Here is a 57671-nt window from a genome sequence, read left to right as displayed (position 1 = left end):
CGTCACAGATACAACAACATTTTGATAATTAGCATTAATAAATACCAGTGTATAATTTCCTCGGGTAATATTATCAATAAAATAATTCCCTGTTACATCTGTCTGTACTTCTCGAAGTACAATCCCACTTTCACTAGTAAGTCTAATCAATGTATCTACTAGAGGCAACTCTAATGCCTCATCCACTACCGTACCTCTTACAGCCCCAACTAAGCTTGATAGAGATAATGCAACAGTGGCTGTTTCGTTTATTACTACTTGAACAGAAGCTACGTTACTTCCATAGTCTTCCGCAAAAGCAACGACTGCATAAAATCCTGGGTTTAAGTTTGGAGCTACAAAATTCCCACCTGTATCTGTTACTGTAGTCAATACAATTGGTCCTGATGGATTAATCAAACGGATTTGAATGGCTGCTCCTTTAATAGGTAAACCAGTCTCGCTATCTTGAACAGCTCCAGCAATCGCCCCTGTATTCCCCATTAATTGTAAAGAAACATCCGTCGTACCTCCTGATGCTACAACTCCACTCGAGATCCCCTGACCAAATCCAGTAGCATTAACTAAAATTGTGTATGCTCCTGGCGTAAGAGATTCCACGCGGTAACTTCCATCATTTTGCGTCAGAACCTTCGTAATCACTGCGGTTGTACCATCAATTACAGTAATAACTGCTCCACTTATTGGAAAACCTTGAATATCGGTAATCGTTCCAACAATGCGACCAGGATTTAACTGTAATGACAATATAATATCAACAGTCGTATTTAGAGGAATAATGGCTGCACGAGAAATTGAGGTATATCCCTCTGCAGTTGCTATCACATTTACGGTACCAACAAGAAGACTTTCAATGCGAAATCGACCGCTCTCATCTGTAACTGCTGTTCCGATAATAAAACCATTTATATCTGTAATCTTCACGCTACTTCCTACAATTGGTTCATTCGTCCCAAACTCTACAACAGTTCCAGCAATGGCTCCTGCCGCTGCTAGTAAAGACACCTCTACATTTGTTACCTCATTTGCTTTTACATTTGCCCCTACTGTATTTGTTTGGTACTGAGGAGCACTTGCCGTCAAGACATAAGATCCAGGAACTAATCCTGTTACTACAAATACACCTGTATGGTCTGCTTGCACTTTACGAAGCAACTGCCCATTTATATTAAAAACTTGAATTGTAACAGCTATATTTACAATTGGCATTCCTGAGGTATCCGTCACAGTTCCAGCAATCGTTCCTATCAAAAAATGTAAATCTATATTCGCTTCTGTGACCATATTCACTTGTAGAACTGCTCCTACTTGATTTACTCCAAAACCTGAAGCACTAGCAGAGACTGTATAGGCTCCAGGAGCGATATTTTCAAACATATATGTTCCATCGCTTTTGGTGACTGTCGATACAATAAATACATTATCTTCAAGTAGAGAAACTGTTACCCCTACCAATGATATCCCATCTCCCGTGATAGTACCTACGATTTTTCCAACATCTCTACTTAATTCAAAGTTAAAGTTCGTTATATTTTGTCCTGGAGCCACTATCAACCCTTTACTTACATGTGCAAATTGAGGAGCCGATGCTACTACTGTATACGATCCTGCTGGTAATCCCCCCATTACATAATTTCCATTCACATCCGTTACCGTGGATCCAATTAAAATTCCACTTTGATTGAAGAAAGAAAGACCAGCATTATTTATAGGGTTTCCATTTAATTCTGTAACCGTCCCTGAAACTATAGCTGGATCGAGAAGCAAAATAACCTCGACATTCGTTATCTCTCCAGGGACAATAATTGCTCCAACCGTTTGAGATTCATAATTTAAATTAGACGCTACTACTGTATAGTTCCCGGATACTAAGCTTGAAATGTTAAACTGCCCCGTTCCATCAGTCGTTCTGCGTGCTACAGCTAGTGTACCGCCACTTGGAAATACTTCCACAAGCGCTCCTACAAGCGGTGTATTTGTTTCACTATCCTTCACAGTTCCTACAAGAGTACCTGGAATTCCACTTAAAACAAAATTTACAGTTGCTGTTTCATTAGGCGTTGCTGTAAAAGCAATTTGCTGTCTCTCAAAGTTTGGGTGAATAGCAACAATTGTGTATGCTCCGGGTGTAATTCCAGTAAAGCCATATAAACCATTTGCATTTGTTTCCGTTGCCTGCGTAAGTGCATTATTACTATCAAATAATCGAACAATCGTACTTGGAAGCGGTATCGCACTACTATCTGTCACCGTTCCTCGCAAGAAAGCTGTATTGGGTGAAAGAACAAAATTCAATATCGTTGTTGTATCACTTGTTACCAAAACCGAAGAAGTTTGATCACCATATTCACTACTAAATGCAGTTAATACATACGTACCAGGAGATAACCCACTTGTTATATATCTTCCTTCACTATCTGTTAATAATGTTTGAATAACAGGGCCGCTTATTGTTAAATAACGAACCTGAATATTAATATTCCTTAAAGGCACCCCGTCCATTAGGTCTTCTGTTACAACTCCTGAAACATATCCTGGGTCTGGAGATAATACAAAACTAGCCAATGCCTCTGTATCCGAAATGACATTTACCGTTAATACAGCGGTTGAATATTGAGGTTCACTTGCTACTACACGATAAGAACCCGGCGCCAATCCATCTACATGATATCTTCCTGTTTGCCCCACCACAGTAGTTGCAATTACAATGTTTCCTAATGTTGTAATAACGATATTCGCACCAGGAAGTGGTAAAGCGGTGTTGAAATCTGTTACAAACCCTGTAATTACACCAGCATCTTCCTGCAAAGCAATTGAAACATTTTGTATCTCATCTGCCAATAATGTGGTCGTTGTTCCTGAACTTCCATAAGACGGAGCTACAACTGTAATATTCACTATTCCGTGCGGTAAGTTCCTAATAGTATAATTACCATTCTCATCTGTGATACCTTTTCCTAAGAAGATACCCGTATTAGATGTTACTGTAACCGTACTACCGCTAATGCCCGCTCCTGTTTGTTTATCTGTAATAGTGCCGATAATCGTACCTAATAAAGAGGCTAACGGAACAATTATATTGGTTGTTTGATTAGCTTCTACCATTACAGATACTGTTCTTCCCCCATAATTAGGTGCTGTTACATTTAACAAATACTGTCCTAGTGCCAAGCCTTGTATAACAAATGTTCCATCTGGATTTGCTAAAAAAGATTGAAGTGATATTCCCGTTCCATTTAATAAACGAACTTGAATATTTGCCCCTATAACTGGATTTTGATTCTCATCGACTACTGTACCGTTAATACTCCCTACTGTACTTGTTAATGAAATATTCGCTCCTGTTATCTCATCACTTCTTACAATTACTCCTGTAATTTCCGTAGCATAATTCGTTACAGTAGCTGCAACTGTATAGTTTCCTTCTTTTAATCCTGAAACAATAACGTTACCAAATGGACTTGTTACAGTAGATGCAATTAACACATCTTGGCTGTTTCTAATTAAAACTGTTGCTCCTGCTAATGGATTTTCCGTCATTTCATCTGTAACTTGGGCAGATATTGCCCCTGGATTTGACTGTAATATAAAATCAAAATTTGTAACGCTCTGATTTGCATTAACAAATATTCCACGTTGTTCACTCTGAAACTTTGGAGCTGTAGCAATAACGTTGTAACTACCTGGTGGTATACTTCCAATACTGTATCGTCCCTCTTGATTCGTTAAGCCAATACCAATAATCGTTTCACCAGCATCTATTATTTTGACCGTAGCATTTACAATAGGATCTCCAGCGTTACTTTGAATCATTCCTTGAATTTGAGCCGGATTTGGATTTATTGTTAAATTTACAATTGGCGTTTGAGCAGAAATAACAGTCACTCCTGCCTGAGATACTGCATAATTTTGTGCTACCGCCTTTATAATGTACATACCGGGTGCTAAATTCATAAATTGATAGTTTCCGTTTTCATCTACTGCGATACTATTAATAAATAAGTTATCTGTTGTATACAACTGTACAATGGCGTCTATGTTGGTAGGTGTTATAACTCCTGTAATTTGTCCCGGATTTGGTTGCAGCACTACTGAAACAGGCGTTGTAACATCAGCTGTCACAATCGCTCCAATGATTTGATTTTGATAATCTTGAGCAATGACCGTAACTGTATACATACCAGGAGATAAGCCGACTGTCATAAAACTTCCGTTTGTATCAGTAAGAACTGTATCTACCAATACTCCATTACTATCCGAAATGTTAGCAGCCGCTCCTGGTATAGGAGCATTTGTTATGACACCTTTTACATTGCCCATAATAAACCCCGGATCTGGTAACAACGCTATATTAGCTGTGTCTATTTCTCCAGGTGTCAACTTAATTGTCATAATATTAACTTGAAAATTTGCTGCGGATACTACAACACTATACGTACCAGACCCTAAATTTTGAACAGAATAAATGCCATTCCTATCACTGAAAACAGAGGCAATTAACACCCCATTCGCATCAAGCACCCGCACTTCTACATTCGTACTGGCAATAGGCGTTCCGGTTTGTGCATTTGTAATTGTGCCTGTAATCGTTGCTGGAATTGGTAACAATACAAAATTAAGATTAGAAGGAGTGTTTGCTGAAATAACGGTTCCTTTCATACTCGTTTGAAAATCAGTAGCGGATACTGTTACGTTATATGCTCCCCGCGCTAAATTTTGGATCGTATATACTCCATTACTATCCGTTACACTGCGAGCTACAATCGTATCAGAAACCCCATCCCGAACAACGACTACCGCTCCTGCCATAGGTTGATTTCCTCCGCTAACACTACCTAGCAAACTACCTGGTAATAGAGATAATGATCCATTTACATTAATTATCGTATTCGCTTGTATGATGGCTCCAATTGTTTGTGTACCATAATTTTCATCAGTAAATGTTACCGTATAATTACCTGGTACCAATCCTGCCATCGTATAGTTACCCGTACTATCAGTAACGGTATTGGCTATTAAAACATTATTTAAGAATATAGCAACTGCCGCCGTACTTATTGGTATATTGGTTTGACTATCAATCACAGTTCCTATTACACTTCCTGCTAAAGGAAAAAGAGCAACGTTTGTCGTTGATACTTGATTAGAAACAATTATAGCTCCAATTGTTTGTGTACCATATCCCTCTGCAGCAAATGTCACAGAGTATGTTCCTTGAGATAAGGATGGAATTGTGTATTCTCCCGTATTATTTGTTTGCACTGTCGTAACAGTAATACCAAACTGATTCACGACACGTATTGTTACTCGGTTAACCCCTGTACCCGTTTTAGAATCTGTCACAGTCCCTGATAATGTTCCTGGATTAGCTGTTAAGTCTATATCAACATTTGTTGTTTGATTTGAAGATACTGTGCTCCCTACCGTTTGTGTATCATAATTTACTGCATTTACTGAAATGCAGTAAGCCCCTGGTGCTAATGCATTAAATATATATACTCCTGTACCATCCGTAGTTGTTGTACCAACAAGGATTCCATTATTATCACGTAAAATAGCAGTTGCTCCTACTATAGCTATATTGGTTACACTATCTCTCACAAACCCTTGCATACTACCAGGGTTAGAAATAAGCAAACAATCTACTGTTACGCTTGCATTTGCTGGCACTAATACCGACTGTACTTGAGATTGATAAGTAGTTGCAGACACCGCGACATGATAAGTTCCAGGTACAATAGAATTAACTACATATTGACCGCTACCATCTGTTATCGTTTGTGTTATGATTGCACCTAACACATTTGTAACCGTTACAGTTGCACCATCGATTGGTGTATTAGTTTGGTTATTCCTAACAGTTCCTTGAATATTACCTGGAACAGGAGATAAAGTTATATTTAACACCGACGTTACATTAGATTGAATAGAGAGAGGTTGTGAAATGGTAGTATAATTTGAAGTCATAATTTGCACGACAGAATTCGTATTCGGCGCAATATCCGTTAAGCTATATATACCAGAAGCATCTGTTACAGTTGTTGCCACTGGATTCCCGTTTAATAAAATTTGAACATTTGCTCCATTAATAGGTACTCCTGTTACACTATCAGTCACAGTACCAGTCACTCCTCCAGTCGCTTGAGCAGTGACTGTAAGGCTGCTTTGAACAGCAGCAAGCGCTCCACCTGAATAACTATCAATTCCTGTAGCTGTTGCTGTATTTAATGTACGGCTTCCAGGTATAGTAAAACTGCCTTTTTGACCAAATTGTAACGTAGCGCTCGAACCAGCAGGTAAATTCCCGATATTCCATGTTATGGTATCCCCATTAATTACTGTCGTTCCAAGTGAGACACTCGTGATTTGAACAGAGTTAAGAAGATCTAGAGAAATAACATCATTGACAAACACTGTCGTCGCTGTGCTTTTACCAACATTCGTTACTCGAATACTTCCCGCCCATTGTCCTTGCACTCCATTTAAAATGAAAGTTGGCCCAGATATTAATGTTTTTTCTATGCTCAATTCCGCTCTTACATCTCCTTTACTTGCAAGAAGTGAATTCGATTGTGCATGTTCAAATGGAAATCCTTCTGCTGTTTGCAAAGAATCCTTATTATAATTATTAGAATTTGCAGAGGTAAAGGCGAGTAGACGGACGTTTGAATTTATAGTAATTCCTAAAAAAGAAAATAAAGTAGAAGTATCTATGAAAAAATCTAAAAAATAATCTGGATTTCCGCCTAAACTAGAATCGGCTTGTACAACGCGAGCTACGTCAAAGTTTACAATCGGTCGACTAAAATTAGGCGCACCTCGCCCATCTATTCCTTCAGCAGAATCGTTCCAAGAATTGAACTCCTCTATTACATTTTGAATTAAGTTTACTGAATTCCGATTCCCATCTACATTTAATAACCATTGATATGTGCCCACTGTACCCGTTGTATTAAACAAAATACCCCACGCATAGTTTTGGAAACCTGTTAGCTTACTGTTACGTGGATCTGCGTTTAAGCGTAAGCGAAAGTATATATTTACTCCATCGTATGCGTAGTAAAGCGCCGGAAACGAAGAAGTACCAACAATATCCGTACTTGCAGGAGACTGATCTCCGACAATATCAGTATATACATTTCCATTCACTAAAACTGGCGTAAATTGTACACCACTTGGAAATCCCAAGTCAGAACACTCCTTTCTTTTTAAGTTTTTATTATCTTATTAGCTCGTTTTCTATAAGTGCCTGTTCTCATACGTACAAAAAAAGCAACCCCATTGGGTTGCTTTTCATTCCATCCTATAGCTTCGATTTTACAGAGTTTAATTTCTTCTCCATTGTGCTCTCTTTATCACGACGATCATCAATACGAATTGTTGTCGCTACACGCTTTGCACCTTTTGTATATGGTACTTCATGCATTTGTTCAATCACTTCAAGTAATACAGGAAGATCTCCTTCAATTACTGTATTCATCGGTGTTAATTGATACTTCACGCGGTCCGCATTTTTCTCTAACACTTTTTGTACTTCTGCTACGTATTCACTTACGCTTGGATTACCTGTTCCAACTGGAATAATCGATACATCAACAATTGCCATGATAGTTTCCCTCCTATATTTGCTTCATTTCTATTGTACAAAACTCTCTCCTACTTTACTAACCATAACTATACTTTTCATTTATTTTTCATAATATGCTTATTCGCAGTAATCCTTCTCCATCTGTTGTGCATATATTGATGTTATCCTTTTTTAATCACCTTATCCTTTTGAAAGGAAGTGGACACATGAAAAAGTTATTTCTTACTTTATTAGCTATTCCTCTTCTATTTGGAGCAACAGCGTGTGACACAGGGCAGAAGGACACAAAGCCCGCAGAAAAATCTGAAGCGAAGCCTGAGCCAAAGCCAGCCCCTACACCTAGTCCAACCCCACAACCTATCCCAACTCCACCACCTAATCCAACCCCACCACCTAATCCAACTCCGCCACCTAATCCAACTCCGCCACCTAATCCAACTCCGCCACCTAATCCAACTCCGCCACCAGCTTCAGTAGATACGGCTCAAATCATGCAAAAGCTAGTAAATGCAATTAACTCAGTTGGCAGTTCAAATGGTATTAGCATCAGTAACATTAAACTCTTTTCTGAAACAACACAAATCGCGACATATAATGGAACATTTAATACTACATTTGGATTAGGCGTTTCCATTTATAAAGCAACTGGTGGAATTGCCGCTGTTGCTATCGCTGGATCAGGTACATCTAAGGAACAAATCGATGCCTTTTATTCCACAATAAAGACTGTTATTCGTTCTCTAGATTCATCTCTAAGCGAACAAGATTTAAATAACATATTAGAAAGACTTGGTTCGAAAGATTACTTTCAAACCAAGCAATTCTCAACTCAAGCAATTAACGGTACATTAACTGTTACTGAAAACAATGGTGCGCTCATGTTCAAAGCGATTCATAACTAAACCGACACCAGAATAGGATCCATTCGGATTCTATTCTTTTTTTCTTGGTTAAAAAGTGAAGCACTTGTGTAAATGGACATACTTCTTTATTCTTATGTATAGAATCTATCTTGTTCGGGAGGCATTATGTTACAAAAATTCGGTTTCTCTCAATATGAAAGCCAGGCATATGAAGTCGTAGTATCAAGCGATGAACCACTAGATGCAACAACAATTGTAAAGCATTCGGGTGTTCCAAAAGCGAAAATATATGAAGTATTAGCACGGCTCATCGATAAAGGAATGGTTATGGATTCCGTCTCAGAAAAGAAAAAACTATATACAGCCCTGCCACTAGACCTTGCCATTCAAAAATTAACGACAGAATTCCAATCAAATATTAAAGAACTCCAAACAAACATTTCAAAACGCTCCTTTATAGATGACCGTGTTTGGAGCTTAAAAATGCAATCTTCTATTCAAGTTCAAAGCAAACAAATCGTAGCAGAGGCTAAACACTCCATTCGCATTTCCGCTTGGAATGATACATTTTTGGGGTATCTTCCTTTACTTGAAGAAAAAGCAAAGCAAGGTGTTGATATTGAGGCACTTGTAGTTGGCAATGTGGAGACAGAACTGACAAAGGTTCACTTTCTCATTCCAACCGAAGAACCTAACGCATTAGAACGTTACTTATTGCTTATCGTGGATGATCGAGAAATTTTATTTGCTGGGATGGAACAAGAATCTTGGCAAGCAATGAAAACAATGTCTCAGCCATTCGTAAAGTTCTTTACAGAGTTTTTCTACCACGATGTCGCGCTTGCAAAAATTACAGAGAAGCATCATGACCTCTTTATGAACGATGAGGAAATACGAAGCATTTTAATGAAGCTGAGATATTAAAAATAGCAAAGGTCCTTCCTCTGCTATTTTTTATTTTGCTGTTTTATCTCTTCCAACAATTTGATTATCTTTTCATTTTGTTTTAACTGTTCTTCAGAATTGAGATACATGAGCCGAATCCACCGAAAAACAAATACAATTAAAAGAATAGGGATTAACGCAAAAAAAGTTCCTATACTAGATGTTATTATATCCATATTCATATCTATCACGCCTTTCCATTTAAATCCTCTTCACATTAACAATATTTCACATCAAGCCCAATAAAAAAGAACCTATCAAACGATAGATTCCTTCTTTACCATATGAGTAGATTGCCCTCTCGTGATCGAGAAAATTGCGCAAAGTAATGCTAAAATCACAAAACCTCCGCCTACCCAAGCATTATATATAACAGACGATTGTTCAATAACAGCTCCGCCCACTGTTGAGCCAAGTGCAATACCTAAATGAAGCGCGGAGTTATTTAAGCTTTGCTGGATACCGGCTGATTCGGGTGCAATTTCAATTAAATAATTTTGCTGTGCTGGTGAAATCCCCCAGCTTAACATGCTCCAAAGTCCCATCATGATGATAAATAAAGGGAATGAGAATGTCATCATCGGTAAGGTGAAGATGGCACATGCAAAGACGATAATAATAGAGATAATACTTTTCTTAGAGCCCCACTTATCTGCAAGCCAACCACCAAAGCCGCCACCAATTACTGCTGCAATACCGAAAATAAAGTAAAATGCGCTAATCCAGTTCGCTTCCACATGCATCACATCTTTTAAAAACGGTGTTAAATATGCATATAGTGTTAAATGTCCTGTTAAAAATAAAAATGATGTTAACTGCGCACTCACGATCTTTTTATCTTTCAAGGTAGCAATCTGTTCTCTTACAGACAATATCGCTACCGGTGGAACCTTTGTTAAGAATAAAGAAATACTAGCAATTGCAATAACTGTTAATACAGAAATTAAAACAAATGGTGCACGCCACCCGTATGCATTCCCAAGCACAAGGCCTAATGGTACGCCCAGTACAAGCGATCCGCTAATTCCCATAAAAATAATTCCGATTGCACGCGCACGGAAATGCGGCTCTACAACACTAGAAGCTAGCGTTACTGACAATGCAATAATAAGAGATCCACTTGCCGCACAAATGACCCTTGAAAACATAAGCATTGTATAATTCAAACTAAACGCTGAAACAATATTCCCGATCAAGAAAACAGATAATGCTCCAATATATAAGGTTTTACGCTCAATTTTTCCTGTCACTGCTAATAGAATTGGCCCTGAAAGAGCAAATACAACTGAGAATATTGTAATAAGTTGACCTGCCGCACTAATGGATACACCTAAATCATCAGCTACCAAATCCAGCGTGCCCCCAATAATTAACTCAACCGTCCCGACTACGAATGCCGCAATGGCTAAAATATATACACGAAAATTCAAGTTTTTCCCCACACTTTCTCTCGTTCTCTTTTGGTTACTACAACTATAGTAACCAAAAAGATATTTGCAATCAAGTGTAAATCCTTCCACATATCAATAACAATTTTTTACAAAGAAAAAAAGCAGGCGTATCATACGTCTGCTTTTTAACTCTTACATCTCAGTTTCTTTTTTCTTATTTAAATACCAATAAACTGGAAGGCCTGTAAACACCATTCCAATGGATAAGAAACAACTTAGCGGATCATTAATAATCGCACTTCCAATTACAAATAATGACCCTAAAATCGCTAAAATTGGTACGATTGGAAATAACGGCACGCTGTATGCACGGTCTTTTCCTTCATTTCGTTTTCGTAAAATAAAGACACCGATAAATGTCATCACATAGAAAATATAAATGATAAACACGGAAATCTCAGAGAGCTTATTTGGATCACTAATAATCATTAAAATAATCCCTAATATAATTTCAAAAGTAATTGCATTTGCAGGTGTTTTAAATTTCTCATGTGCTTTTGCAATGAACTTAGAAAATGGAAGTTGTCCACGTTCCGCCATTGACATTGGAATGCGCGGGAATGTTAAAATTTTTCCGTTTAAACAACCGAAAATAGAAATGATAATACCAATACTAATAATTTTTCCGCCATATTCTCCAAGAAGCATATTAGCCGCTGTCGCTGTTGCATTTTCTCCAAGATCTACAATTTTCGCTGCTGGTAACACTTTTAATAATGCCAAGTTAATTAATACATAAGCAGCTGTTACAATTAAAATCCCCACTGTCATTGCCTTAGGTAATAACTTTGTCGGATTCTTCATTTCACCACCAATAGAAGCCAGTAAAATCCAACCATCATATGCAAATAGCGTTGCTAAAATCGCCATTCCAATACTTTGATTCTCTGATAATGGTACAACTACATTAAAGATATCACTATTCCCTTTCCAAAAACCTAACACAACAATTAATACAATTGGAATCATCTTTCCGACCGTCGTAATTGTTTGGACAATGCCCCCATATTTTGTTCCCATACTATTTACAATACCAAGGAATACAACTGTTCCAATTGCAATTGGTAAATTCCATGATTTATCTAAATAGAAAAAGTTAATCATTAATGAACTAAAATACAAACCTAATGTCCCAATAATAGCTGGGCCATAAACAATTGTTTGCATCCACCCAGATAAGTACCCCCAAAAACTCCCATAAATCTCCTCTAAATACGTATACAATCCACCATTTTTTGGAATTTGCGCTCCGATTTCAGCTACCGTTAAACCACTAGCCAATGTTAACAAGCCACCTATTACCCAAGCGAGAATTGCCATATTAGAACTCCCTGAGTAATCTAATACACTTCCTGGCTTCATAAATACACCAGACCCAATAATAGTCCCAACAACGATAGATAGTGCTACAGTTAAACCAATTTTGTTTTTCTCATCATGATGCATACCGCATTTCCTCCTTCCAATCCTAGTGTGGTGCAAAAATGAAATAAAAAAACACTCCTCCCTAAAAAAGGGACGAGTGTTGTATTCGTGGTTCCACCCTTGTTTAATTGATAAAATAAAGCATACTTCACCAATTTCTCAAGTCTAGATAACGGTGTTTGCCGGCAAGCAATTACTAGTTGTTCGTTCACTGCTGCAGTTCAGAGGTGGTAATCTATTTTTCCGTATTAGGAAGCTCACAGCCAAAGGCCTCCCTCTCTGAGAATCGTAAAAAATTGATTGTGTCCTCATCATCACTTCTTGATGTCGAATTTTGTAGTTATTGTTCATTATATTGAATTTTTAGAAATAATCAATATATTTTTATGTAACATACAAAAAATATTTCTTCTTGATATTATAACAGAACCTAATACATTTCTCTAATTTCCGATAAAAAAAGACAGATTTCTTTAAGAGAGAAATCTGTCCTCGAATACACTTTATGTCGTTTCTTTCGGTTGCCCAAACGAAAGAGACCTCTATCAATAGTTTTTACACTTTCTATATTTCCATTAGTTACTCGCTTTCTTCATCGAAAATTTATGATCCTTAATTGGAAAATCGACACCTAGATCAGCTAATTGTGCTTTTGCTTTGTCCATAATTGCTTTTGCTTTTTCTTTCGTCTGATCATCAAGGTTTGCAAACATTTCTTCTCGCTTCCCTTTTTCAGGAAGGTTCACACCTAGTTCAGCCAATTTCTCTTTTACTTGTTCACGTGTTAATGTTCCTGCTTTCTTTTGCTTCATAATTGCTTTTGCTTTTTCTTTCGTCTGATCATCAAGGTTTGCGAACATTTCTCCTCGCTTCCCTTTTTCAGGAAGATTCACACCTAGTTCAGCTAATTTTGTTTTTACTTGTTCATGCGTTAATGTTCCTGCTTTCTTCTGCTCTATAATCGTTTTTACTTTTTCTTTCGTCTGATCATCAAGGTTTGCGAACATTTCTCCTCGCTTCCCTTTTTCAGGAAGATTCACACCTAATTCAGCTAATTGCTTTTTAGCGTTCTCCATAATTGTTTTTACTTGTTGTTTCGTTGCTTCATCCAATTTTTGATTCGAATTCCCTTTTGTCGTTTGGTCTGATACTACTGTAGAATTTGCATCGTTAGTTGCTGCGAAAGCAGGGATACCTGCTCCCCCCATGATTCCTAGTGATAAAGCTCCGGCAGCTACTAAATATCCAACTGTTTTTTTCTTCTTCATAGGAAACTTCCTCCTTCATTTTGTATCACATAGATTTCGAAAACTTGTACACTTTCGTATACACTGCATATACTAAAATTGCTTTCTTAACTTTTCCTTAACTACTTTTAAAAGAATTTCCAACCATAAATGTAATAGCAAACTTCAGTAGCACAAAAAAGCCACTCCTAAATGAGTGGCTTCCTTCTATGCATTTTGTAATTGTCCTTCTTCACGTTCCATCACTTTTCTGAGTACAATCATTTGTGTCATTGTAAATAGATTACCTGTAATCCAATACAAGACAAGTCCTGATGGTGCAGCAAATCCCATAAATAAGATCATTGCTGGCATCATAACTTGCTGCATTTTAAGCATTGAAACCTGCTCTCCTGCTGCTATATTTGACTGCATAATTTTCATTTGAATAAACGTGGTTAACGCTGCGATAATCGGTAAAATATGATACGGATCTGCATGTCCTAAGTTTACCCATAAAAATGAAGATGTACGAATCTCTTCAGTCCGGCTAATCGCATAATACAATGCTGAGAAAATTGGCATTTGTATAAAGATTGGCCAGCACCCAGCGAGTGGGTTCCAACCGCCTGCTTTCATTAGTTCTGACATTTCTTTTTGATACTGTTTTTGTTTTTCAATATCTTTGCTTACATCACCGTGCTTTTTCTTTAGCTTCTGCAATTCAGGCTGCATTTTTTTCATTTTCATTTGACTGCGATATTGCGAAACAGCTAATGGAATCATCGCTGAACGAACCACAAGCGTAATGATAATGATTGCAATACCAAAGCTTCCGCTAGGCACATGATGAGCAACAAATTGAAGCATAAATGAGATTGGATAAACAAAATAATGGTCCCAAAGCCCTGCACTATTTGCATCAATTGGACCGCTATTACTACAACCAGATAAAACAAAAACAAATAATAATGATAAACTAACGAGCACAGCTCGGTATGATTTTAACATGTTCATTCCTCCAATGTTTCGTAATTATTTAGCGAAACATTGGTGTATACGGACCGACCTCGTCACTCTCTCCGCTCGATTCTTGTCTACGAACCGAACGAACCATTCCATATTTATAGAAAATAGAAAAGAGTGGAACATTATTGAGACTATCTTCACATGTATCAACTAGTGCAAACGCTTTTTGTCTACCACTTGATGTTTGTTGACGTACAAAACGAGAAACATTAGTGAGAAAAAAGACTTCTAATAAACAAAGCGCTGTCGTTACAAAAGATATATATAGAATTGCATCTTGCAATAAAAATTCCATCGCTTCACATCCTTAATAAGCTCATTTTAGCACATTCTTTGGATGTTCTCTATTTCCTTTTCTTTTCAAAATATGATACAAAATTCCATTGTATTCACTTCTTTTCTTATAACCACATATACCACCAATTAGGTTAGAATTTTCATAAATTTAAAACATTTTTTCATTACCATAAAACTATTGCCAGTTTTTGAAAAAAGCATTATTCTCTTCTTGTAATCAAAAATGAATATGGAGATGAAACATACTATGGGTCAATTAGGAGACACCGATTACGTTCCCGACACCGCCTTTTTATCCTTCCCAGCAGCTAGAACATTTCATTTAGAATTTGTAATACAGTTGATTGTTATTTTTATAGCTTCCATTTTGTATGCTATTTCAATGAATATGTTTTTTATCCCGCATAATATGATTAGCGGTGGTTTCGCTGGTGTGGGGATGATTATCGGTTATTTAATGCATTATAATATCGGTGCACTTATCTTTTTATTAAACATCCCACTACTTGTTCTAAGTCATTTTTACTTAGGGAAGAAAACAACTTTCTTAACAGCTTACTTCGTGGCAGTATCATCTGCAGCCATGAACATTATCCCAGTACATCAAGTTTCGAATGACATTTTACTTTCATCTGTATTTGGTGGTGTTATCTGTGGTGCAGCATCCGGAATTATATTCCGATTTGCATCATCCACTGGTGGTTTTGATGTTGTTGGATTGATTGTAGCGAAATATAAAGACATTTCAATTGGTGCCATTATTTTTGGCTTCAACCTAGCCTTACTTGTTGTCGCTGGCTTTATTTTCGGATGGGACATTACACTGTACACGTTAATTAGCCGTTTTGTTGCCAGCAAGGTAATCGATGCTGTGCATACAAAACACATTAAATTAACGATAATGACAATTACAGAAAAAGGCGAGGAAATTAAAAGCGCACTACTGCATCACGGCATACGTGGCGTAACAATGGTAGACGCTGTCGGTGGCTATACCAACCATAAGAAAAAAATGATTTATACTGTCGTAACTCGTTACGAATTAGGAGAAATAAAGCGTATCATTCGTCATGTAGACAATCATGCGTTTATGAATATTACAGAAACCGTTGAAATCGTTGGACGTTTCAAACGAATATAAGAAGACGCAAGGAATTACAATTCCTTGCGTCTTTTTTTACCTCATTACCAATGGCCGGCATGTTCGTTCATATCAATTACTTATGCCAGCTAAATTATGATGTATAAGTATTCGTTCCACTCAATAATCTTTGATTGTAATTATGAGCGGCAATTGCTCCCCAAACCATACAAATAAAATGTGTAACAAAAAGCCCTATACCAAATGTTACAATACCAACAATTAACTCAATAATAATCATAATAATTGCACCAATAATTGTTGAATACAACATTCCAAAAGAACCAAACAAAAACGTTAATACTAAAGAAATGCCTATACTTTTCGTAGGTGTAACTATGATATGCTGCTTTTGTGTCCCCATCTAATGCCCTCCCTTTTAAATTAACTAAAAATTCAATTAAATTAATTGTACAATAAAATGGAATATTAATCCATATACTTTATTTCTTAAAATTATTTTACACTTATTACAAAATCAGATAATTCTATTATTATTAAGCTAAATATGTTATAATACAGTAAGACTTACAAAAAAAGAAATGAGAAGTCAGGTATATTTCAGTTATAATTGTCACACCGTAAAAAAAAAAAGACAACCATCTTAGTTATTCTTCTATTAATCTTTTATCAAAAAGATTCACACAATTAAAATTAACTTCTATTTACTTACTATACCTACCTTTTTGACTTCCAAATCATCTTATTACATAAGGAGATGAACATATGAATCAGCATATACGGTACATGGTAGCTGCCCTGTTTGCTATCATTGGAGGCATGATTTGCTTCTGGACAAACATTCAGCTTGGAGAACATATCATTTTTAATGGAATCGAATCCGCTGTAAGCGCTTCAATATTAGGCGGATACATTTTCTTCCTCTTTAATCCAGAAGAAAATGCACAAAAAACAATGCTATTAACAATGATCGGAATCGTTGGGGGATGTATTTCCTACTCAATGACAAACTATACATTACCACTTCAATTAAGCTCAGCTGTCTTCCACGGTCTTTGGACTTGGTTTATCGCCTTTTGCTTGGCAGATGTATTTAACCTATTGCAAGATTCTGAAGAAGAGAATAGCCGAGGAATCGAGAGCAATTCTTAATAAAAAGAGGCTGGAAGATAAATCTTCCAGCCTCTTTTTTATCAATTATAATTTCCATTTTGACATTGATATGTATCAAAAATAATTATGCATTCATATTAAAAAGTTCTATCTAATATATTTAAAACACATAATATGCGAGGTGAACTATGGATAAAAAAAAGATTTTTTCTGATCTTCTCATCAAACTTTGTGCCGCCTGTTTTCTCTCTTTTTCTGTTATACTTTTTTTCTTTATACAAGATAGCTTTGATTTCTATAAACTCTCAGCGTTATTATCTGCATTACTGTATAACCCTTGGTTCTATGCTCTCTTTTGCTATGCTATTTTGTGCTCATTCATTATTGATAAACTCGCTCTAAAACAAACAAACATTACAAAAAAAGCATTACTGTATATCATTTTTGGTTATCTATTTTTTCTTCCTTTTCCGTTGTTTAGTAGCGATCCATTTATCATCTATTTCATTGCAGGTTCAATTGGAGCAATATGTGCTCTTTTCTTTTACTTATGCACATATATCGCTCAAAAAGCAAAATGGTTTCGCTATAGTATCCCTATTCTCATTCCCATTTTATTTATTACAATTGCAGCAATCGATTTTACAAAGAAGGAACAATGGGTGGAACACACGACAGAAAATGAATTTGAAGCAACCTTCTCCTATTTTAATGGGAAACATAAAATCCCTATTTATGCTAAAGAGGGAGCAATTATTGAAATGAATGTTCAATTTTTAGTTGGGGGAAATAATAGCTATGGTCATGGTCTCCACTTTGCTAGTGAATTTAACAAAAACGTACCTGTTTCCGAAATAAATACAGATACTTATCAACTCGCAGCAACAAAAACAGGAACCTATTATATTGTAGTTACCGGTGAAAACCTTACAGGTAAAATAAAAGCAAAATGGAACATACATTGAACTACCCCCACCTAGCTTCCCTATTTCTCTCTGAATCTTGAGGCGGGGATTTTAGGATAAAAAGCATAAGCGGCTCGCTCAGAATGTGAGGGGATGGAGCTAGATTTCAATAAAAAAGAACAGTGCTCGCTCGCACTGTTCTTCCAATTTTCGACATAGAATGGATTCCATATTAATTTACACTTTGTACAAATACGCGTTTTAATTGTTTACGGAAACGAACGCCTAACGTAACCGCTACAATAACGATGACTCCGAAGATAATTTTTCCAATGTGCTGTTCAAGCAATCCAAAAATATCATGTAAGTTTCCACCTAACCAATAACCACCAATTAAGAAGAAAGATACCCAGAATAGTGCACCAGCGTAAATCGTCATTGCAAAGCGACGGAACGGCAAATTAATAATCCCTGCAAAGTATCCTGTAAAGTGACGTACGCCTGGAATAAAGAATCCGATAAAGATAAGGAAATATCCATATTTATCAAACCACATTCTTGTTAAATCAATTTTTCTTTGTGTTAAAAACACATACTTCCCATATTTCTGTACAAAAGGCATACCTAGTTTATTTCCTAAAAAGTACTGAATTGTCATCCCAACACTTGTACCAATAAATGACAAAATAATTAAAATAGGTAAGTGCAAATCTCCTTTTTGCGCCAAAAACCCTGCGTATGCTAGTGTTGGCTCTCCAGGAAACGGAAGGGCAATATACTCTAATAGCAAGCCAAAAAGTACTACACAATAACCGTATTGCTGAAATAACTCATGAATCCATTCCATGTCGATCTCTCCTTTTCGCTCTTATCTACAGCATCCACCATCACGTACGAACTGTTATTATTATTGTATAAAAAAATTGTCGAAATAACTATCACAATAGCTTACATTTAGCTTACATTTTTGTAAGGAAACTACCAAAATAAACTATATTCATGCAAAATTCCCTAATAACTATTATATATTTTCGTTTTTTTTCATTTTTCCTTCATTATGTATGAAAAAATAGCGTTTTTCGTCATTTTCCTCACCGATAATTCTATAAAGCTTCTTATTTTATGGAATACACGTAACTTCTAAAGAAGCACAAAGACTTGTGAAAAACATTACATGTATTTTATATTGAAAATGTAAAAGGGATTGCTATAAACTACAATCAGACCTACTTTGATTTTCAAGCGTATAAGTCGCGACTATGAAGAACAAACTGTAACCTGCTCTCGTTTTCTTTTTTTGGTTCACTTGGCATGGCGCAGAAAAGGAGCTATCAGTTTTTAATTATTCTATACCCAAACTCACACCCTTTTGTGAGTGGCGGAATTTTGTAGAGTTTTTACTCTGTTTCGTTCGCCCGTTGTCCTTTATTGGACAGCGGGCGTTTTTTATTTATAAAGGAGGATTTTTATGGAGAAATTTAAGTTTTCATTATTAGTTTTATTTGGCGCCTGCAGCTATGGCGTACTTTCGACAATTTTCAAACTCGGCTTTATGAATGGTTTTTCTGCGCATGAGCTATTAGGTGGACAATATGTATTTGGCTGGATTGGACTTTTATTACTTGTTCTATTCTTCTCTCGTCATAACATCTCGAAAAAACAAACATTTTCTTTATTAGCTGTCGGAACAACAATGAGCATGACCGGAATTTTCTACGCAATTTCTGTAGAAGAATTACCCGCTTCTATCGCCGTTGTTTTACTTTTTCAATTTACATGGATTGGGGTTGTCATTGAAGCCGTCGCTAACAAAACGTTACCAAGCCGGGAAAAGGTAAGCTCGATTCTCATTTTATTTGCCGGAACATTATTTGCAGGTGGCGTGTTTGAAGGGCTCGGACAAAACTTCTCTACAAAAGGCATTATCTTTGGACTATTAGCCGCTGTCTCTTTTTCTTTTTATATCTTTGCTAGTGGACGCGTTGCTACAACTGTACCACCGTATACAAAAAGCTTCCTTATGACAACAAGTGCTACACTGATTGTTTGCTTAATCTTTCCTCCAACCTTCTTAACAGACGGTGCCTTGCAGGCTGGATTATGGAAATATGCTTTCTTCCTTGGATTTTTCGGTGTTATTGTACCAGTTATTTGCTTCTCAATCGGTGTCCCAAAAGTAGGAACAGGACTTGGAACGATTTTAGGTGCTGCTGAACTACCAACAGCAATCATCGCTTCTATTACACTTGTTCATGAAATCGTATCGCTATTGCAATGGCTCGGCATCATTTTTATATTGATTGGTATTTTTACACCGCAAATTCTTACAGCACGAAGAGAAAAGAGACGGAACGTGGAACAAAGCGCCTAAAAAAAGAGCACATCATGTGCTCTTCTTACTTTAATGCTCCGTATAGCTTTTCTATCTCTGTTTCAATTTGCTTTATATCAATTCGCTCAAACAATGGCTGCACATGACTGATTCGCTCTGGCAATGTATTTTCGCATTTCCAGTTCACACTTGTAATTGATAATATATCCCGCACTCTTTCACTAGAAAATGGTAAAAACGGCTCAAGTAACTGCGCAAAATTCACAATGAAATATACACAATGAGAAATTGTATCTTCACAAGCAATAGGGTCTTCCTCCCTTTGTTTCCAAGGCGCTCGCTCATCAAAATATTTATTTGCAAAGCGCACCGTTTCAAATATTGTTTCCAGCGCTACTTTAAAATGAGCCTGTTCAATTGCATCTCCTACTTTCTGATATAATTCCTCTATTCTTGCTTTCAGCTCTACATTTACTTTTCTATTCGGTACTACACCGTCATAATACTTCTCAATGAATTTCAGTGTACGGTTCACAAAATTCCCATATGCACCTAGAAGCTCACTATTGTGACTATAAATAAATTCTCGCCAAGAAAAATCTGTATCACGATTTTCTGGTGCATTAATCGTTAAGAAATACCGAATCGAATCTGAATCATACCGCTCTAATATATCAGGTACCCATACAGCCCAGTTTTTACTTGTTGATAACTTCCGTTTCTCGACCGTTAAATATTCATTGGATACAATATGACGAGGAATTGCCTTTTCTCCGATTCCAAATAATACAGCTGGCCAAATAATAGAATGGAACGGGATATTGTCCTTACCGTGCACATAATATGTCTTCGCATTACTACTCCAGAACTCCCCGTCATCTTCCCCTGTTTCTTCAGACCATCGTTTACTTGCTGAATAATAACCTGAAACTGCTTCAATCCACACGTAAATTTTCTTGTCCTCATATCCCTTCACTGGAATTGGTACTCCAATTGGTAAATCACGTGATACAGCCCTGTCCTGTAATCCTTCTTGTAAGTAACGCTCCGTTAATTGAATGGCATTATCACGCCATATTCCTTTTTGTTTTGCAGCTGTTACTACATCTTTCATCTGTTCTTGAAATTTATGCAATGCAAAATAGAAATGCTCTGTTTCCTTAACTGCTGGCGTATTTCCACATAGCTTACACTTCTTTTCTAATAAATCAAGTGGATCTAAAATGGCCGAGCAAGCATCACATTGATCTCCGCGCGCCGGTTCATGACAATGTGGACAAACTCCCTCTACATATCGATCTGGTAAAAATTGTGCACACGTTTCGCAGTATGCTTGTTCCACTACCTTTTTATAAATAAAACCTTCTTCTAATAAACGTAAGAAAATCTTTTGTACTGTTTCATGATGGTGCTGCGCATCTGTACGCGTATAACAATCATACGTAAAACCAAGCTGCTGAAAACATCGCTCAAACTCTTCATGATAATAATCAGCAATTTCTTTTGCAGTAACCCCTTCTTGTTTTGCCCGAATGGCAATCGGTGTTCCATTACAATCGCTTCCTGATACGTAAAGAACGCGCTCTCCTTTTGCTCTATAATAACGCGCTAAAATGTCCCCTGATAACAAGGACGCAACATGCCCAAGATGTAAAGATCCATTCGCATATGGCCAAGCTCCTCCAATAAAAATACTCACCTTACATTCCTCCTTTTAAATATAAAAAAGCCCCGCCCCTATCTTTTAAAAAGATAAGGGCGGGGCTGTATAAACAGTCGCGGTACCACCTTATTTCGCCAGCTATTCACATAACTGACCTCATCAAGTACGGAGCAATCGTATGCTCTTATACTGTGATTTTGATAACGAGAACCAACTCTCGTCGCCGCCTACTATTACCATTTGATAAGTTCAGGACGAAGCTCAAAGGCCATTGTTCAAATGAACATTCTTGCTTCTTCTCAGCTTCCGAAGCTCTCTGGAAAGAATGGTTTCACTCTACTTTTCCTTTTCAACGCTTTTCATATATAACACGTATTTTACGACTAAAATACAGAAAAATCAAACTTTCATTCAAAAAAAGGAAATATAAAATCCCTTCCGAATATTTATATGTTCAGAAAAGGGAGTGATTTCATTGAATCAACAACAATTAAGCACCGCCAATAAAAAAGGCTGGAGTGCAGCTGCTTATGAAGCGTGGACGAATCGGCACGGTACTCCACAGGAATACGCAAAGAAACTAATGCAAAATCCCGCTCGTGAAGTAGCCTACTACTTACCTTACATACAGAATCTCCAAGGGAAACGGATCATCAATTTACTCGGCTCAAAAGGAAATAAAGCTGTGGCATTCGCATTATTAGGCGCTGACGTAACCGTTGTAGATATTTCTGAAAGCAACGCAAAATATGCAACTGAACTAGCAGATGCCGCGGGAGTATCTATTGAATATATCGTTTCAGATGTGTTAGAAATAACACCTTCTCAATCATTCGATGTTGTGTTGCTAGAATTAGGTGTACTTCATTACTTTTTAGATCTCAAACCACTTTTTCAGCTTATCTCGGGACTACTAAAAAATGGCGGTACTTTTATACTTCGTGACTATCATCCCCTTTATACAAAATTATTAGCAACAGACGATCCAAAATTTAAGGCAAACGGAGATTATTTTTTTGAAGAAATTATTGAGGATACTGTTGCTTATAGCAGCCTACTTGATAAAACGAAGCAAGAAACACTACCCAAAACACTAATTCGTCGCTGGACGTTAGGAGAAATTATTACAGAAGTTGCCGGAGCGAACCTGCACATTGAAAAGTTTACTGAAGAGCATGGTCCGCACCAACGATGGGTCTTTCCTTCTTCAGCCCCAGAAGGAATTGAAGAACGCATCCCTGGTTTGTACACATTAATTGCTACAAAATAATGCAAAAAGGATCCTTTCACGGATAGGATCCTTTTTGCATGCTTAACGCATATAAGTTGAGGTTGGAGATTACCATAATTCTGTAGAATAGGACACAAGGTATTTCAACATTTTGTCTCTGACTTACGCAGTCAAAAGGGGTATGACCAACATAACGAAGAGTAATGTTTTGTTGATATTGATAATCGTTATCAACTAATTAGAAGTATACATGATGTTTTTTTAAAACACAATAGGATTTTCATATTTTTCTTCGTAAAACTTTCGGTACATATACACAATATGGCTCACTTTCTAAATAATCACCCGTTATTGCATACGCTCTAGAGCGCGAACCACCACATATATAGCGGTATTCACATTTCCCGCACTTCCCTTTATAGCTATCTGGATCACGTAAAGCTTGAAAAATTGGAGAATCACGATAAATATCCCGTAAACGCTGCTCTTTCACGTTCCCAGCTTGAATCGGTAATAATCCACTAGGATATACATCGCCAATGTGTGAAATAAACACAAAACCATTCCCATCATTAACTCCTTTGGGTGCTCGTCCTAAACCATCAATTTTTCCAGTTAAACCATTTTACAGTGCATCTTCATAACGAATTTCCCGATTATTTTTTGCTGCATCACAACGCGCCGGTAATGCTGAGCAGCCGTTGTCTTTATATCAAATGAAGCCTTTTTCCCTATTTTATATAATTTGTGAAATACAAGTTCATGTTCTGCCGACGAAATCATATCATCTATATTTCCTCTTCCAGTTGGAACAAGGAAAAATACGCTCCATAGCACACCACCTAATTGTTCAACAAGTGTTGCCATCTCCTCTACTTCATGAATATTGTACTTAGAAATGGTTGTATTAATTTGCACAGGAATCTGTAATTCATTTAAATATTGAATCGCATCCATCGTAAGCTGAAAAGATCCTGCCGTGCCGCGAAAACGATCGTGTGTCTCAGCTGTAGCACCATCCACACTAAAGGCCCAGCGTGCAAGTCCAACTTCCTTTGCCTTTTGAATGGCCTTTTTCGTCACATTCGGAGTCGCACTAGGCGTCATCGAAACACGTAATCCTTTTTGCACTGCATAATCTGCTAGCTTATAAATATCTTCTCTCATAAGCGGGTCCCCGCCTGAAAAGACTAGCATCGGCTGGTTCATTTCATATATTTCATCAATTAATTTCTGTCCCTCAAGAAAAGTTAATTCTCTCGGATCTCTCCTATACTGCGCTTCAGCTCGACAATGCAAGCATTTTAATTCGCAAGCTCGTGTAACTTCTCATATCACAATAAAAGGATTTTCATCATAGTTCATTTTCAATCTTGCTCCTTCCTACATACTTATAATCAGTATAGGGAAGATTCTAAAAAAACACTGTGAGCTATTTCACTGCATCTTTATTTTATTTCCTTTATAATGAGAATGGATATCATTAATGTTAGGAGTGTTGTGCATGTCGCAAGAATTCGAAGAGAAGTTATATGCCAATTTAGAGGCTGTTATCGATCCTGAATTAGGTGTAGATATTATCAATCTTGGTTTAGTATATGATGTGACAGCGGATGAAAATAATAATGCCGTTATTACAATGACGATGACTTCTATCGGTTGCCCAATGGCCGGACAAATCGTGTCGGATGTCAAAAAAGTATTATCAACAAATGTACCTGAAGTAAATGAAATAGAGGTTAATGTCGTTTGGAATCCACCTTGGTCAAAAGAGCGTATGTCACGTATGGCAAAAATTGCGCTAGGTATTCGCGATTAACATCACATAAACATAACAAGCTAAGAAGGATGTTTTCTATTTAAACATCCTTCTTAGTTTTTATCCCTTGTAAAACGCAATAAAAAAAAAATCCCCTGTAGCTTTTACAGGGGAAATAAGGTAGCTTATCCATTAAAGAACGATACACATACTATTTTGCTATTTTACACCAACTGCATCATAAGCCTTCGTTACAGCTTGTACTTCTTTAGAGTTTTTACCATATAAATCTTCTGCAGATTGAAGTGCAGCTTGGCGCATCATTTTAAAGTTAGAGTTTGCTGTTAAATATTTTGTAAGAGCTCGGTAGTAAATTTTTTCTGTCGCTACGCGTCCCACGCCATTTACTTTCACACCATAATGAGTGCCACCTTCAGACACTAAATATGCAGCTTTATTATTAATACTACTGTTAATATGAACGCCGCCATTATCATATGGACCAGTGTAGCGCTTGCTGTAATGATCTGGGTAACCTTCACCAGGTTTTAATGGATTCGGAATAGATGCTGGATCACTTAGAGAACGAAGTGCATCACCTTCGATACCAGGTGTATAAATGTCAGCACCTAACTGCCAGCTTTTCTTCTCGACCATTACACCCATAATATCAGATAACGATTCATTTAATGCACCTGGCTCATTTTTATAAACAAGGTTCGCCGTATGCTCTGTTACAGCATGTGTTAACTCATGTCCAATAACATCTAAGCCTGCAGATAATGGAATAAATGTTTTTCCATCTCCATCACCATACATCATTTGCACACCGTTCCACGCAGCATTATTCCAACTCTCTCCTACGTGAACAGTAGAAATCAGCCTTGCACCTTTATTATCGAAAGAATTACGGTTAAATGTCTTTTTATAATAATCATATACTTTTCCTGCATTTACATGTGCGTCAACAGCCGCTTTATCTTCAAAAAACTTTGATTTACTTTCTACTTCTTCACCTGTATATCCAAACCATTGTGAGAAAATATTAAACCAGTTCTCATCCATATTTTGTGCATCAAACGTATGAACACCATTTCCTCGTTTTCCATCAAACAAGTTAAATGCTCCTGTTTTTTCATCTTGAGCAATTTCAAATGATTGCTTGTTTCCTAGAACGCCATATCCAAAACCAGTAATATGATCGATTGCATTATATTTCTCAATCACATTTCCATTCGTTGCATCAACAAAGTAATGCCAGTAACCTGGAGCTGGTTTTGAAACAGATGCTTTTACAAGGTATGAAAGGTAATATTGCCCATCCTTTTCATACACATATAAATCTTTTTTAATACCATCATATTTATCCACTTTGCCAATTTCTTTCTCAATATCGGCTTTCGCAACATCTACCGCTTGCTCATCAGTAATGCTAGCTGTAGCTGGAATATTTTTATCTTCTAAATTCGGGATAACTTGCCCGAAGAACGCTTTTACATTATTGTCTTTATCAAGTGTAACTGTTTGATCAGATCCATATACAGGAACATTATTATGTTTCTCAACTAACTTTACATGTGTTGTACCTGATTCAGCATCCTTTTCTTCCCCGACAATATTAAAATGTTTGTCAATATTTCCTGCTAATTTAAACATATCCTTCTTACTCTCTAAATATTGAAATACTGTTTCTTTTTTATCTAATCCTTCTGGCGCTTTCCATTCCTCACCTATGTAAGCTGGTGTTTTAAATTCTTGGTGATATTGAATTTGCTGTTCTTCCGCTTGTGTTTTTGTTGCTCCAAATGCTCCAAAACCTCCAACGATAACGGATAAAGCTAATGCTGATGAAACGACTTGCTTTTTCAATCTAACACTCCCCATTCCCCAAAAATTTTTTTAACACTTTTATACATTTCGAAAAAAAATATATATTTCCTTCAAAAAAATATTGAGAAACAGTTTTCTTGCAATTTATTCCAAAAAAGGGAGTATCTTGTTAGACACTCCCTTTTCCTTCATTCTTTATTGTTTTTTCATCTCAATCGCTATATAATGCGATTGCTCTTTTGCTTGAATACGAATATCTTCTTCAACTACTTCTGCTGCATCACGCATTACAAGTGTCTCACCATTTATAACACCACTTCCTTCAATTTGCACAAGATAAACTTGACGACCTTCGCTAACAGGGAAATTAATTTCTTTTCCTGCTTCTAAAGAAAGTGAATATAAATTTGTATCTTGATGAATCTCAATTGCTGCACCACCATCAATTGGAGATACCATATGGAACCAATTATTTTCACGTTTATTCCAATCAAACTTGAACTCACCGTAGTTTGGTGTGTGTCCTACGCGGTCTGGTAAAATCCAAATTTGTAATAGACGTAATGTCTCATTTCCTAAATTATGTTCACTATGAAAAACACCTGTACCAGCGCTCATATATTGTACATGTCCACGCTCAATTGTGCCGCGGTTCCCCATGCTATCTTGATGTGTTAATGCTCCATCTACAACGTAAGAAACAATCTCCATATCACGGTGCGGATGCATATCAAATCCTGTTTGTGCTGCTACTAAATCATCATTAATCACGCGAAGCGCCCCGAAGCTCATATTATCTCGATTGTAATAATCTGCGAATGAAAAATGAAAATGTGTATTTAACCAACCGTGATTTGCTCTTCCCATATTTTTATGATCAACTTTTTTAAACATATCCTTCACCTCATGTTATCTCGAATTCGAGATATTTATTTTAAATTTTTTATTATAACTTTCGAAGTAATTCTAATAATTGTTTTTGCTCATCGCGATTCAGCTTACAAAATTGTTTTGCTTGAAACATCTCCTGCGTTGGAACAACCTCTTCATATAAAGCTCTTCCCTCTTCTGTTAACGAAAGATATTTCGCAGTACCTTCTTGCTCTCTTTTCACAAAACCGAGCTGTTCCATTTTATTTATAAGTTGCGTGATGTTCCCTTTTGTAACAAATAGCTTTTTCCCAAGCTCTTGCTGTGTTAATCGATCTTGTCCTCCAATTTGTGCTAGCACATCAAACTGAGCAGCAGATAAACCCCATTTTTTCAAATGCTGATTTGTCTCTCGGACACTCCTATTATAAAAGCGTGACAAACGAAACCATAACAATAACCCAAGTCTTTCTTCTGTTTTCATTCCATCACCTCGCTTGCTTGATGTCTTTAGTTTAGAACTAAACTTTAAAATTGTCAATAACTTTATTTTAGTAAGTTATAAACAAAAGCATAGCAACCACCCCATCACTATGCCTTAACCTAATTTTCTTCTCATATATTCATTCATTTTACGCTCTGCAAATGCTCGGGCATCCTTTTCAATCCAACGAGCTTCGTACGCTTCTTTTCCAATGTATAATACATTTTTCTCATGTTGCATGGAATGCCTGAATTCATGTAGTAATGTTTTGAGCACTTGTTCATATTGTTCCCACATACAAATAAAAATCATTTGTCTTTCTTTATGATAAAAACCGCTTAAAGGAAATAAGAATTCTTCTTCCTCTTCTCCTAAGTTTACAAGCACATTATTTGTATCACACGTATCGCAAAAAATAACTGGAATTTCGCGTTTCTCAATAAGTGAAAATATATCATTTTTCACCCGCTGAATATCCCACGGAAACTCTGAGTCCAGCACATACCAATTTCCAGCTTGCTGATATACGTTTTGAAGTTGGAGTTCCATTAACCTCCATTCTCCTTTCTAAATTCCCTTTTCCTATACATATGCCACAATGCGATAAAAAATAAACATATATTGCAATGTAACATGACATCTAGTTTCAAAAAATGTTCAAAAATAATGTTTGGAAAGGGTTGATTTATACAAATTACTAGATTATAATAATTATAAATTAGTAAACGATATAATATAATAACTCAAAGGGAGATTGATCATATGAACACACAAGTAATCGAAGTATTAAACAAACAGGTAGCAGACTGGAATGTATTATTCACAAAACTACACAACTTCCATTGGTATGTAAAAGGGCCTCAATTTTTTACACTACATGAGAAATTTGAACAATTTTATACAGAAGCAGCTGAACACATTGATGAAATTGCAGAACGTATTTTAGCAATCGGCGGTAAACCAGTAGCAACAATGAAAGAATACTTAGAACTATCTTCTATTCAAGAAGCGGTTTACGGAGAAACTGCAGAAGGGATGGTCGAAGCAATTATGAAAGACTACGAAATGATGCTAGGCGAACTGAAAAAAGGTATGGAAATCGCACAGGGCGCTGACGACGAAATGACATCTGACTTACTACTTGGTATCTACACAGAACTAGAAAAACACGCTTGGATGCTACGCGCATTCTTGAATCAGTAATATATTAAAAGCGGAGCCGACTGTTTAGCCCTGACGGATAAGGTTCTTCCGCACAGAAAGTGTTCTTTACTTTCTCGTGCGGAAGGTTCTTAGACGCGAAGGGCTAGGAGGCGGAGCTGGATACCATTAAAAGCGCAAGCGGCTCGGTCAGAATAGGAGGGCGTTGGAACTCCTGATTCAGAGGCGCTTTTTGCCTCAGATGAAGGAGTGAAACGACCGACTGTTCTAGCCGCTGGAGCTGGATACTATTAAAAGCAGAGGTGGCTCGTTTAGCTCTGATTGGATAAAATCCCCTCAATTCACTTGAGGGGATTTATTATTATATCGATATATCCTAACCATATTTATGTTAAAATATAGAAAATAACATTCTAATAGTTACGTCTAAACAATACTTTTCCAAGTTCATCATTTAGGTAATATCACCATCAAATGACGGGAGTGGTTCAGTTGAAAGACTATTTGATCCGAGTGTTTTTCGCTTCATTAGCTGTTGGAATTACTTTCATAATAGCCAATATTTTAGGCATAAACTTAGATGTAGAAAGCTATCCTTTTCTTATCTGTATCGCGATACTTGGTGGTTGGAGTGGCTGGTACTTATATAAAAAATCTATGAGAGATAAATCTAAAGGCATTCCGAAATGAACGGAATGCCTCTTTTTTATTCATCTTATTATGATAACTGCTTCCACTTATTCCCCATAACAGGTCTCTTATAATTTTTCATGTGGAGCAATAATTCTTCTGCATTATCCGCCGAAACAATCAGCTCTTTATTCGATGGATTCATAAACCCTTCTTCTGCTGCACGATTAACCATTTGCAAGATTGGACCGTAAAAATCTTTAATATTCAATAACCCAACTGGCTTGTCATGAATACCAATCTGTGACCAACATACAACCTCAAATAGCTCTTCAAATGTTCCATACCCACCTGGCAGTGCAATAAATGCATCTGCAAGCTCTCCCATTTTTGCTTTGCGCTCATGCATCGTTTCCACTTCAATTAATTCCGTTAATCCTTCATGAACAATCTCTCCGCGAAATAAACCACGAGGCATAACACCTGTGACACGTCCGCCTAAACGTAACACTTCATTTGCTACTTCCCCCATCAAACCAACACATGAACCGCCGTATACTAATTCACAATCATTTTGAACAAGTAGTTCGCCAAGCTTAATTGCTTGTTCCCTAAATTCAGGTCTCTCTCCTAAATTAGAACCTGCGAACACACAAATCTTTCTCATACCTACACCCCGAAACTATATATTGTTATGATACAATAAATATTGTACAACATATTGGAGGGATGAAAAAGAAGTGAATATAGTCGAATTTCAAAGATGGGTAGAGGAATTTTACGAAAAACGAAGCTGGTCACAATATAACTCTTTTATTCGCCTAAATTTCTTAACAGAAGAAGTAGGCGAAGTTTCACGCGTTGTACGCGCCATTGAAATTGGACGCGATCGCCCAGATGAACAAACAAAGCAAGTAGAAGAACTAAAGATGGAATTAAAAGAAGAACTTGGGGATGTACTTGCCAATCTCATTATTCTTTCTCAAAAATATGATTTAGACTTACAGGATATTATGAACGCACATGTCGAGAAACTGTCTAAACGTTTTCAAGAAACAAACTGAGAATATTTATCAATTGTGATATAATATTCCCGACATGATACAAAGGAGGGAATTTATGTTATCTACAAAATTACACGACGCGCTTAATGATCAAATGAACTTTGAATTTTACTCTGCCCATGTTTATATGGCAATGGCTGCTTATTGCACGGCGGAAAGCTATGATGGGTTTGCAAATTTCTTTCTTGTTCAAGCAGAAGAAGAGCGTTTCCATGCAATGAAACTTTATAATTATATTAATGACCGCGGAGAGCGTGCTATTATTACTGGATTCGAAAACCCAAACAACGAATACAAATCTGTTTTAAGTGCATTTGAAATCGCACTTGAGCATGAGCGTGAAGTAACAAAACGTATTTACAACTTATCCGATATCGCTTGGGATGAGCGTGAACACGCGACAATTACGTTCTTAAAATGGTTCGTTGACGAACAGGTTGAAGAAGAAGCTTCTTTCGATAGCATCATCCAGAAACTAAAACGCATTACAAATGATTCTAACGCTTTATTTATGTTAGATGCGGAATTGGAAAAACGCACATTTACCCCTCCTGCTGAGTAATATCCTTATCACCTTAACTAGTTTGTTAAGGTGATATTTATTTCACAGTAAAGATCTTAGAACTATTAACAAAACAACCGCTTCTCATTATGTTAAAAGACAATGTTACACCAATAAGCATGGCCCTTTTTTACGGAAGCTCGATTATGCTAGTATTTCATCACAAAAAGGCATCGCCTTTACTAACGTATATGTCTTATATGGGGAAATCAGCTACTTCTTTAGCATTATATTAACAGTTGTCATTTACGTCATCCAATTATACGCTAGTACCTATTGGTTACAAAGGTATCGCATAGGGCCAGTTGAATACGTATGGCGTCTTGATACATATTTTAAAAGGCCTGCTTTTACACGTAAGTTAAAGAAAGTAAATTAAACAAAAAAAGCAATGAGCATCTCGCTCATTGCTTTCCTTATTTTATAGCATAACCCCAACGATAACCGCTGATAATATACTTACTAACGTTGCACCATACACAAGTTTTAATCCGAAAGAAGATACAACGTTCGCTTGTTTTCCATCGATACTCTTCGTTGCACCTGCGATAATCCCGATAGATGAGAAGTTTGCAAATGATACAAGGAAGATCGATAAAATACCTACTGTACGAGCTGATAAATCGCCAGCTACTTTTCCTAAATCAAGCATCGCAACAAACTCGTTTGTTACTAATTTTGTTGCCATAATTTGTCCTGCTTGTAGCATCTCTGATGTTGGAATACCCATAATAAATGCTAATGGCGAGAAGATATAACCTAAAATACCTTGGAACGTAATACCAAAAACAGAATCGAATAAACCGTTAATTGCTGCCATCAATGCAATGAATCCGATTAACATTGCTGCTACCGTAACTGCAATAGAGAATCCAAGCATAATGTATTCGCCTAACATTTCGAAGAACGTTTGCTTCTTATCTTCTTCTAATTCTAAGATATCTTCTTCTTCACTAATATCATAAGGATTAATAATATGAACGATAATGAATCCACTAAATAAGTTTAATACAAGTGCTGTTACTACATATTTTGGATCAATCATTTTCATATAAGAACCGACAATTGACATCGATACCGTTGACATTGAAGATGCGCAAAGCGTATATAAACGATTTTTTGGTAATTTGCTTAATTGATCTTTTACTGTAATAAATACTTCACCTTGACCAACAATCGCTGCTGCTACTGCATTATATGATTCTAGTTTTCCTAAACCATTAACTTTACTTAATACGAAACCGACTGCTTTAATAATAATTGGTAAAATTTTAATGTGTTGCAAAATCCCAATTAATACTGCTAAGAAAATAATTGGCAATAATACTGTTAAGAAGAAAGGTGCTTGTCCATCATTCGCTAGACCACCAAATACGAAGTTAACCCCTACTTCTGCGTATTTTAGAATAGCACCAAAACCATCTGAAATCCCTTTTACTAACACATACCCAATCTTTGTATTTAATAAGAAGTATGCCAATGCTAATTGAAGAACAAGCATAATTGCAATTGGTTTATATTTAATTTTCTTCCGATCTGAACTTACAAGGAAACCTAGTACAAATACAGCAAGTAAACCGACTAGAAACATAACTAGTTTCATATGTGAATCCTCCACTTTCTATGAGTTATTGGTTGTCCAACGAATGACGTCTGACCATTGATATTAAAAAAAATAAGAACCCCTAAATACTATTTACTTTACAATGTAACCTAAAATCAGTAAGCGTTTACACAAATTGCAATTTATTATTAGTAGTCTCTTCTTCTCTACTCGATTTAAAGTATGAAAATGATACCACCTATAAATCAAATTGTAAGCGTTATCTAAATGAATTGCAATATAATTTTTTCAATAAATTATATGTTAATTTATCCCTTCTGAAAGAAAAAAGAAATGAGCGTATGCTCACTGCTTTTTTTGCTTATAACATAACACCAACAATAAGTGCTGATAAAATACTCACTAACGTTGCACCACATACAAGCCTTAACCATTCTAAATAAAAAAAGAGCATCAAATTTTTTCTGATGCTCTTCCCTTATTATACAGCTTGTTCTTCTTTTTCTTTTGTTACCCTAGAATCTCCCCAGCACTCTGTGTTTTTTAAACCTGGAATAGAGTCTGCATGGAAGACTGGATCTTTCCCTTGTTTCTTTTGTTTCACATAGTCTGCCAATGCAGCATATGCAAATCGACCAAGAAGTGTAATCGCAATTAAGTTTGTGATTACCATTAGCCCCATAAATAAATCTGCCATATTCCATACGACTTGAAGTGTCGCAACAGAACCGAATAATACCATTCCCACTACCGCAATACGGTAAATCATTAACCAAGTTTTACTTTGTTTAATGAATTCAATATTCGTTTCACCATAATAATAGTTTCCTAGAAGTGAACTGAACGCAAATAAGAAAATAATAATCGCTAAGAAGCTACTTGCCCACGAACCAATCTGAGAGCTTAGCGCCATTTGCGTTAATTCAATACCTTCTAAATTTGTTGCCTTATATGCACCAGAGCATAATACGATAAATGCTGTTGATGTACATACTAAGAATGTATCTACTAAAACTCCAATTGTTTGAATAAATCCTTGTTTAGCTGGATGCGTTACATCTGCTGTCGCAGCCGCATTCGGTGCACTACCCATACCTGCTTCATTCGCAAATAGGCCGCGCTGGATACCATACTTCATTGCCGCTCCGATACCGCCACCTACAGCTGAATCTAAACCAAATGCACCTTTAAAGATTTCTGTAAAAACATCTGGTAGCAAGTAGAAGTTTTTAATAACAACAAAAAGAGCCACTCCAATATAAATAATTGCCATTGGTGGAACAATCATTTCTGACATACGTGCAATACTTTTAACACCGCCAAAAATAATAACCGCGACTAATGCAGCTAATACAAACCCAACAACATAGCGCTCTAAACCGAAAGCATTCTCAAATGCTAATGTAACTGTATTCGCCTGTACTGAATTGAAAATTAAACCGTAACTAATTGTGATAAGAATAGAAAACCAAATTCCCATCCAACGCTTATTTAAACCTTTTTCCATATAATAAGCAGGGCCACCACGGAACCCACTGCCATCTTTTGTTTTATAAATTTGTGCAAGTGTACTTTCTACGAAACTTGAAGATGCCCCAATGATTGCGATTACCCACATCCAAAATACTGCGCCAGGTCCTCCCATAGAAATCGCTAACGCTACACCAGCTAAGTTACCGATCCCAATGCGGGCTGCTGAACTCATACAGAAAGCTTGGAAAGAAGATACGCTGCCCTTTTTGCGTGTCTTTCCAGTTAATCCATCACTCATCAAACGCACCATTTCGCCTAAATGGCTAATTTGTACAAATTTCAATTTAAAAGAAAAATAAAGCCCTAGACCTATTAACATTGCGATAAGAATATATGACCAAAGAATCGTATTCGTTGATGAAACGAACTGTTCTAAAATGTTCATACGATTAGTCCCCTCCCTTTTCTCCTCATAAATTGAATTATATTTAAAAAATATCCAAAAATCAACATTTTTCGACAGGTTATTACTTCCAAATGTTAGGTTTTATAACACAACCATGTCACTTGTTAAGAAATATGACTCGTTATTTTTAAAAGCCTACATGCTACTTGAAGAAATATTTTTGATAAACAAAGCGATTGACAAAAACCACCTGTTGTAACTATACTAGTTACAACAGGTGGTGTCACCTCTGCTTAACGACATCGATTCATTATTACACATATATTTTTAACATTAATTCTATTAAACATTCGGAGGTATATATTATGAAAATTGGAATTATCGGAGCAAGCGGAAAAGCTGGAAGTCGCATTTTAAAAGAGGCTCTTGATCGCGGTCACGAAGTTACTGCAATCGTAAGAAACGCAGCAAAAATTACAGAAAATAACGTGAAAGTTTTAGAAAAAGACGTATTCGATCTTACTGCTGATGATCTTCAAGCATTTGATGTGGTTGTAAATGCATTTGGCGCTCCAGCAGGAAGAGAATATCTCCATGTAGATGCAGGTAACGTATTAATCGAAGCGATGAAAGGTGCACCTAGCACAAAATTACTTGTTGTTGGTGGTGCTGGAAGCTTATTTGTAGATGATGCAAAAACAACGCGTGTATTTGAAACACCAGGTTTCCCAAACGAATATCTTGCAACAGCTCAAAATCAAGGCCAAAACCTTGAAATTTTACAACAAACAAATGATATCACTTGGACATTCATTAGCCCTTCTGCACTATTTTCATTAGGTAAACGTACTGGTTCTTACAAAGCAGGTAAAGATCACCTTCTTGTTAACGCAAAAGGCAACAGCTATGTAAGTTACGAAGATTTCGCTGTAGCTGCACTTGACGAAATTGAAAATCCAAAACATGTGAACAAACGCTTTACAGTTGTTTCAGAAGCTGAGTAAAAAAGCGCTGGCAAACGCCAGCGCTTTTTTATCGTTTAGAAGGTTTATTCGGTTTCTGCGGAACTCCGGCCTTTTTCCAGCTTACCGCTAAATCCGGGCTTGCTTTTTCTTCACTACGTTCTAATAGAACAACCGCATCTTGAATTTTCGGTGTCCCCTTATGCGCGATACCTTGTAACTTTGTTAAAGTTCCTAATACTTTAAAGCTAAATTCACCAGATGGCGCTTGTTTTGGAATTAAGACGCGGAACTTTTCACCTACATTAAACTGTGTTTTTGTTTCACCTTGTTCATTCACAAATTTAACACCTTCAGGTGCACCAGTTGCCTGTACTTGGTACGTTCCACTTTTCGCATTTGTTTGAACCGTATATAAATCTGTTTGGAAGAACTCCCCTTCCAATACTGCTTCTTGCTTTTCTGATGGTGTAACACTCATCGTAATCTCTTGCACTTCTTCACTGCTCTTTGCTCTCGCAACAATATCTCTCATTACTCTTTCTACATTTTTATTACGAAAATCTAAATCATTAATATCCACTTGTCCCAGTGCATTCCATACAGCGAGCTGCGTCGCATAGTGAGCCTCTCTCCAATCAGACACACCCAATTCTTGTGGACTTTTTTGTGGGTATCCATTTAACAATACACGATACACGCCAATATCCACTTTACCGAGTTCAGGTAAATCTTGACCGCTTGGTGATTTCAAATCTACATTTAAGCAGAATGCAATTTTCCCATCTGCTGTTTTAATAAGCTCTGTTCGGATTGGTTTCTTTTTTGATTTACTATAACTCCAATCCATTTGATACTTTGTATGATCCATAACTACTGCGAATGCTTGTTGAAGTGGGAATAATAAGTTCGCAAATACCAATAATAGACCAAAGAAAACAGCCAATAATTTATACGATGGTTTCATATTCATGTTCACAACCCCTTATAAAATAACAAATTTACTACTACATAGTATTTAGTTAGAAAAATTTTTTATGCATTGCATTCACTTAGATTCCTGCAAATTAAAAAAGCATAGGCTGCCCTATGCTCTTTCATTTCAAAATTATTCAACTTTCTTGAAGAAGTAGGTTTGAACGTACTAATGCTCCTCGCACCTTAATTCCAATCCATGCTGCTAATGCAGCTTTTATTACACCTACAATAAGGAAGGGAACAAAACCACCCATGAACGCCGCTTGCCACCCTAGTGATGCTACATACTTTAAAAATACAGTTCCAATTGTTAATGTCACGAGCATCCCTAAAATATTTGCCATTAATGAGTTCCAAAATGTAAGTTTTGTTTTTTCCGTTAACAAACCAATTAAAAAAGCAGTTGGGATGAAGGCTAATAAGAAGCCACCTGTAGGACCGAATAAAACAGATAAACCGCCACTAAACCCCGCATACACAGGAATTCCAGTTGCACCAATTAAAACATATAACAATACAGATAAAGTGCCATAACGTGAACCTAAAATTGTAGCAGTAAGACCAATCGCTAGCGTCTGTCCTGTTATCGGAACAAGCGGCAGTGGGATGGTAACTTGAGCCAAAATACCAATAATAGCAGCAAATAGTGCAGTCACAATTAGCATGCGAAAATGATTTGTACGATGATTATTCATATGTGCCTCCCCAGAAAAATTCATATTATAAATTTAAGATATCCTATTCAATATACGGAGTAAATATTTTTGTTTGAATATTTAGTTTTTACCAATTAAAAAGAAGGACACAAATTCTTTTGTGCCCTTCTCTCTTGTTCATTTTAGAAATCAAAATTATCCGGATCTGGACCAACGCGATGATTTTGATTTAACGCAGCAATTTTCTCCATATCTTCTGTTGCTAATTCAAAATTAAATATGTCCGCATTTTGGATAATACGGTGCTCTTTTGTTGATTTCGGAATGGTTACAATTTCATTTTGTAAATCCCAGCGCAGAATAATTTGCGCTGTTGTTTTTCCATATTTATCAGCTATTTCTTTTAATGTTTCGTTATCTAATAATTGACCTTGCATAAGTGGTGACCATGCTTCCATTTGAATACCTTGCTCTTTACAGAAAGCTTGTAATTCTTTTTGCGTTAAACGAGGGTGATATTCCACTTGGTTAATCATCGGTTTAATTTCGGCCCCTTCCATTACATCTTTCAAATGATGGATTTGGAAGTTACTCACGCCAATTGCACGTACTCGTCCTTCTTTATATAACGTTTCTAATGCTTTCCATGTATCTTTATATTTCTTTTCTACAGGCCAATGAACAAGATATAAATCTAAATACTCAAGCTCGAGTTTTTTTAGACTTTCTTCATATGCAGCTAACGTTTCTTCATACCCTTGATCTGCGTTCCATACTTTTGAAGTAATAAATAAGTCTTCTCTAGAAATGCCTGCTTCTTTCATACCTTCACGTATTCCTTCTCCCACAGCCTTTTCATTCGCATAAATTGCCGCGGTATCAATGCTGCGATATCCTTGTTTAATCGCTGTTTTCACTGCATTAACAAGTTCTGGACCTTCTTCTACTTTAAATACTCCTAAGCCAAACCATGGCATTTCTACACCATTATGCAATACTGTTTTACTTTGTAAATTTTTCATTATATTTTTCTCTCCTTTATTTCACTTGATCTCTTTTTTCTAATGTCATACTCCACGCTGTTAAAATAACAGCGCCTACTACCATAATGCCACCTACCCAGGCTGTATGAATTAACCCTAACGAGTTCGTTACAATACCACCTAAATAAGCACCAAGAGCAATTCCTGCATTAAACGCTGCAATGTTAATTGCTGATGCAACATCTACAGCGCTCGGAACAAAGCGTTCAGCTAATATCACGACATATACTTGTAATCCTGGAACATTCATAAACGCGAATAATCCCATTAAAATAATCGTGATGAGCCCCGCCACCTTGAATGGTGCCGTAAATGTGAGTACAAATAGCACGATCGCTTGAATAAAAAACATATAGAATAATGCACGAATCGGATTATGGTTCGATAGTTTTCCACCAATCATATTTCCTATCGCAATTGCGATTCCATACACTAGTAAAATGATAGTAACTGTACTTGCTTTAAACCCTGTTATCTCCTGTAATAGCGGTGATAAATACGTAAATGTTACGAATGTTCCACCGTATCCTAATGCAGTAATGATGAAAACAAGTAATAGTCTTCCATTCGTAATCAGTTTGAATTGATCACGAAATGATACAGACGTACCTTTTTTTAAATTAGACGAAATTAGCATACTGTTGGCGATTAAAGCAACGATTCCAATTACTACAATCACCATGAACGATGCTCTCCAGCCGAATTGTTGACCAATAAATGTTCCAATTGGTACACCTGTAATGGTCGCAACAGTTAAACCAGTAAACATAAAAGCAATCGCACTGGCACGTTTATTCTCTGGTACGAGTGCAGCCGCAATTGTAGATCCAATCGACATAAAAACGCCATGTGCAAAAGCAGATACAACCCTCGCGATAAGTAGGACACTAAAACTTGTTGCTACTGCCGCAATTCCATTACCAATAATGAAAATAATCATTATCCACATTAATAACGTCTTTCGCGACATACTAGCTGTTAACGACGTTAATACAGGAGCGCCAAACGCTACTCCTAATGCATATAAAGAAACGGTTAAACCAGCTGTTGTAACTGAAACATGTAAATCATTTGAAATAGACGGCAATAAACCGACACTAATAAATTCAGTTGTACCAATGCCAAATGCACTAATTGCTAGTGCTAATAATGCAAACATACTTCTTCGATTCGTCTGAACTTCCGAAGATGATACTGTATATGAACTCAATTGAATTCCTCCTTATCACAAGAAATCCAATCATAATAGTATGATAAAAAGGCCCTTTTATCTTCTAAAAAATATATTTAATACCTATAAACGCTATTATGAATGGTTTCATTCTTTTTTTGAAGAACGCACTTTAAAGTACTATAGGTACTAAAAAGTAACATAGGCACCTTTTAGTAACGTACTACTCATTTGCCTCTTACATATGCTATTATGAAACATGTTCAACATAAAAAACAGTACGTACTTTCAAGTACTATAGGCACTAAAAAGTAACATATGACTATAAAAGACTCATTAAAGGAGTTGTAATATATGAAGAAATACAACATTCCTGTAGAAGCAACCTTAGAAGTAATCGGCGGAAAATGGAAAGTCGTTATTCTTTGCCACTTAACAAAAGGGACAAAACGAACAAGTGAATTAAAACGCTTAATGCCTGGCATTACACAAAAGATGCTCACACAGCAATTGCGTGAATTAGAAGAAGATGGGGTTATTCAAAGGAAGGTATATAATCAAGTTCCACCAAAAGTAGAGTACTCACTTACTGAATATGGTTGGTCCTTAGAAGCGATTTTGGATTCTCTTTGCACATGGGGAGAATGCCATCTCGAAAAGAATGGGAATTCATCCATGCCTATCTCGCAAGTAGACCAATCCTAATCAAAAAAGGAAAAAATGAGTATTTATTTGCTCATTTTTTCCTTTTTTTCTCTATATTTAAGTACATTTTAAGTAATAATAAAATAAAATATATGCTTTTTTCCCTTGCAAATACTAGGTTACGGATTCAAAGTCAAATAATTAGGAATCATTTTTATGTTAACCTGGGTGTATATAGTATATAATATAAGATATATATTATATACACTTTCCGATAAAGGAACTTTCCATTATGCGGACAAGCCATGTATCGGACAGTTCATAAATAATTAGGTAAGGAATTATGGTTTTGGATTTATGATTATCTACTACTTGCAATCATAAATTTAAAGGCATTTTATTGCGTTTTGTGAAGCTTTGTATAAAGTTTTGCAAATTTTTGCTAACGCTTACCTGTTACTGGGGAATGTTTTATTCCTAAAAAAATAAGAGTATTGCTATCGTAAAGGAGAATTGGAGATGCCAGAAACTATGACTCAAACAAAGCCTGAACAAGAATCTTTACAAATTTCTGCTAGCCAAGGACAACTTGATGTACTTGATCAATTGTTAAAACCTGAGGTACAAGAATCATTAACTACACTAGTAGAACAGCTTCCAAAATTAACTGAGCTTGTTAACATTTTAACGAAGTCTTATGACTTTGCTCAAACTGTTGCTACTGATGAAGTATTAAAAAGCGACACTGTTGGCGCAATCCAAGAGATTGTAGAACCTGTCAAAGATACAGTGAAAAGCATGGCAGCAACTGCTATCGAAGCAAAAGATCGTGCTGATGAAAGCACTGAAGTTATCGGCCTTTTCGGTCTTTTAAAATTACTAAAAGATCCACAAGCACAAAAAATGTTCCGCTTCATCAATGCTTATCTTCAAATTAGTGCAGAACGCAATAATAAATAATTTATCTTATAACAACAATTAGTAAAGACGGGGGATATCATACTATGTCAAAACAAATTGTCATCTTAGGCGCTGGTTATGGCGGACTTCTTGCCGCTTTAAATGTACGTAAATATTACAGCAAATCAGAAGCACAAGTTACAGTGATTAACCAATACCCAACACACCAAATCATTACAGAACTACACCGCTTAGCAGCAGGTAACGTTTCTGAGCAAGCAATTGCAATGCCGCTTACAAAACTTTTCAAAGGCAAAGACATCGATCTTAAAATTGCAACTGTTGAGTCATTCTCTGTAGATAAAAAAGAAATAAAACTAGCTGGTGGCACTACTTTATCTTACGATGCACTTGTAGTTGCTTTAGGAAGTAAAACTGCTTACTTCGGTATTCCAGGACTAGAAGAAAACAGCATGGTATTAAAATCTGCTGCTGATGCAAACAAAATCTTCAAACACGTTGAAGATCGTATTCGTGAATACGCAAAAACAAAAAATGAAGCTGATGCTACAATCTTAATCGGTGGTGGCGGATTAACTGGCGTTGAGCTAGTTGGTGAACTTGCTGACATTATGCCTAAACTTGCAAAAAGCCACGGCGTAAATCCTAAAGAAGTAAAATTACTTCTTGTTGAAGCAGGTCCAAAAATCCTTCCAGTATTACCAGATGATTTAATTGAACGTGCAACTACTAGCTTAGAAGCACGCGGCGTTAAATTCTTAACAGGTCTTCCTGTAACAAACGTTGCAGGCAATGAGATTGACTTAAAAGACGGTCAAAAAATCGTTGCAAACACATTCGTTTGGACAGGCGGCGTACAAGGTAACCCATTGATCGGCGAATCAGGTCTTGAAGTAAACCGTGGCCGTGCAACTGTTGATGCATACCTACAATCTACTTCTCACAAAGATGTATTCGTTGCTGGAGACAGCGCTGTTGTCTTCGGTCCAGAAGGTCGCCCATACCCACCAACTGCACAAATCGCTTGGCAAATGGGTGAGTTAATTGGATACAACTTATACGCAGCACTAGAAGGCAAGGCATTCGAAGAGTTCGCACCAGTAAACTCTGGAACACTTGCAAGTCTAGGCCGTAAAGATGCTGTTGCTACAATCGGAGCAAGCTCAACTCCACTTAAAGGTCTACCAGCATCATTAATGAAAGAAGCAAGTAACGTTCGTTACTTATCACACATTAAAGGATTATTCAGCTTAGCTTACTAATCCAACTACTAGCCCGAATCATGATGAAACATGATTCGGGTTTTTTGTCCGTAATTATCTATATTATGTTTATTCGGCAAAAAGGCTAGATAAACCTCTTTAATAGTCCTAATATACTGATTTTTTTGTGGCGAAATTGTGTATACAGAAAAGTAGAAGCAAGGATCTCTCCTCACTTCCACCCTATATCCAAATTCTATGCTCCTAATTTCACCAAGCTGTAATTCTTTTTACCTTTACGGATAATGATAAATCTTCCATCGAATGAATTTTCTGCCGTAACATCTATATTCACATCCGTTACTTTATCTCCATTCATCAAGATTGCTCCATTATTAATATCTTCGCGCGCTTGACGTCTAGAAGGTTCAATTCCTAAATCAACTAACCACTCGACAATATTTTTTGTTTCTTTTGAAGTATGGAAAGTTGGCATATCTTTAAAACCTTGTTCAATTTCATCAGCAGTTAATGATTTAATATCCCCACTAAATAACGCTGCTGTAATTTTTAATGCTTGCGAAAGTGCGTGCTCACCATGAACAAATTTTGTCATTTCTTCAGCCAATACTTTTTGCGCCTCGCGTTTATGAGGCTCCGTTTGAACTTTAACTGCTAATTGATCAATTTTCTCTTTCGTTAAGAACGTAAAGTATTTCAAGTACTTAATGACATCACGATCATCTGTATTCACCCAGAACTGGTAGAACTCAAATGGCGTTGTTTTTGCAGAATCTAACCATACTGCTCCGCCTGCTGATTTACCAAACTTCGTACCATCTGATTTTAGTAATAACGGAATTGTTAATCCAAATACCTTTGCCTCATGCCCTTCTAATTTACGAATTAAATCTAAACCACTCGTAATGTTCCCCCACTGGTCACTACCACCAATCTGTAATTGGACACCTTCTTCTTTGTATAAGTGATGGAAATCCATCGCTTGTAAAATTTGATATGTGAATTCTGTAAATGAAATCCCTGTATCTAGACGACTAGCCACTATATCTTTCGCTAACATACTATTTATACTAAAGTTTTTACCGTAATCTCGTAAGAACTCGATAATATTGATTTGATGTGTCCATTCATAGTTGTTTACCATTTTCACTTCACTATTGCCACCGAAGTCAAATAGCTTTTTCATTTGCGCTGTTAATGCATCCACATTATGTTGTACTTGTTCCAATGTTTGTAACTGACGTTCTGTTTGACGTCCACTTGGATCACCGATTGTCCCTGTTGCTCCTCCAATTAAAATAACTGGGTGATGTCCAGCTAATTGAAACCGTTTCATCATCATAAACGGAATTAAGTGTCCAATATGCATACTGTCACCAGTTGGATCGACACCGCAGTATAAGGAAATCTTTTTCTCTTCTACTAGTTTGCGTAACCCTTCAGCATCTGTTTGTTGATTAACAGCATCGCGCCATTCTAATTCATCAATAATGTTCATGTCTTTCCATCCCCTTTAATTTAAATTTCCTATAAAAAACAAAAAGCCCCTATGTCTACACTAGACATAGGGACGATTATGAACCGTGTTACCACCCAGATTGCACGAATAGCGCCAATATTACTATTCATACCACTCTTAGCAATAATATCGATTGCTACTCCGCTTAGCATTACCTAAGATACTCCAGAGTGTAATTCACAAGTTTGTTTGTGCTAGGTTCCAGCAACCCCTAGCTCTCTCGATAACAGTGACAAACTGCTACTGGGCTCTTTCAACGTATTTCATATGTTAAATTATTAGCCATTATATTGAATTTATAATTCATTGTAAATAATAACCAAAAGGTATTTTGAAATAATTCGCATTTTTATGCGCCTTTATTTCAAAGATTATTGTATATCTTCTCCAATAATCCTTACTTCTCTCTCTAACTTCACACCGAATTTTTCTTCAACTGTTTTTTGTACAAAATGAATTAAATCGATATAATCTTGCGCGGTTCCATTATCAACGTTTACCATAAACCCAGCATGTTTTATTGAAACTTCTACGCCGCCAATTCGCTTTCCTTGCAGTCCTGATTCTTGAATAAGCTTACCAGCAAAGTTATTTGGCGGGCGCTTAAATACACTACCGCATGAAGGATACTCTAAAGGCTGTTTGGATTCACGTTTAAACGTTAAATCATCCATCTTTTCTTTAATCTCTTCACGTACACCTTCTGTAAGTTCAAATTTCGCTTCAAGTATAATGTAATGATTGTTAGCAAATGTACTTTTACGATATCCAAAATCAAAGTCGTCTTTCGTTAAAGTACGTAACTCTCCATCACCTGTCATTACAATAGCTTCCGTTAACACATACGCAATCTCACCGCCGTATGCACCGGCATTCATGTATAACGCTCCTCCAACTGAACCAGGTATACCACAAGCAAATTCAAGTCCTGTTAAACAGTGATCTAACGCAATTCGTGATACATCAATAATCGCCGCACCACATTGTGCTACAATCTTTGTTCCTGTCACAGTCACATCTGTAATATGAATTAAACTTACTGTAATCCCGCGAATACCACCGTCTTTTATAATCACATTAGAGCCGTTTCCTAAAAACGTAATTGGAATGTTATGTTCATTTGCATACTGTACAACTTGTTGAATTTCAGTATAGGTAGTAGGCTGTACAAATATATCTGCTTTTCCCCCTACTTTTATATGCGTATGATTCTTTAACATTTCATCTTGTTTTACATGTTCTTCTGGTAATACTGTACGTAAATATTTATATACTTCCTGCATATTCATTCTATGATTCCTCTATTTCTATTAATAATTAATGGCCTATCCTCTCGATAGTTCCAGCATTCTTAAAACCATTTTCCTTATTCTCTTTCATTCCGCTTACAAGTTCATTTACTACACTACATGTAATGCCATGCTGAAAATAAGTAGATAATCGGCCACCACATAGATTACCTAAATAGTTTAGTAAGATAGCTTCCGTCTCTATCTTATCAAAAAATCGAGAAGAAAACTTTAGCTTCAAAAATTTTCCGGTATAACCAAGTTTAAGACAAAGAAACTTGAAATCTAATCTCTTCCTTTACAAAACTCTATTATATCGCATGTCAATGTGAAAAAATATGATTAAAGAAGGAACTTTTCAAACTGATAAAAATGTCGATATTTTGTCACATCAAGAATAGGCATTATAAAAATGTAAGGCTGTTGTAATATAAAAGATGCCGCTTTATATGTTAAGGGCATCCTTTTTTCGATTATTTTAATTGAATTTTGACTGGCGGTAATGATTTTTCAGGATGATATGGTGACATCTCTACTTCTAATACATAATTCTTTAAACTAAAATTCTTCACACCATATTCCCCATCTAGCTGAAATGTTGCTTGGAATTGTAATTTTTCCTTATTCAATACCTTCACATCGCTTCCCTTTATCACATGACCAATTGGTGCAAATTCCTTATCTACATATGAAGAATCCATTAAATTCATAACTTCCCCACAATTGATCAATTCATCCATAGACTTATGTTTTGTATCGGCATTTTGAAGTGTATATTGCACGATTAATCGCTGTTTTTTATGCTGAATTTTATTGACGACAACCTTTAAATCACTACGAGCACTTTTTATTTCAAATGGTGTCTTTTGATTTAAAGACTGAATAGATGGCTTTTCAGATAACCTCACATTTGGATGTAGCGTAATAAATTCTGCGTTCTCTGGAACTTGTCCAAAAATAGACCTTTCATCAGATTCAACCTGATTTCCAACCTTTTCTCTTCCAAATTCAATCCCAGATGTTTTAAAATCCATTTCATTACCTTTATCATCCGTCACCTTCTCAATTCTTGCCAAATCATTCTCTCCAGCAAGTGGATATATCGCTTTATAATCAATGGCAACAGACCCTTTTCCAACTGTAATCTTTTCAAAGTTCAATGTATGTTCTTTATCTTCACTACTTACGGATTGCTGAGGATGAATCATTTTATTCTCCAATTGTTGTACGGGAATATCAAATTTCCAAATTCCTTTTGTGTCTCCAATCGATGTAATCGTAATTGGTAATGTAGTATTTTTAGGAAGCTCTTTTTCTGGATAATTAATGTGTATATTCCCAAACCAACCGTCTTTTGTAATTTTCCCATCAAATGAAGCTGCACGCCCCCATTTCTCGCTTCCATCAACTAGTTTAAAATTATAGTAAAAACCATTGGCAACAGTATTCTTTAACTCTACTTCATCTGGATTATCTACTTTAAATGTAATCCCAATTCTACCACCATCATAATACACACTGTTCATCGTTACACTAATCCCATTGCTTACCGCTTGCTGGTTTAGTTCGGTTACAAGCTTACTTGCTGACAGATTTTGACCAATTGAATCATGAAAATGCGAATAGATTTTCCCAATAATCGGAACTTCCGCTAATACACGAGTCATTTGTGGAAATACAAATCCTGAGCCTAGTATCCCTATACAGATTGAAGCTGCAGTTAACACAGCAATTTTTCTTCTCTTATATATCTTTTTAACCGGTTTTTCTGCCTTTGCCCTAACAATCCCTTTTTGTATAGCCAGATTCAATTCTTGTTTCGGAACATCAATTTTATTTACTTCGTCATTAAACCACTGCTTATCCAATTCTCATCACTCCCCCCTAATAATTTTTTTAGAGACTTTCTCGCCCGGTGCAAATACGTCTTTACCGTTCCCTCCGGTATATTCATTTGCCAAGCAATTTTATTAATTGAAAAATCATAATAATAATATAAAATGATTACTGTTTGATAATTTTCATCCAACCTTTGAATCGCTTCCTGCAAATCAATATTTTGTTCAATTTGATGTAGTTTGTTTGGCATCCCGCCATATGTATCTGTTTCTCTTCCATCCTCTAGCTTCTTCACTTTTTTCTTTTCACCTAATAACTGATAGGCATGATGTATAAGAATACGTGTCAACCATGTCAAAAAATAGTTTGGTTTCTTTAATTGTTCTATGGATAAGTACGCTTTATACACCGTTTCTTGCACAACGTCCAGTGCATCTTCTTTATTCTGTACATACAGATACGCAGTGCGGTACAACTGATCTTGATATAGATGAATGAGCTGTTCGAAAGCTGCATCGTCACCTTTTCTTGCCTTTTTGACTAATTTTATTTCATCCATTGTATCCCCTCCTTTCACTTATTAGATAGATAAAAAGCCAGCTTGGTTTCAAAATTTTTTTTATTTCATGCAAAAAAGCACATCCAACTGAATGTGCTCTTTTTACACTTAATTACTTATCGTTTTCTTCTTTCTCCTTATCAAACCATAGTAACTCATCATCATCAACGTCACCATTGTAGTTGATCAGAATCTCTTCCCCTGCTTTTATATCCTTATAAGCATAGAAATCAAATGTATGATTATCAAAGTTAATTTCATACGTCGCATTTGGCTTGTAAGCATGATTAAATAGCATACCGTATCCTAAAAGGATGGCAGAATGATTTATCCCATACTCAAATGCGTAGTCAGCAAGTAGTGTTTTCTCTATAAATTGATGTTCTTCATTCGGATAAGCGATAACTGGTGCTTCATGTAGAAGTTCACCTTTTTTTATATCACGTGTTGCAAATACTCCTCTATTAAATTCTCCATCGCTCAATGTGGAAGTCTTGATTTCAATCATATTCGTCACCTATACATTTCTTTCTCTGAAGTATTTTGTCTTCTTAAGCTTGGCAGATAATGAGAAGAAAATCAATTGGTTTAATTTTTCCTTTTTATCTAATACTTATATTCCATTCCTCTAAAGACCATATATGATAATATGAAATTGACAGAATACTCCGAACTCTATTCTTGCAAATAAGGAGGGATAAAATGATTCATACGCAGTCCAAGGCAGAGGAATTAAAGGAGAAGTTATACATTATATTAGCTGACACGTATCCACACCTAGCAGTAAAACATTTAGACATCATAGGAAATGGTGTACAAAACGTTGTTTTTCGGGGCGATTCTAAAAAAGACCCATTAGCTTTCCGTGTACCTTGGGAGCGTGAAGTGAACAACCTAAATGACGGGGTGTTTAGTAGCCGAATTTCCTTACAAAAAGAAGCTACACTTTCTAATTTTTGCTTTTCCAAAGGCCTTTCGGTACCAGAAATTCATGGATTACACCTTTCTACAGAATTAGATTTCTTAATTTCAAATTATGTAGCAACTGATTCTACCCCTGTTTCCGCCTGCAAAATTGGGGAAATCATTCGCAAGCTCCACAATATATCAATTCAGGATTTACCTTATCAAAATGAAAATGAGGAGTCTTGTAGTAAATTACTCGCCAAACGCCTTGTAACAAGAATAGAAGCATTCAATCGAATCGCGAATTATAACATTCAGTTACCAAATGAAACAGAAATTGAACAAATATTAAAAGAAGGAGATTCCTTAAAAAGATTGCTACATATGGACATTCGACCTGTGAACCTCATTGGTTATAACGGAGAAATAAAAGCAATTGTTGACTGGGATAATGCTTTGATTGGTCATCCACTATTAGACTTAATGAGAATATTAGAAACGAATGAACTCAATTGGGAGGAATTTAAAGAAGGGTATGGAAACAAGGACATTTTCAAATCTCTTTCTCCTATTGTCCGCTCGTTTTATCAACTGGACACAGCAGTGATGCTAGCTAACCTTTTTATTGATCGGCTGAAAATACCTGAGAAAGAACTACATTATAAAGAGCGCGTGAAGAAAATATGTAGAGAAATAAGAATAGCTTTATAAAGAGAATATATACGTATTTTCAACTTTCATATAGGAAATTGTAAACATAAAACATATGTTGGTGGAAAGTCATTCACTATTCCACCAACATGTTTTATTTATCTAATACTATGTCATACAATAAAAATCTCACTTCTAAGATCCTTCTGTACCATAGTCCTGGATCGTTATCTTTACGTTATATTTAATTGGAACTTTACTAAATGTCTTATCCCAATCTTTTTCGACCTTTTTCCATACTTTTGGATACTTAATTTTTAATCTATTACCAAAGCCAGCTACATCGACCTTATATTGTTTTTGAGTTTTTTTTAACGCCTGTTTCACCAGTCGCTTCACTTCTTGTTCCGTAGCTTTTTCTACACTTTTTAGAAACTTATTTTCAAAAGGTTTCCCCGAAGCAATCCGTTTTTCAGATAGCCGTCCCTCTGATTGGATGTCTACATCAAAAGAGATGCTATCACCTTTAACATGAGGCTGAATTTTACTTTTCATAGACTTCACTTCATACATGACGGGTTTTCCTGTCTCTTCATCAAAGCTTCTTACCAAACCGCTTTTTCCTTTCGCAGTTACCCACATTAAGCCTTCCAATTCATTTTCATTCAAAAAACCGCGTAGCTTTTTTGTCTTTCCTTTGATTACGGCAGCTCCCGCAAATTTCACTTCTCCATTTACCGAAATCACATTTGGCAAAAGAAAACTAGCTCCTGACTGTATCTTTCCTGGTAATTTAGCAAGCGGCATAGGAGGTAAAATCCGCGATGATCTATATTCATTATCCGAAATTCCACTCAAACGGAATGCTGGAATTTCGCCTTCTTCTTTCGATTTCAGTGTCTCGCTAGCTCGCCCCTTACTAATTAGCACAAGACAACTCGGTCTCATCTCATTATCACGGATAAAAACATCCAGTAACTGTTTCAAACTGTACGTACGTGCAAGTTTTGCACTAACAACAATCACTTTCGTGTGATGGAAGATTATAGGGCGCTCCCTTCTTAATGCAACTTCACGAATCGATTGATGAAGAGAATCTCCGGTTTCAGAAATATTCGTGTAAGGTTTTGGTTGTGATCCCCCACCTTTTCCTCCGCCTGATGATGATTGCGGTTTAACAAATTGAAAGGTTGATGTTACAAGATTCTTTTTCTGATAACCTCCACCTTTTGCTTCTATCTCCCTCTCAACATCCGTCTCCTTTCCTTTATCATATGCCAAGCCTACCGCAAAACCTAATTCTTCAATTTCATGACTGCTCCAACATCCTGTAAGAGCCAGAAGCAAAAGAACTGATGATACAACTAAAAGAAGTCGCATATTATTCACACTTCGGTTCATTCTTTCTCTTCCTCCATCTCGAAATTCCAAGGAGAAGCAGTGGTAGGATACCAAATAATACAATCGCTGCATTGCCAATCATATCCCCAAATTTAAATAGATCATTAATGTTTTTCGGAATTTCAGCAACGATATAAATAACCGGAAGTAACCCATACAAAAATGAGTGACTATTCTTGTTAAAAAGCTGTGCCAATCCCAAAGAAGAAGCATAGTAGCAGATTGTATACGTTGCAAAGATTTGCATAATCCATATCACCAGTAATAAAGACTCAAACCGTTCAAATATCAAACCGGGGATTTCAAAGCTTCGCATAAGATCAATTGAAGGCCAGGTTCTCATTACTACTCCATCAACTGAAAACGTTCCCATCACCATAACAACTGTAATGACATAAAAGACTAATGGAATAGCAGTTCCGATAAGAACGACTTTTACAGCTTGGAAGGGGTGTTTCATAAATGCCAAAAGGAGCAACATGATTTCGGCTCCTGAATATGCGAGAGTTGTTGTTTTTATCCCTTTTAACACAGGGATAACTCCTAATCCTAATACAGGACGAAGATTATCTATCTCAAATATTCCAATACTCATAAAGGAAGTCAGCAAAAAAATGAAGACTGTAATTGGAAATATTATTTCAAACAGACGAGCAATCGAGTTTATACCTCCTAAGTTCAAATAAATACTTACCCACATAAATGGCATAATAATAGCCCACCCGGGAGTGCCTTCTAGTAAAAAAAAACTTGTTATCTCTCCTAGCACTCTAACTTCAAATGAAGCAAGCATAACAAAGTAACCTACAATGAGTAGACTAAGTAATACACCCACCCATTTCCCTACAATTTCTTGACTATATTGATAAAATGTTTCTCCTGGAAACTGTTGACTTAATTTAACGATGATTACCCCTGCAACCATCGCAATTAGCCCGCCGATAATAACAGTTATCCAAACATCTGGTGTCTTTACTTTCTCCGCAGCTGTTCTAGGTAGAGTAAGAATTCCTACTGCAAGTATATAATTAATAAGAATGACAACTGCTTGCGAAGTCGGAATTCGATCTTTCGGGCCAGTAATCATTACTCTTCACTTCCTTTTCGTATTGAATCTTTCGTATTCATCATTTTTGGACGCCGTTTCATCATCTGAAGCGGCATGCGAATCATGAAATCTTTCCAATCACTCAATCGATAAAGAACGGCTGGGCTGGCATAGGGCACACCAAAACTCTTCAATCTCGCTATATGGCTGCATAAGAAAAGAAAGAATAAAATGACCCCATATAATCCATATATGGCAGCACAAAACATAGCTGCAAAGCGAAGGATACGTAGTGGAATTGCAGTACTATAATGTGAGAGAGCGAAAGAAGAAATGGCAGTTGCCGCTACTACGATTACCATAATTGGACTGACAATTCCCGCCTCTACGGCAGCCTGTCCAATGATTAATCCACCTACAATTCCCATCGCCGAACCAATCGGCTTAGGCAGGCGCAATCCTGCCTCACGCAAAATTTCGATGGCTATTTCCATAAACAGCCCTTCTATAATTGCGGGAAATGGGACACCTTCTCGGCCTCCTATAATTGAAATAGCTAACTTAGTCGGAATCAACCCGGGGTGAAATGAGATAAAAGAAATATACAAAGCAGGTGCGAAAAGAGAAATAATAGCTGCTCCAAAACGCAATAAACGGATAAACGTGCCTGGAATCCAACGTTCATAGTAATCTTCCGGCGATTGCATCAGCATGCTAAATGTAACGGGAACAATTAAAGCAAAAGGCGTTCCATCCAATAAAATTGCAACCCGCCCTTCCATCAAGGCTGCGATAACCCGATCCGGCCGCTCCGTACTCTGTACTTGCTGAAAAGGACTGAGGTAATTATCTTCGATGAGCTGCTCTATATATCCTGATTCCGGGACATTATCAATATCGATTTTCTGAATTCTTTTCTTAACCTCTTCCACTAATTCTGAATCAGCAATCTCTTTCATATAAGCAACAACTAACTCTTTTTTTGCTCGCTTTCCTACCTGGAATTTTATTAATGATAACCCCTCATTTTCACCATGTATCCGTAACAGAGCGGTATTATCAGATAAAACTTCTGTGAATCCTATCCGCGGCCCTCTAACTGATACCTCTGATATGGGCTCTTCAATATTCCGCGTTTTCCCTTTTTTTGTATTAAGAATGAATACGTCTGATAATCCATCAATCAAAAGTGCCGTTGAACCCATTAACACTTTTGACATCAACTTTTTTATAGAATGAACTTCTTCTATACCACTAATGGTAAGAACTTGATCCTTAATAAACTCTTTTGAAATGGTACCTTCTACATAAGACGGTGCGCCCTTATATTCTTCATAAAAGTTAGACATCAATGACTTCAAAATATGCATATCGATAAGCTCTTTATCCGACAATCCTTCGACAAAAACAAGTGCCGCTTTAACATTTGTACACCCTATGTTAAACTCTCGAAAGTGTACATCGGAATTATAACGAATTTCTTCTTTTACACTCGCTAAATCCATAGTGAAATTGCCTGTAAGATGATCTGCTGTACTTTGGTCCTTATATGTGTCAGCTTGTTTTTCTATTTGCTCCATCTTTAATTCCTGTTCTTTCATCCTCATCACTCTTTCTCTACTGTACGGATCCAACTAAAAACTCTTGAGATCACATAAGGGACAAAAAATACGATAAAAGCTTGCAAAAACACCTTCCAGTCTGGAAGATAAGAAACAAGCGTTTTCCACATCTTAATCACCCAATATCAGCAGTTGACACTGCGATTTTTTATCCTAATTGGAATTTCTTAAGCATTATTATGTCTGATGTACGGAAATTTAATCCATTTAAATCTTTATCATCACTCTCTATTTGATATTAGCCTTCTACTATCAAACACTTATAATTGGATGTATGATCAAACAAAAAAGAAGCATAACCCTAAGTTATACTTCTTTTTTATATTTATGAATTCAATTAATTAAGTTTCCTTTTTTGAATAGCAAAAGGATAGCCACAAACAATACTGAAATACTGCCACTAAAAACAAATAAATAACTTGATGGAATGAAGAAGAACAACTCTATCAAAGTACCGCCCGGTTCCACTCTCGAGCTAATCATACTATAGATATCTAAACATAAAAAATGTCGGTAAAACATCAAATACTGTTTTGCCAACATTTTTTAATTTGAATCTTATCATTTTATGAACAGGGTATAAAAACTTATGATTTCATTTCTAAATATTGATGTTGGAAAATGCACATTCTAATCGCATTATGATAGTCACCATCAACGAAAAATTCATCCTGCAACTCACCTTCAATGATAAAGCCGACTTTTTTGTAAATATGCGTAGCCTTTTCATTTTCTTTATCCACTACTAAATAAAGTTTGTGCATATTTAATACTGAAAAGGCGTAATCCATCGCTAAACGAGTTGCGCACGCTGCATAACCATATCCTTGATACTTTGGATCAATGATAATTTGAAATTCTGTTCTTCGATGAATGTAATCAATCTCCACTAATTCAACTAACCCAATCATATTATTATCTTTTTCTACTATAAACCGGCGTTCACTTTGATCATGAATGTGCTTATCATATAGATCCTGCAACTCCACAAAAGCTTCATACGGTTCTTCAAACCAATAAGACATAATATGTGCATTGTTGTTAAGTTCATGAACAAATTTCAAATCTTCTCGTTCTAATGGGCGCAGTTTAAGTTCTTGACTCATTTTTCAATCTCCATTCTTCCACTTAATTTCTTAACAGTTTTCATTTCAAAACGCTCCTTTACAGCTCTCTACTCACATTCTAATCCTTCAAGTAACTTGAAGGTCAAGGAGGAAGTAAATATGCGTTTTGTCTCTTTTCATCACTATAATAAAAAAAGTAGTGCGAACCAACTGCTTGGCTTGCACTACTTCTTTATTTAATGTTTCTTCAAATCCCTCATATTAGATATATATAAAGCAATAACTAAAATAAGAATAGCACCTGCATATAATAATGTTTCAAGTGGTTCCTCATGAGAAACGATAATCAATCGAATTAGCGCTGTAATTCCAATATAAATAAAATAACGTAACGGAAAGTGATAATTCGATTTGAAGTACTTAATAATTAATGCAATAAATTCAAAGTATAAAAAGTAAACAATAATACTTTCAACTAATTTATAGGACGTATATTTTTTTGTGGAAAATATGTATTGTATAAATGTGATCGTTTCATTAATTAAAAAGATAGATAAAACAATGGATAATATGATAAGAGCTATATTTAATATCCATTGTAAGACACTGGCAATAAATTCATCGACATTAAATGATCGCATTTTCTAGCACTCCTCTATATGTAACTCATACTCATACATTATAGCAAAATTATCCTAACATATAAATTTTAGAAGTGTTAAATCATACTTCCATACATCCCCTGTCTCAGAAATGTCTCTATCAGATTTTACCGAAAGAGTACCCCTGCTTCAAACGAAGTTAAATGGGGGAGTATTCATTCATTCTCTTTCAATTGAAAAATATCTTGATTAATCATTTCATGAAAGTATCTATCCATTTCTTCTGCTGAAACACTTTTTCTATTTTGAAGCCACCATGCACTTAATATGGTTGGGCTCATGTTTGTGATGACAGCACAAACATATGGTTTAAATCAATTGACACCAGAGCTTTACCCACACGGCACAGCGCTCTTTAATACATTACAGCAAGTAGCTGGTGCAATTGGTACAGCTATATTTATATCTAAAATGTCTTCAGGTACAACTGAATATATGCAAAACTCAACAAACCCAATGAATCCAGTAGAAAAGTTAAACGGCTTAACATCGGGATTCCAAGGGGCATTCATGCTCGGGTTAATCTTTATAATTATTGCCCTCGTTGTATCGTTTTTCTTAAAAGGACAGAAAAAGGAAGCAAAAGCCACTCAGCTCTTACACAATGAAAATTAGAAGATCCTAAATTTTGTATTAGCCGCTGATTGATTAAATACGAACACCAAAAAGACATCTTTACGAGTTAAAGATGTCTTTACGAAATGAACAATACGACCTACTTTTAGGGTTAAATGTAAATTCAACTGCTCTTAATGTTGATTTTTATACGTATGCTTATTAAATGAATTTCGAAAAATCTAATGTCTCTTTATGAGCGTTTACGATTAGTTTGAAAGAGGTGCTACCATGATAAAAGTAACTGAATCCTCAGTAAAAAAGGCACGCATAGACTACGAATTATTGAAGGAAACAAAACATACGAAAGCTATATTATTTCGGTTATACGAAGACGCTGGCGATAAAATCGATAGACTTTCTATTATACGGACTTACCCTAGCGAAGCATTCGTTGTTGCAGAAAAAAACGCTCCACATTTAGTAGAACAAGGTGGCATTCACCAATTATTTCAGATAATTGATGAACAAGGCATCTTATCCTGATGCTTTTAATAATATATTCATAAAACCTTACATAGGGATGATCACAATTAACAAACTAAAATGATTCGATTTTTTAAGACTACAGGCACATCATTCATTATATAAGAAAAAAATTATACATCAGCAATGTTCTTTTATGAGCTATATTGCTCATCCTTCAACCCTTTCACGATAAGCAAAATTTCTAATTCCCAAGTGTAATTACAAAATTTAAGTACGAGATACCTTTTAATATTCTGCTTTCAATCCTCAACATTTACGTTATACTAAAATAATATATAAATATACGAAGGAGAAAGCGTTATGGATATGAAAGAAAAACAAACAATGATGGAGAATATCCCTCAAACGGGCTTTTTTGGTCACCCTAAAGGTTTATTCACTTTATTTTTCACCGAGTTTTGGGAGAGGTTTTCTTATTATGGAATGAGAGCCATTTTACTTTACTATATGTACTATTCCATTGCAAAAGGTGGATTAGGAATTGATCAAGCTACTGCCACTTCCATCATGGCAATTTACGGCTCTCTATTATACATGTCTAGTGTTATCGGTGGCTGGGTTTCTGATCGTTTACTCGGTTCAAGTAAAACAGTCTTTTGGGGTGGGGTTTTAATTATGATTGGCCACCTTATTCTAGCATTGCCGGGTAGTATCATTACTTTATTTATTTCTATGGTATTTTTAATACTTGGGACAGGATTATTAAAACCAAATATCTCTAGCATCGTTGGAAATTTATATCATGAATCAGATACACGTCGAGACTCTGATTTTAGTATTTTCTATATGGGCATTAATTTAGGTGCTCTTGTAGCTCCTTTAGTTGTTGGTACATTAGGTCAACAATATAACTTCCATGTTGGTTTTGGCGTCGCAGCAATTGGTATGGTAGTAGGTTTAGCACTATTTGTTTTGACGAAAAAAAAGACTCTTGGAGTAGCTGGTACGATACCAACTTCTTGATTTTTATAAATGGCATTATCTTTTGTCTCATTGTCACTTTTTGATTCTCTTCGCATAAAAACATTACACACTCAGCAATCGTATTCTCTATTCACTCCATTTGATTCACCTCACCACCTTCACATATGTTTAGAGGTGGGAGTCCTCTCGAAAGATATGATAGATAGAGTGAATTGAAAAAAACGGACTATTATCTTCTAATAGCCCGTTCAAATAGTCACATCATTTTAGTTCCATTTTCTTTTATTTATTACTAGTATTAATAAAGCAAATACTAACAACATTCCACCTATATATGGTAGGTATGACACATGCCCACCAGTCTGTGGTAATGTTTTCTTACGTTCTTCTATTTTTTCTTGTTCTTTTACTTTTGATTCGTGTAAATTGTTTTCTTCTTCCGTTACATTTAGGTTTTCTGAAGTTGGGTTTTTCTCTAACTCTTCCGTTGTTTCCCACTTCTCTTCAG

The 57671-nt window shown here is 36.2% G+C and carries 50 protein-coding genes, 7 pseudogenes and 3 other annotated features (1 of these 60 cut by a window edge); of the genes and pseudogenes, 21 read left to right on the top strand and 36 right to left on the bottom strand.

The features are described 5' to 3' along the window. Both M014_RS29460 and M014_RS0125125 read right to left on the bottom strand, forming a co-directional pair. Nucleotides 1–7188 carry the 5' portion of a carboxypeptidase regulatory-like domain-containing protein gene (locus tag M014_RS29460; RefSeq protein ID WP_026594150.1) on the bottom strand. Its footprint begins 1041 nt before the window's first position, so 7188 of the gene's 8229 nt are visible here — the first part of the coding sequence; its start codon is at nt 7186–7188; its stop codon lies off the left edge, out of view. 115 nt (nt 7189–7303) lie between these two features. Beyond that, nucleotides 7304–7606, bottom strand: a complete 303-nt coding sequence (locus tag M014_RS0125125) for an MTH1187 family thiamine-binding protein (protein ID WP_026594149.1) — start codon at nt 7604–7606, stop codon at nt 7304–7306. A gap of 188 nt (nt 7607–7794) precedes the next feature. On the opposite strand from M014_RS0125125, the gene M014_RS0125120 reads away from it, so the two are divergent. Together M014_RS0125120 and M014_RS0125115 are read left to right on the top strand one after the other, a co-directional pair. After that, nucleotides 7795–8490, top strand: a complete 696-nt coding sequence (locus M014_RS0125120; RefSeq protein ID WP_026594148.1) for a hypothetical protein — start codon at nt 7795–7797, stop codon at nt 8488–8490. A gap of 126 nt (nt 8491–8616) precedes the next feature. After that, nucleotides 8617–9375 (top strand): TrmB family transcriptional regulator, encoded by a 759-nt coding sequence (locus tag M014_RS0125115; protein ID WP_026594147.1) that lies wholly within the window; start codon nt 8617–8619, stop codon nt 9373–9375. Nucleotides 9376–9653: 278 nt separating this feature from the next. On the opposite strand, the gene M014_RS0125105 is transcribed toward M014_RS0125115, so the two are convergent. The 5 genes and pseudogenes from M014_RS0125105 to M014_RS0125085 form a co-directional block, all read right to left on the bottom strand. Further along, on the bottom strand, nt 9654–10826 hold the full coding sequence (locus tag M014_RS0125105; protein ID WP_026594146.1) for an MFS transporter: 1173 nt from the start codon (nt 10824–10826) through the stop codon (nt 9654–9656). A 153-nt stretch (nt 10827–10979) separates the two neighbouring features. Continuing rightward, on the bottom strand, nt 10980–12293 hold the full coding sequence (locus tag M014_RS0125100) for an APC family permease (protein WP_026594145.1): 1314 nt from the start codon (nt 12291–12293) through the stop codon (nt 10980–10982). Between the two features lie 65 nt (nt 12294–12358). Then, nucleotides 12359–12596 (bottom strand) — a binding site (T-box leader). A 269-nt stretch (nt 12597–12865) separates the two neighbouring features. After that, nucleotides 12866–13540: pseudogene (locus M014_RS0125095) on the bottom strand (hypothetical protein); the annotation flags it as partial. A gap of 186 nt (nt 13541–13726) precedes the next feature. Next, nucleotides 13727–14509: a membrane protein insertase YidC gene (locus tag M014_RS0125090; protein WP_026594143.1), complete on the bottom strand. Its 783-nt coding sequence runs from the start codon at nt 14507–14509 to the stop codon at nt 13727–13729. Nucleotides 14510–14537: 28 nt separating this feature from the next. After that, nucleotides 14538–14822, bottom strand: coding sequence for a hypothetical protein (locus tag M014_RS0125085; protein ID WP_026594142.1), 285 nt, complete (start codon nt 14820–14822; stop codon nt 14538–14540). A 249-nt stretch (nt 14823–15071) separates the two neighbouring features. Here M014_RS0125085 and M014_RS0125080 point away from each other — a divergent pair, with 249 nt between their 5' ends. Further along, entirely contained in the window at nt 15072–15965 is an 894-nt protein-coding gene (locus M014_RS0125080) for a YitT family protein (protein ID WP_026594141.1), read from the top strand. Nucleotides 15966–16059: 94 nt separating this feature from the next. Here the strand turns inward: M014_RS0125080 and M014_RS0125075 are convergent, their stop codons facing one another. Beyond that, nucleotides 16060–16329 carry a hypothetical protein gene (locus M014_RS0125075; protein WP_026594140.1) on the bottom strand — a complete coding sequence of 90 codons (270 nt, stop codon included), beginning with the start codon at nt 16327–16329 and terminating at the stop codon, nt 16060–16062. A gap of 362 nt (nt 16330–16691) precedes the next feature. Here M014_RS0125075 and M014_RS0125070 point away from each other — a divergent pair, with 362 nt between their 5' ends. Then, complete coding sequence (locus M014_RS0125070; protein WP_026594139.1) at nt 16692–17078, top strand: DUF3938 domain-containing protein; 387 nt, start codon at nt 16692–16694, stop codon at nt 17076–17078. 149 nt (nt 17079–17227) lie between these two features. Continuing rightward, a complete protein-coding gene (locus M014_RS0125065; RefSeq protein ID WP_026594138.1) occupies nt 17228–18004 on the top strand; it encodes a hypothetical protein in 777 nt (258 codons plus the stop codon). Nucleotides 18005–18176: 172 nt separating this feature from the next. Here M014_RS0125065 and M014_RS0125060 read toward each other — a convergent pair whose 3' ends face one another. Beyond that, entirely contained in the window at nt 18177–18791 is a 615-nt protein-coding gene (locus M014_RS0125060; protein ID WP_026594137.1) for a DedA family protein, read from the bottom strand. 621 nt (nt 18792–19412) lie between these two features. Between M014_RS0125060 and M014_RS0125055 the strand changes: the two genes are divergently transcribed. Next, nucleotides 19413–20315 carry an EamA family transporter gene (locus tag M014_RS0125055; RefSeq protein ID WP_026594136.1) on the top strand — a complete coding sequence of 301 codons (903 nt, stop codon included), beginning with the start codon at nt 19413–19415 and terminating at the stop codon, nt 20313–20315. 25 nt (nt 20316–20340) lie between these two features. On the opposite strand, the gene metG is transcribed toward M014_RS0125055, so the two are convergent. Then, nucleotides 20341–21975, bottom strand: coding sequence for a methionine--tRNA ligase (gene metG / locus M014_RS0125050; RefSeq protein ID WP_026594135.1), 1635 nt, complete (start codon nt 21973–21975; stop codon nt 20341–20343). A gap of 52 nt (nt 21976–22027) precedes the next feature. Next, nucleotides 22028–22301 (bottom strand) — a binding site (T-box leader). Nucleotides 22302–22414: 113 nt separating this feature from the next. Between metG and M014_RS0125045 the strand changes: the two are divergent. Then, a pseudogene (locus M014_RS0125045) lies at nt 22415–23235 on the top strand (class I SAM-dependent methyltransferase). 215 nt (nt 23236–23450) lie between these two features. Here the strand turns inward: M014_RS0125045 and M014_RS27485 are convergent. Beyond that, a pseudogene (locus M014_RS27485) lies at nt 23451–24535 on the bottom strand (TIGR04053 family radical SAM/SPASM domain-containing protein). A gap of 139 nt (nt 24536–24674) precedes the next feature. Here M014_RS27485 and M014_RS0125035 point away from each other — a divergent pair. Continuing rightward, on the top strand, nt 24675–24989 hold the full coding sequence (locus M014_RS0125035; RefSeq protein ID WP_000076465.1) for a metal-sulfur cluster assembly factor: 315 nt from the start codon (nt 24675–24677) through the stop codon (nt 24987–24989). 159 nt (nt 24990–25148) lie between these two features. Here M014_RS0125035 and M014_RS0125030 read toward each other — a convergent pair whose 3' ends face one another. The 4 genes from M014_RS0125030 to M014_RS0125015 all read right to left on the bottom strand — a co-directional run bounded on the left by M014_RS0125030 (nt 25149) and on the right by M014_RS0125015 (nt 28662). Next, nucleotides 25149–26798, bottom strand: a complete 1650-nt coding sequence (locus M014_RS0125030; RefSeq protein ID WP_139265615.1) for a M4 family metallopeptidase — start codon at nt 26796–26798, stop codon at nt 25149–25151. Nucleotides 26799–26954: 156 nt separating this feature from the next. Next, nucleotides 26955–27653: a pirin family protein gene (locus tag M014_RS0125025; RefSeq protein ID WP_026594132.1), complete on the bottom strand. Its 699-nt coding sequence runs from the start codon at nt 27651–27653 to the stop codon at nt 26955–26957. Between the two features lie 52 nt (nt 27654–27705). Continuing rightward, entirely contained in the window at nt 27706–28113 is a 408-nt protein-coding gene (locus M014_RS0125020) for a MarR family winged helix-turn-helix transcriptional regulator (RefSeq protein ID WP_026594131.1), read from the bottom strand. Nucleotides 28114–28227: 114 nt separating this feature from the next. After that, nucleotides 28228–28662, bottom strand: a complete 435-nt coding sequence (locus tag M014_RS0125015) for a DUF3920 family protein (RefSeq protein ID WP_026594130.1) — start codon at nt 28660–28662, stop codon at nt 28228–28230. A gap of 213 nt (nt 28663–28875) precedes the next feature. On the opposite strand from M014_RS0125015, the gene M014_RS0125010 reads away from it, so the two are divergent. Both M014_RS0125010 and M014_RS0125005 read left to right on the top strand, forming a co-directional pair. Further along, nucleotides 28876–29316: a Dps family protein gene (locus M014_RS0125010; RefSeq protein WP_026594129.1), complete on the top strand. Its 441-nt coding sequence runs from the start codon at nt 28876–28878 to the stop codon at nt 29314–29316. A 432-nt stretch (nt 29317–29748) separates the two neighbouring features. After that, the gene (locus M014_RS0125005) at nt 29749–29964 is read left to right on the top strand and encodes a hypothetical protein (protein ID WP_081811126.1); all 216 of its coding nucleotides are present in this window, start codon (nt 29749–29751) and stop codon (nt 29962–29964) included. Between the two features lie 28 nt (nt 29965–29992). On the opposite strand, the gene M014_RS0125000 is transcribed toward M014_RS0125005, so the two are convergent. Further along, nucleotides 29993–30571: a TIGR00730 family Rossman fold protein gene (locus M014_RS0125000; RefSeq protein WP_035415749.1), complete on the bottom strand. Its 579-nt coding sequence runs from the start codon at nt 30569–30571 to the stop codon at nt 29993–29995. Nucleotides 30572–30644: 73 nt separating this feature from the next. On the opposite strand from M014_RS0125000, the gene M014_RS0124995 reads away from it, so the two are divergent. The 3 genes and pseudogenes from M014_RS0124995 to M014_RS28880 form a co-directional block, all read left to right on the top strand. After that, nucleotides 30645–30968 (top strand): MazG nucleotide pyrophosphohydrolase domain-containing protein, encoded by a 324-nt coding sequence (locus tag M014_RS0124995; RefSeq protein WP_026594126.1) that lies wholly within the window; start codon nt 30645–30647, stop codon nt 30966–30968. A gap of 55 nt (nt 30969–31023) precedes the next feature. After that, nucleotides 31024–31530 carry a ferritin gene (locus M014_RS0124990; RefSeq protein ID WP_026594125.1) on the top strand — a complete coding sequence of 169 codons (507 nt, stop codon included), beginning with the start codon at nt 31024–31026 and terminating at the stop codon, nt 31528–31530. Between the two features lie 41 nt (nt 31531–31571). After that, nucleotides 31572–31909: pseudogene (locus tag M014_RS28880) on the top strand (DUF418 domain-containing protein); the annotation flags it as partial. Between the two features lie 42 nt (nt 31910–31951). On the opposite strand, the gene M014_RS0124985 reads toward M014_RS28880, so the two are convergent. Beyond that, the gene (locus M014_RS0124985) at nt 31952–33133 is read right to left on the bottom strand and encodes a NupC/NupG family nucleoside CNT transporter (protein WP_026594124.1); all 1182 of its coding nucleotides are present in this window, start codon (nt 33131–33133) and stop codon (nt 31952–31954) included. Nucleotides 33134–33575: 442 nt separating this feature from the next. Further along, nucleotides 33576–35012 carry an alanine/glycine:cation symporter family protein gene (locus tag M014_RS0124980; protein WP_026594123.1) on the bottom strand — a complete coding sequence of 479 codons (1437 nt, stop codon included), beginning with the start codon at nt 35010–35012 and terminating at the stop codon, nt 33576–33578. Between the two features lie 326 nt (nt 35013–35338). On the opposite strand from M014_RS0124980, the gene M014_RS0124975 reads away from it, so the two are divergent. Continuing rightward, complete coding sequence (locus M014_RS0124975; RefSeq protein WP_026594122.1) at nt 35339–35977, top strand: NAD(P)-dependent oxidoreductase; 639 nt, start codon at nt 35339–35341, stop codon at nt 35975–35977. Between the two features lie 28 nt (nt 35978–36005). On the opposite strand, the gene M014_RS0124970 is transcribed toward M014_RS0124975, so the two are convergent. The 4 genes from M014_RS0124970 to M014_RS0124955 all read right to left on the bottom strand — a co-directional run bounded on the left by M014_RS0124970 (nt 36006) and on the right by M014_RS0124955 (nt 39771). Then, the gene (locus M014_RS0124970; RefSeq protein ID WP_026594121.1) at nt 36006–36908 is read right to left on the bottom strand and encodes a thioester domain-containing protein; all 903 of its coding nucleotides are present in this window, start codon (nt 36906–36908) and stop codon (nt 36006–36008) included. A gap of 139 nt (nt 36909–37047) precedes the next feature. Continuing rightward, nucleotides 37048–37608 (bottom strand): biotin transporter BioY, encoded by a 561-nt coding sequence (locus M014_RS0124965; protein WP_026594120.1) that lies wholly within the window; start codon nt 37606–37608, stop codon nt 37048–37050. 143 nt (nt 37609–37751) lie between these two features. Next, nucleotides 37752–38591, bottom strand: a complete 840-nt coding sequence (locus M014_RS0124960; protein WP_026594119.1) for an aldo/keto reductase — start codon at nt 38589–38591, stop codon at nt 37752–37754. A 16-nt stretch (nt 38592–38607) separates the two neighbouring features. After that, entirely contained in the window at nt 38608–39771 is a 1164-nt protein-coding gene (locus M014_RS0124955) for an MFS transporter (RefSeq protein ID WP_197030421.1), read from the bottom strand. A gap of 366 nt (nt 39772–40137) precedes the next feature. Between M014_RS0124955 and M014_RS0124950 the strand changes: the two genes are divergently transcribed. The 3 genes from M014_RS0124950 to M014_RS0124940 all read left to right on the top strand — a co-directional run bounded on the left by M014_RS0124950 (nt 40138) and on the right by M014_RS0124940 (nt 42611). Continuing rightward, nucleotides 40138–40488 carry a winged helix-turn-helix transcriptional regulator gene (locus M014_RS0124950; protein ID WP_026594117.1) on the top strand — a complete coding sequence of 117 codons (351 nt, stop codon included), beginning with the start codon at nt 40138–40140 and terminating at the stop codon, nt 40486–40488. A 459-nt stretch (nt 40489–40947) separates the two neighbouring features. Further along, nucleotides 40948–41388, top strand: a complete 441-nt coding sequence (locus tag M014_RS0124945; protein ID WP_026594116.1) for a DUF1641 domain-containing protein — start codon at nt 40948–40950, stop codon at nt 41386–41388. A 44-nt stretch (nt 41389–41432) separates the two neighbouring features. Further along, nucleotides 41433–42611: an NAD(P)/FAD-dependent oxidoreductase gene (locus M014_RS0124940; protein ID WP_026594115.1), complete on the top strand. Its 1179-nt coding sequence runs from the start codon at nt 41433–41435 to the stop codon at nt 42609–42611. A gap of 196 nt (nt 42612–42807) precedes the next feature. Here the strand turns inward: M014_RS0124940 and tyrS are convergent, their stop codons facing one another. From tyrS to M014_RS0124910, 6 genes are all read right to left on the bottom strand, one after another. Beyond that, a complete protein-coding gene (gene tyrS, locus M014_RS0124935) occupies nt 42808–44070 on the bottom strand; it encodes a tyrosine--tRNA ligase (RefSeq protein WP_026594114.1) in 1263 nt (420 codons plus the stop codon). Between the two features lie 65 nt (nt 44071–44135). Next, nucleotides 44136–44357: a binding site (T-box leader), on the bottom strand. 105 nt (nt 44358–44462) lie between these two features. Beyond that, nucleotides 44463–45380, bottom strand: coding sequence for a UDP-N-acetylmuramate dehydrogenase (gene murB, locus M014_RS0124925; RefSeq protein WP_026594113.1), 918 nt, complete (start codon nt 45378–45380; stop codon nt 44463–44465). Between the two features lie 28 nt (nt 45381–45408). Next, the gene (locus tag M014_RS29455; RefSeq protein WP_141527933.1) at nt 45409–45621 is read right to left on the bottom strand and encodes a hypothetical protein; all 213 of its coding nucleotides are present in this window, start codon (nt 45619–45621) and stop codon (nt 45409–45411) included. Between the two features lie 232 nt (nt 45622–45853). Then, entirely contained in the window at nt 45854–47248 is a 1395-nt protein-coding gene (locus M014_RS0124920; RefSeq protein WP_026594112.1) for a DUF4179 domain-containing protein, read from the bottom strand. Then, a complete protein-coding gene (locus tag M014_RS0124915; RefSeq protein ID WP_026594111.1) occupies nt 47218–47778 on the bottom strand; it encodes a sigma-70 family RNA polymerase sigma factor in 561 nt (186 codons plus the stop codon). Before M014_RS0124915 ends, M014_RS0124920 begins: the two co-directional genes overlap by 31 nt. A 112-nt stretch (nt 47779–47890) precedes the next feature. After that, complete coding sequence (locus M014_RS0124910; RefSeq protein WP_026594110.1) at nt 47891–48286, bottom strand: SET domain-containing protein; 396 nt, start codon at nt 48284–48286, stop codon at nt 47891–47893. Between the two features lie 194 nt (nt 48287–48480). On the opposite strand from M014_RS0124910, the gene M014_RS0124905 reads away from it, so the two are divergent. Beyond that, nucleotides 48481–49395, top strand: coding sequence for a phosphotransferase family protein (locus tag M014_RS0124905; protein WP_026594109.1), 915 nt, complete (start codon nt 48481–48483; stop codon nt 49393–49395). Nucleotides 49396–49530: 135 nt separating this feature from the next. Here M014_RS0124905 and M014_RS0124900 read toward each other — a convergent pair whose 3' ends face one another. From M014_RS0124900 to M014_RS30280, 7 genes and pseudogenes are all read right to left on the bottom strand, one after another. Then, nucleotides 49531–50736, bottom strand: a complete 1206-nt coding sequence (locus M014_RS0124900) for a Ger(x)C family spore germination protein (RefSeq protein ID WP_026594108.1) — start codon at nt 50734–50736, stop codon at nt 49531–49533. After that, the gene (locus tag M014_RS0124895) at nt 50717–51823 is read right to left on the bottom strand and encodes a spore germination protein (RefSeq protein WP_026594107.1); all 1107 of its coding nucleotides are present in this window, start codon (nt 51821–51823) and stop codon (nt 50717–50719) included. Before M014_RS0124895 ends, M014_RS0124900 begins: the two co-directional genes overlap by 20 nt. Beyond that, nucleotides 51823–53391, bottom strand: coding sequence for a spore germination protein (locus M014_RS0124890; protein ID WP_026594106.1), 1569 nt, complete (start codon nt 53389–53391; stop codon nt 51823–51825). Before M014_RS0124890 ends, M014_RS0124895 begins: the two co-directional genes overlap by 1 nt. A 348-nt stretch (nt 53392–53739) precedes the next feature. Beyond that, nucleotides 53740–53928, bottom strand: a complete 189-nt coding sequence (locus tag M014_RS28875) for a DUF3955 domain-containing protein (RefSeq protein ID WP_269321457.1) — start codon at nt 53926–53928, stop codon at nt 53740–53742. 65 nt (nt 53929–53993) lie between these two features. Further along, the gene (gene speG / locus M014_RS0124880) at nt 53994–54512 is read right to left on the bottom strand and encodes a spermidine N1-acetyltransferase (RefSeq protein ID WP_026594105.1); all 519 of its coding nucleotides are present in this window, start codon (nt 54510–54512) and stop codon (nt 53994–53996) included. Between the two features lie 197 nt (nt 54513–54709). Continuing rightward, entirely contained in the window at nt 54710–55114 is a 405-nt protein-coding gene (gene psiE / locus M014_RS0124870) for a phosphate-starvation-inducible protein PsiE (protein WP_026594104.1), read from the bottom strand. A gap of 176 nt (nt 55115–55290) precedes the next feature. Next, nucleotides 55291–55407, bottom strand: a pseudogene (locus tag M014_RS30280) (TetR/AcrR family transcriptional regulator); the annotation flags it as partial. Between M014_RS30280 and M014_RS0124860 the strand changes: the two are divergent. The 3 genes and pseudogenes from M014_RS0124860 to M014_RS27480 all read left to right on the top strand — a co-directional run. After that, nucleotides 55391–55750: pseudogene (locus M014_RS0124860) on the top strand (MFS transporter); the annotation flags it as partial. The pseudogenes M014_RS30280 and M014_RS0124860 overlap by 17 nt on opposite strands. Before the next feature lie 231 nt (nt 55751–55981). Continuing rightward, on the top strand, nt 55982–56236 hold the full coding sequence (locus M014_RS0124855; protein WP_026594102.1) for a hypothetical protein: 255 nt from the start codon (nt 55982–55984) through the stop codon (nt 56234–56236). 309 nt (nt 56237–56545) lie between these two features. Then, nucleotides 56546–57187 (top strand): annotated as a pseudogene (locus tag M014_RS27480) (peptide MFS transporter); the annotation flags it as partial. A 242-nt stretch (nt 57188–57429) separates the two neighbouring features. On the opposite strand, the gene M014_RS29825 reads toward M014_RS27480, so the two are convergent. Beyond that, a partial coding sequence (locus M014_RS29825) for an LPXTG cell wall anchor domain-containing protein (protein WP_035415745.1) occupies nt 57430–57671 on the bottom strand: 242 nt, incomplete at its 5' end.

This window comes from Bacillus sp. UNC437CL72CviS29, assembly GCF_000482345.1.
GTDB classification, from domain to species: Bacteria; Bacillota; Bacilli; order Bacillales; family Bacillaceae_G; genus Bacillus_A; species Bacillus_A arachidis.
The sequence above is the reverse complement of the archived record's forward strand: the minus strand, read 5'-3'. Positions and strand labels throughout refer to the sequence as shown.

What these genes read in the sequence shown, in the direction of transcription:
- M014_RS0125125 (WP_026594149.1), bottom strand. Translation starts at nt 7,606, where the DNA reads ATGGCAATTGTTGATGTATCGATTATTCCAGTTGGAACAGGTAATCCA.
- M014_RS0125120 (WP_026594148.1), top strand. Translation starts at nt 7,795, where the DNA reads ATGAAAAAGTTATTTCTTACTTTATTAGCTATTCCTCTTCTATTTGGA.
- M014_RS0125115 (WP_026594147.1), top strand. Translation starts at nt 8,617, where the DNA reads ATGTTACAAAAATTCGGTTTCTCTCAATATGAAAGCCAGGCATATGAA.
- M014_RS0125100 (WP_026594145.1), bottom strand. Translation starts at nt 12,293, where the DNA reads ATGCATCATGATGAGAAAAACAAAATTGGTTTAACTGTAGCACTATCT.
- M014_RS0125090 (WP_026594143.1), bottom strand. Translation starts at nt 14,509, where the DNA reads ATGTTAAAATCATACCGAGCTGTGCTCGTTAGTTTATCATTATTATTT.
- M014_RS0125085 (WP_026594142.1), bottom strand. Translation starts at nt 14,822, where the DNA reads ATGGAATTTTTATTGCAAGATGCAATTCTATATATATCTTTTGTAACG.
- M014_RS0125080 (WP_026594141.1), top strand. Translation starts at nt 15,072, where the DNA reads ATGGGTCAATTAGGAGACACCGATTACGTTCCCGACACCGCCTTTTTA.
- M014_RS0125075 (WP_026594140.1), bottom strand. Translation starts at nt 16,329, where the DNA reads ATGGGGACACAAAAGCAGCATATCATAGTTACACCTACGAAAAGTATA.
- M014_RS0125070 (WP_026594139.1), top strand. Translation starts at nt 16,692, where the DNA reads ATGAATCAGCATATACGGTACATGGTAGCTGCCCTGTTTGCTATCATT.
- M014_RS0125065 (WP_026594138.1), top strand. Translation starts at nt 17,228, where the DNA reads ATGGATAAAAAAAAGATTTTTTCTGATCTTCTCATCAAACTTTGTGCC.
- M014_RS0125060 (WP_026594137.1), bottom strand. Translation starts at nt 18,791, where the DNA reads ATGGAATGGATTCATGAGTTATTTCAGCAATACGGTTATTGTGTAGTA.
- M014_RS0125055 (WP_026594136.1), top strand. Translation starts at nt 19,413, where the DNA reads ATGGAGAAATTTAAGTTTTCATTATTAGTTTTATTTGGCGCCTGCAGC.
- M014_RS0125035 (WP_000076465.1), top strand. Translation starts at nt 24,675, where the DNA reads ATGTCGCAAGAATTCGAAGAGAAGTTATATGCCAATTTAGAGGCTGTT.
- M014_RS0125025 (WP_026594132.1), bottom strand. Translation starts at nt 27,653, where the DNA reads ATGTTTAAAAAAGTTGATCATAAAAATATGGGAAGAGCAAATCACGGT.
- M014_RS0125020 (WP_026594131.1), bottom strand. Translation starts at nt 28,113, where the DNA reads ATGAAAACAGAAGAAAGACTTGGGTTATTGTTATGGTTTCGTTTGTCA.
- M014_RS0125015 (WP_026594130.1), bottom strand. Translation starts at nt 28,662, where the DNA reads ATGGAACTCCAACTTCAAAACGTATATCAGCAAGCTGGAAATTGGTAT.
- M014_RS0125010 (WP_026594129.1), top strand. Translation starts at nt 28,876, where the DNA reads ATGAACACACAAGTAATCGAAGTATTAAACAAACAGGTAGCAGACTGG.
- M014_RS0125005 (WP_081811126.1), top strand. Translation starts at nt 29,749, where the DNA reads ATGACGGGAGTGGTTCAGTTGAAAGACTATTTGATCCGAGTGTTTTTC.
- M014_RS0125000 (WP_035415749.1), bottom strand. Translation starts at nt 30,571, where the DNA reads ATGAGAAAGATTTGTGTGTTCGCAGGTTCTAATTTAGGAGAGAGACCT.
- M014_RS0124990 (WP_026594125.1), top strand. Translation starts at nt 31,024, where the DNA reads ATGTTATCTACAAAATTACACGACGCGCTTAATGATCAAATGAACTTT.
- M014_RS0124985 (WP_026594124.1), bottom strand. Translation starts at nt 33,133, where the DNA reads ATGAAACTAGTTATGTTTCTAGTCGGTTTACTTGCTGTATTTGTACTA.
- M014_RS0124980 (WP_026594123.1), bottom strand. Translation starts at nt 35,012, where the DNA reads ATGAACATTTTAGAACAGTTCGTTTCATCAACGAATACGATTCTTTGG.
- M014_RS0124975 (WP_026594122.1), top strand. Translation starts at nt 35,339, where the DNA reads ATGAAAATTGGAATTATCGGAGCAAGCGGAAAAGCTGGAAGTCGCATT.
- M014_RS0124970 (WP_026594121.1), bottom strand. Translation starts at nt 36,908, where the DNA reads ATGAATATGAAACCATCGTATAAATTATTGGCTGTTTTCTTTGGTCTA.
- M014_RS0124965 (WP_026594120.1), bottom strand. Translation starts at nt 37,608, where the DNA reads ATGAATAATCATCGTACAAATCATTTTCGCATGCTAATTGTGACTGCA.
- M014_RS0124960 (WP_026594119.1), bottom strand. Translation starts at nt 38,591, where the DNA reads ATGAAAAATTTACAAAGTAAAACAGTATTGCATAATGGTGTAGAAATG.
- M014_RS0124955 (WP_197030421.1), bottom strand. Translation starts at nt 39,771, where the DNA reads ATGTTTGCATTATTAGCACTAGCAATTAGTGCATTTGGCATTGGTACA.
- M014_RS0124950 (WP_026594117.1), top strand. Translation starts at nt 40,138, where the DNA reads ATGAAGAAATACAACATTCCTGTAGAAGCAACCTTAGAAGTAATCGGC.
- M014_RS0124945 (WP_026594116.1), top strand. Translation starts at nt 40,948, where the DNA reads ATGCCAGAAACTATGACTCAAACAAAGCCTGAACAAGAATCTTTACAA.
- M014_RS0124940 (WP_026594115.1), top strand. Translation starts at nt 41,433, where the DNA reads ATGTCAAAACAAATTGTCATCTTAGGCGCTGGTTATGGCGGACTTCTT.
- tyrS (WP_026594114.1), bottom strand. Translation starts at nt 44,070, where the DNA reads ATGAACATTATTGATGAATTAGAATGGCGCGATGCTGTTAATCAACAA.
- murB (WP_026594113.1), bottom strand. Translation starts at nt 45,380, where the DNA reads ATGAATATGCAGGAAGTATATAAATATTTACGTACAGTATTACCAGAA.
- M014_RS0124915 (WP_026594111.1), bottom strand. Translation starts at nt 47,778, where the DNA reads ATGGATGAAATAAAATTAGTCAAAAAGGCAAGAAAAGGTGACGATGCA.
- M014_RS0124910 (WP_026594110.1), bottom strand. Translation starts at nt 48,286, where the DNA reads ATGATTGAAATCAAGACTTCCACATTGAGCGATGGAGAATTTAATAGA.
- M014_RS0124905 (WP_026594109.1), top strand. Translation starts at nt 48,481, where the DNA reads ATGATTCATACGCAGTCCAAGGCAGAGGAATTAAAGGAGAAGTTATAC.
- M014_RS0124900 (WP_026594108.1), bottom strand. Translation starts at nt 50,736, where the DNA reads ATGAACCGAAGTGTGAATAATATGCGACTTCTTTTAGTTGTATCATCA.
- M014_RS0124895 (WP_026594107.1), bottom strand. Translation starts at nt 51,823, where the DNA reads ATGATTACTGGCCCGAAAGATCGAATTCCGACTTCGCAAGCAGTTGTC.
- M014_RS0124890 (WP_026594106.1), bottom strand. Translation starts at nt 53,391, where the DNA reads ATGAGGATGAAAGAACAGGAATTAAAGATGGAGCAAATAGAAAAACAA.
- M014_RS28875 (WP_269321457.1), bottom strand. Translation starts at nt 53,928, where the DNA reads ATGTTTTACCGACATTTTTTATGTTTAGATATCTATAGTATGATTAGC.
- speG (WP_026594105.1), bottom strand. Translation starts at nt 54,512, where the DNA reads ATGAGTCAAGAACTTAAACTGCGCCCATTAGAACGAGAAGATTTGAAA.
- psiE (WP_026594104.1), bottom strand. Translation starts at nt 55,114, where the DNA reads ATGCGATCATTTAATGTCGATGAATTTATTGCCAGTGTCTTACAATGG.
- M014_RS0124855 (WP_026594102.1), top strand. Translation starts at nt 55,982, where the DNA reads ATGATAAAAGTAACTGAATCCTCAGTAAAAAAGGCACGCATAGACTAC.